Source organism: Halobacteriovorax sp. HFRX-2_2, assembly GCF_043196705.1.
GTDB lineage: Bacteria > Bdellovibrionota > Bacteriovoracia > Bacteriovoracales > Bacteriovoracaceae > Halobacteriovorax_A.
Map to the genome: position 1 here is coordinate 319,701 of NZ_JBEBMT010000003.1, position 56,952 is coordinate 376,652.

The following is a 56,952-nucleotide window of genomic DNA, read 5'->3' on the forward strand; positions in this document are numbered from 1 at the left end:
ATCAACTCATTAACTCGGGCCTCATCACCAGCAGGTGCTTTCTTTGAGATCTCCACAAGCAGGTTCGTAACACCGTAGACGGCCGAAACGACGACCATATTGGCGCCCTTATTGACACTAATCTGTGCACTACGAGTCATGGCCTCTAGATTTGCCATGGATGATCCACCAAATTTCGCAACAATAACTTCATTTGTTTGAGTTGACATAAGTCTCCAAAGTAAAAACGTTTAAAGTTTTAAAATTAAGATAATTGTATGTAGGAGAATAAAGAAATGCAAAAAACATCTAGCTAAAAGAAATAAGCTAACATTTGCATTTGAAGCTCTCCACATAACTAAATCCTAATTTCGTTAATTAAAATTTACTATATGACAGTCCTAAGGCTTCTCCCTTAGTGACCAATAAGACGAGCTGCACACTCAGGCCTTATTTCGGCAATATCCCCATTGTGTTGACTGATAACGGACTAAAATAGTTGTGCACCCTTATCAACACGCTCTGAACACTGCGCCTCTTCAATTGAAATTAATTGTAGTGGATAGACACATTGATGTCTATACATTTATAATTTTGGCCATAATTAAATAAAAAAGGCCGTAGCCTGTGGAGATACATATGAAAAAAGTAGGAATTATTGGTTGGCGTGGAATGGTAGGTTCAGTTCTTTTAGAACGAATGGAGAGCGAGGGAGACTTTGCCAAGATTGATCCTTATTTCTTTTCAACTTCTCAAGCAGGACAAGCTGGGCCACTTCTTTACAATGCGACCCACACTCTTAAGGATGCAAATAATATCTCTGAGCTTGCAGATATGGATATTATCATCTCTTGCCAAGGTGGTGATTATACAAAGCAAGTACGCCCAGAGCTAGAAAAGGTAAATTGGCCAGGCTTTTGGATTGATGCCGCTTCGGCAAAGAGAATGGATGATGACTCTCTAATCATTCTTGATCCAGTAAACCGCGATATAATTGATAAGGCCCTTAACGATGGAATTAAAAACTTCGTAGGCGGAAACTGTACCGTTAGTTTAATGCTTATGGGAATTGGAAGTCTCTTCCAGGAAGGCCTTGTTGAATGGATGAGTACAATGTCTTATCAAGCAGCTTCAGGTGGTGGCGCTCGCCATATGAAAGAGCTTCTAACTCAAATGGAAGTCATTGGAAATATGGCCAAGCCTCTAATGGATGGGCCAATTCTACAACTCGATCAAAATATCTCAAATCTCTTAAAAAGCAATGAACTTGATAGTGATTGCTTTGGTGTGCCTCTAGCACTTAACTTAATCCCTTGGATTGATAGTGCTGTCGAAGATGGCCAGACACGCGAAGAATGGAAAGCATTTAGCGAAACAAATAAAATTCTTGGACGATCAGAGAACCCAATTCCTATTGATGGAACATGTGTAAGAGTTGGTGCATTGAGGTCACATTCTCAAGCTCTAACAGTTAAGCTTAATAAGTCTGTTGATCTAAAAACAATTGAGGATATGATAAAGAACTTCTCAGAGTATACTGAGTTTGTTGAAAACACACCTGAGGCCACTCGTGAAAAGCTTAATCCACGCTATGTTTCAGGAACGCTTAAAACGACGGTTGGCCGAGTTCGTAAGATGCACATGGGGGATGAGTACCTAAATATCTTTACAAGTGGTGACCAACTTCTTTGGGGAGCAGCAGAGCCATTAAGAAGAATGCTTAATATCGTGCTATAATAGATTTATGGAATTAGATTATAATAAATTAGTTAAAGATTTTTATGAAAATGGCTTTTGCATTGTCGAAGGCCTTTTTGATTACTCTGAGATAAAACGCATCAAGCGCTCTTTTGATAACCTATACGAGGCATCTCAAACGATTGATGAAACGCAGATGCTAAAGCTAGCACAATTCGTTTTTGATAAGAGTGCTCTAAACCGTATCGTTTGGTGTGGTGGTTATGATGAACATCTTCTTGATATTGGTGCTGACAAGAAAATCTTAAGTGTTGTGAGTAAGATTTTAGAATCAAACGAAATGGTTCAACTTATTAATCAGGCACACTTTAAGTTACCGGGACAAATTGTCGAATTCAAGTGGCATCAAGATAGTGAACATCGTCGTTATGGTACGGAGATGTGGGAAGATGTCGATGGGCGTGGAAGCTACGTTCAAACTGTTATGGCCATTGATGATATGAATTCTCTTAATGGGCCTCTTAAGTTCATCCCAAAATCACATCTTCAAGGTCATCTTAATTATAAAGAAGACCCAAGTATTATTGATGAACTTCTTGAAAAACTTCCAGCTATTGATCTTAAACTCAAGGCCGGAGATGTTGCCTTCTTTGGGCCATATACATTTCACTCATCATCACTTAATAAAACAGATTCACCTCGAAGAGTTTTAATTAATGGTTATGCACAGCCAGGTGCCAATAAGAGAGAGTATCCTGGAGCTGGTTATGGAAGGCGTCTTACACTTTAAGTTTTTAACTTTAATTCACGATTATTAAGTTCATCGCTATCTTCCTTGCGCTATATTGTGACTAAGCACACAATAAAACGAGGAAATAGCGATGAGCAAATCAAGTTATCAAAAGTATCTTTTTCCTGCCTTAGGGGTAGTCCTTGCTATCTCTTGGATATCGACTGTTACTTATCTTGTACAAACAAATACTCCTGAAAGTTATCGAACGCACCTTTCTCAAGCGGCCATTGATAAAATCTACTATGGAAAGGAACGTGGTGGTGGCGAGAGATCAATTGCTTCTGTTCCGGTTAAAGATGACCCACTTTTAAAAGAGGCCTATTCACTTGGTTTAAATGCTTATCTTTGGGGTTCAACACTTGTGCGAATGGAAAATATCGCACGCACTTATACAGACGTTACTCAGAAGCAGCCAGAGACAAGTTACCGTGCTCCATTAAACGAATTCGGCCACTCGAGACGCTTGCCTGGGCCAACTGATACAGATATGCCAACGGCCAATCAAGACACGCTTTATTCAAGTGCTGTCCTAGACTTAAATCAATCGCCAATGGTTCTCTCTGTTCCAGCAATCAAGGACCGCTACTATGTGATTGATGTCTTCGATATGTGGCATAACTTAATAAAGTATGTAGGGACGAGAGCAACGGGTACGAATGCACAGAAGTACTTAATTGTGGCGCCAAATACCAGTGAGATGTACAAGAACAACAAAGGCCTTTCTGGGCTCACAATCATTGAGTCACCAACATCTAAAGTTTGGCTTTGGGGACGCACACAGATTCTGAAGTCAGATGATATGGATAAGGAACTTGCAGAGGTTCATAAGATTCAGGATAATTATAAGCTTACTGAACTAGATGAATACTTGGGAAATAAAAAGCGAGTGCGTATTTATCCGCTGGAAAAGCGCATTGGAAGTGATAGTGATCCGCTAAGATTCTTTCAAGAGCTTGGAGAGTATATAAAGGTAAATCCTGTTACTGATAAAGAGAAGGCCCTATTTGGACAATTTAAAAAGATTGGCCTTACTAAGGACGGCTTTAAGAAAGAGATGCTGTCACAGGCCGTTCAAGATGTCCTAGTGCAAGTGTTAAATGATGGCCCTCAAGTCGCGGCCGCACAAATCAGAAACCCTGCTAATACGAAATTTGCCAATGGTTGGAGCTATGTCTTTGGTCTCGATAATTTTGGGGATGATTATGCGCTTCGCTCGATGGTTTCCCATCCATACCTAGGTGGGCAAGGCGAGAAAGAGGCCTTATATCCGCTGGCAGAGGTCGATATAAAGGGTAATAAGCTTACGGGTTCTAAAATGTATCGAATTCGCTTTAAGAGTGAGCCTAAGGTTGGAGCATTCTGGTCTGTCACAGTATATGATAGCGTTAGCAAAATGCTCATTAAGAATGATCTCGAACGTTACTCATTAAATAATAGCAGTAATCTAACTAAGAAGTCTGATGGGTCGTTTGACTTATATCTTTCAAATCGTATGCCTATGGATGAAAAGCAGAAGGCCAATTGGCTGGCAACTCCAAAAGGGAATTTCTATGTCATTATGAGATTATATATTCCATCAAAAGAGATTCTCGATTCAAAATGGAAGGTTCCAGGAATAGAGCCTGTTGAGCCAAAAGTGATCTCGATGAAATAGGTGGTGTTATGGTTTATAAGAATTTTTTTAAGATCAGAAATACTATCCTATCAGTCGTGGCCATCATCTTATGGGTGGCCATGATTACTTATATGATTGTAGAACGCGATAAGCTCGATCGCGAACCTGCGTCGGCTTCAGAAAAACAACAAGAGAAGCGAAAGCCCAAGCCTCATAGCCTCTATCGTAACTAATGACTCATTTTTTTACACCTATGTAGAAATGTTAGAATCTTCAAGAAGAACGCTAGGTTTTGTTATATTTGGCCTATGCGTTTCTTATTACTACTTATTCTATTCTCAATATTCAGTGTGAATTATTCCTATGCTCAGGATTATGGCCTGCTTGATTTTGATAATGGAGTGTTGTCAAAGAGAAACGTTGATAATTACCTAAGGCCATTTCAAACAGATGGTTGCTCATCAATTTCACCTCAGGGAACATTTAATGCTCCTAAACTGTGGCAACACTGCTGTGTCGAGCATGATGTTAGTTACTGGATGGGTGGAACTCTAATGGAAAAAATAAAAGCAGACGAAGAGCTCAAGCAATGTGTTTCAGATGTATTCTCGAGTATTTTTGGTAAGGCCATGCAGGTTGCAGTCTATATTGGTGGTAATCCATCATTTCACACAGGCTATGCTTGGGGCTATGGCTGGAACCATATTAGAGGCTATCACGATCTTTCAACACAGGATAAGTATGAGATCTCTAAAAAGATGCCTGAGGACCCACAAGGGCAAGAGATCGTTGAACTAGGTTTTGATAAAGAAAGAATTCCACTTAAGAATGATAATCTTTGCTTAGAAGAGGTGAATGATTTTCTTGAAAAGCGTATCAAGAAAAAAGTTAATATCAATGTCATTGAAGAAATCGATACATTCTTTTCCACTGGCTTCTTTATCGAAGCGGATAATTGCAAGGGAACAATCAGGGCCATTATGCGAAGAACTGTTAGTCATAATGACTGCCGTGATATTCCATTTGAAAACAAGTGGAGTCGAACAATTCGAAGTATTGAGGCCACTGGAGAGTGTGCTGAGGTTTACGGCGAACAACACACTCTTAGAAGGTAATTAAGCTTTCTTTCCAATATACTTGGCAAAATAATCATCCATCTTATGCTTAACCTTTGGTGCCAACCAAATTGTGGCAATCATATTTGGAATGGCCATTAGGGCAAAGCCAATATCCATCGCATTGACCATATCATCTGGAGCAGAGATTGCTCCTAGAAGTACTGTTGAAGCATAAAAGATTGCGAAGGTTAATCTTGCACCTAAGAGAGGAACTCCACCAAAGAGGAAATCCCAACACTTCTCACAATAATTTGAGCATCCGATAATTGTCGAAAGGGCAAAGAGGATAATTGATAAACCTAGTAAGTGAGATCCCATCACACCAAAATTCTTCACAAAGGCCATTTGAGTGATAAGAACGCCATTTGATTCTTGCAATTCTTGTGGAGTAAGTGAGCTTAAGATTACGATTGAAGTCATCGTACAAACGATAATGGTATCAATAAATGGGCCAATCATTGCCACGAGTCCTTCGGCCACTGGCTCGCTTGTTTTAGCATTTCCGTGGGCCAAAGGTGCTGAACCTACACCGGCCTCATTTGAGTAAGTTGCTCTTTTAATACCTGTCTTAAAGATGTGTACAACGGCCAGTCCTGAAACTCCTCCTGCGGCAGCTCGTCCATTGATGGCCTCATTAAATATGAGATAGAATACATCCATAACACTTGAAAGATTCATGAAAATGATGGCAACTGCACAACCAACATAGAGCAAGCACATCGCGGGAACAATTTTAGAAGTCGCCCCTCCAATTCTTCGAACACCACCCATAAGGATGTAGATGATCAAGAGTGCTGCTGCAATCCCTGTTATATAAGTTGGGATACTGTAATTGCTTTCAATGAAGGTTGCCATTTGATTGGTGTTAAAAATACCAAGGGTACCAATTAGGCCTGCCAGGGCAAAGAAGTAGGCCAAAAAGTGCATATACTTTGGAAGGGCCTCAATAATCGTATACATCGGTCCACCTTGGATTTCACCGTGGTGGTCATTTTTTCGATACATAACTGATAGAGTACACTCAAAGAATTTCGTATTCATCCCAATAAGTGCACCAACCCACATCCAAAAGATCGCTCCAGGTCCACCTTGAGAAATGGCCACAGCAACACCTGCAACATTTCCCATACCTACCGTAGAGGCCAGGGCATTTGTCAGGGCCTTAAAGTGTGAAATCTGTCCTTTACTCTCATCATCGTGAGCGTGGTGATACTTTCCTGCAATAAGCTTTAGCGCATGCATGAAGCCGGCAAGCATTTTAAAGCGAGAGATGGCCACAAGATATAAACCACCACCAACAAGCAACATAACTAATGGTAGGCCCCAGAGGATATCTACAGTTTGCGCAAGAAATACAGAAATATCCATATAATTCCCTATGATAATTGAGTAATAAAACTTATTTAAAATTTTTCCACAAAATGACATAAATGGCCAATTACTTTACGGCCCATTACGAGTTTACAAAATTAACTATAATTAAGGCAAAGGAATCTATATTGAGCGATATGAGATTAATCCTAAGCTTATGCTTTTTAACCATATTCTTATCTTGTCATAATCAAGATCGCGATCTTGTTACCATAACGTCAAATAAGATGATTTACGGTGAAGATAATCGCCGTGAAGTTAGTAAGAGTATAGTCTCAGATGCCACAGCGGCCATAATTCATAAAGATAACTTGGGACGCTTTGAGAGCATTCAAGAGCGCTCAAACTTATGTGCCTATGAAAGATTTGCCAAACAAAACTCAATTGGAGAATGTAGCTCCTTTCTAATTTCTAAAGATAAGATGATGACCGCTGGCCACTGTGTTTTTCTAAACGAAGGTGATCAGTATAGTTTTTGCGAAAACTTTGTTTTCGTTTTTGACTACACAAATGGAAACTCGAATTACAAGAAGGTTTATGAGTGTGAAAAGGTAACTCATATTCTCTTTGATGTGGAAGAAGAAGCGGATGTCGCTATTATTAAATTAAAAGAGGCCGTAGAGGATGTAAATCCCTTAAAGCTTTCAAATCATTTCCAAGAAGGGGAAAAGCTCTTAACTGCTGGCAGTCCTCTTGGTGCGCCTTTAAAATTAGTCGATCAAGGGCAAGTTGAATACGATAACGGCCAAAGCTTAGAGTATAATCTCGATGTCTTTGGTGGAAACTCTGGCTCTGCCATTTATAGTGTTGAGCAAAATGCTGTTATTGGAGTTCACACATTCGGTTCAGGCTGGTCTCTTGCAAGAGATAATGAAAATAATTGTATGCGCTATAATCGCTGCACACAAGACTCACAGGACCCTCAATGCATGAGTAAGGGCGGCTTTGCTGGTGGTATGCCAATACGTGAAGTTCCAGCTTATTTTCTCAATGACCTAAATTAATAAAGTTGGCACTCTAGTTGCATCATATACCCCTAAGAAATCATTGAGAGAGGTATAAGGTGTTCAAATCTAAATTTCTACTAGCAATTCTTTTGACAGTGACTATTTTTTCGACACAAGTGCTGGCCAGGCCAATGCACAGTGGACCGATCAATTCCCGCGGCGATGAAGAATGGGGAAATGAAGAAGCGCTGGTTTCACTTAAGTGGCCTCTTAAGTTTCTGCGCTATGATTTACAAGACCTTCTCGTTGGTGATGGAAAAGGAAGCTTTAAAGAAATTACGAAGATCGATCTCGATCCAATTAACCGCACATTTCACCTTGATGCCACTGTGATTATTCCAGACTCAATGCTCTTATCAATGGAAGACAAGGCCGGTGATAAGCTCTTAAATGAACATTCAATCTCACTCGTTCTAGGATTTCCTCCATATGTACGTGGCCAATATGTTGAGCTCAGTATTGAAAAATTTGTCTTAGATGACGTTGATTATACAAATGGTATGCATATTGTAACAAATGTAACGGCGGCGCTTTTAAGAAACCGAAGCCTGCTTAATTACTTTATGGCCGACGATAAGGCCCCAACAGATTATTCTGATGAAGATCTTTCAAAAGTCATTAAAGATTTATTTGATAATGAAGAAATCGTTTTAAAAGATAACCGAGTACGTCTGCGTTTTAACTTTATGAAACTCTCCGGCCTGACTCGTTACCGCGACCTTGAGAATCTTCAGGTTTGGTATATTGGGCCAAAGAAATTAAAAGGAACAAAGCAAGGGGCATCTTTCTTAATTGAAGGTGGAATTGGTAACCCTTCGCTAAGTTATATTAAAGGCGTTAAGGCAGAAGGAAAAGTTGCTGCTGATGAGCTTAAAAAACTCCGTGAACAAGAATATAAGACATATGGTTTTAATGCAGAGACAGAGCTTAGACTCTCCAAAATGCATTCAAGATTTTTAGAGGCAACAGGAATCTATAATTGGAATGATCGCGAAAGAATGATCATTAATGAGATACTAAAAACATCTATTGCAAAGGCGAGAAAAGCATTAAGCCTTAAGGATCTCTATTTTATTGATGAGCCACAGCTTGCTAATATTAAATTCTTTGAGCAAGCTGATGAGTTTCTAAGGGTTTCTATTGCGGATCTAAAGCTTAGACACGTTGTGGATATGGAAACTCGAAATGGAGGACGCAAAGGCCCAGAGATGCCATTTGTGAACTCTCGTATCTCACAAAATGCTGTCTCACAATTTACTAATTTCTTCCGCGACTTCAAACTGATTGATAAGGAGCCTCTATTTAAAGAATTAGATGTCGTTCTTGCTCCTCATTTACCTGGAGTAATCTTAAGAGGACGTGTCAATCTTGAACTTAATTCATTATTTGAAATGGGACTTGAAGGTGAAGGAATTGACTTTAATAATCCAGATATTCGCCTAGATAGCAAAACTTATGGAGACTCTGTTCCATTTGAGATTTCTCTTTATACGTATATGAGAGATAAAGGTGTTCTAGAGCTTGATATTAAGGATGCAACTCTTGGTAGCGGCCAAGGGCGTATCCATCTAACGCCTAAGACAGACAAGGGATACTTTCTTGAAGAGTTTACGAAGCTTGCCACAGCAAATATCCTAAAGACTTACCTGATTAGTGATCCACTTGCGACGAAAGAAGACGAAGTTGTTGTTGATGAAGCCGAAGTAAAAAGAAAGCTTATTGAAAAGTTAGAAAGCTTCAAAGAAAACTTTCAGCGTACTCAGACAGTAAAGACTGAAGAACAAATCATTGCTGTTAAAAAGCTTGATCTTCAAAGTCCATTTAATTCGATTCCTGAAGAGATGACTGAAGAGAATCTTGTGGAGTTCTTTAATAATATTTTAGGAATCGATCGTCGCACAGGAAGACTTCAGATTAACTTAGACCCAACAATTCTAAGTGAAAAGATTCTCTATGCTCAAAATAATGTTCAAGTTTGGAATATTGAGCCGATCTTCGATAAATTAATGGATAAGACCTATATTGATCTGGCCATTGGACACGGAGTAAGAACAAAGGATTTCTTATCTCATATCTATAGTCGTCCAGAAAAGAAAGATAGCTTAAACTTTGTGGGAACGACAGGTGACCTAAATAACGAAGGCCCTACTGATTATTCATTTAAGATCAATCTTAGAGAATTTGAATCAATGGTTAACTCAATTCTTACGGCCTCTATTGCGCCACAAGTGAAGGATGCAAAGGCACAACTTTCTGCCCTTGAAGAAGGAAGCGTAAATATCCTTGAAGATCTAACGGTAAGATCACAGGGTGATAATCAGCTATACTTATCAATCGCCCTTAATCAAGTTGAAAAGAAGAAGCGCTGGTTTGGTGCAAGAGTCTTTAATAATATCTTTGGCAACGAAGACAAGAATTTTGTTATTGAAAATAACCGCTCATCAATTAGTGCCAGAATCAAGCTTCATGCTGTGGACTTAAAGGATTATAAGAAGGATCTTCTTGAAAAGAATGAAGATGAGATCTTTTTAGGAAATACACTCCTTAAGATTGAGCTTGAATCAATTGGTCGCACGGCCAAGAATGCTGAACTATTTGGATCAATTTTAAATGCCATGATAGGGGATGTGAATTTAAAGAATGGTATCGTAGGCTCAAACCTTAAAAAGCTTGTTCTAAAGATTGCAGGCCCAATGCTAAACCCTACAGATGAAAGAAATGGAAATGCAACTCTTGCAGGTTTCGCTCTTAATAATTATCTAAAAGTCTTTACGACGAAAAAAGATATCTTACTACAACTAAACCCACGCCTTGCAGGCCCTGTATGGGATCTTCTTCTTGTGCAAGATCAAGACTTCAAAGGACGCAAGATTGGTATTGGGATCGATTACCCAAGTGAGACAATAAACTTTGACTTTAAGATGGTCTTTAATCCATCAACAGTTGATAAGCATGAGCTTTACCTGATCATGAAAGAGGCAAATGAGATCTCTCAATCTGTGAAAGATGGAAAGCTTAAGACGCCAGCTCATTTCTTAATGGCATATGATCGTCTCTTTTATAATAGTGACATCACAAAGCTTTCACTAAAGCATCGTCTTATGAAGGTTATTAATAGCTACAATGCACTTTCAGTCTTAAATGACGAGGACACTCATGCAGATAATTACTCAACAACAGGTGCCGAGCTTATGCAAATTGCAACTGCTGCAAAGGTCTTAAGAGACGCCTTAACGAGAATAAGTGATCTTAAGCATCCTAGTAGCGTTAGCTCTTATGCAGATAATGCACACAGAGTTTTAGCTGAACTTGATGAGCGTTTTATTGGGCCATATTACCGCTTATATAATAATCGTTATAAGAAGAATAACCTTAAGATTATTAACGGTGATATCACAGACTGGACGCTTTATATCCTACCTGATGCACTCTTTGCACAGAAGGCCTTTGAGTTTCTTGACTAGATTTAAGTATCTAGCGAGTAGACTCTCCAAGAATATAATTTAGACCTAGAAAAATACTTTCACGATAGCCTCTTTTCGTTAAGGGGCTATCTTCTACCGCAGAAGAATACTTCGTGTACGAATAGAAGCTATTAAGCACGTATTTCTTGCCAATAGGGTAATTTAGGATAAGCCTAGCACTTAGCTGATGAGAGGCCCCTGGAGTATATTCAGGGCGATCTGCGCGTGCTTCAGCACTCGAGACACCAAAATAGTAACGGCTCCAATTGTCACTGTACTGAGAGTATGTGATACCTGGAATAAGGACAATCTTTTCACCTTTCCAAGGCTCAATTGGAAATGCCTTAGAGACTGATACGTAGTACTTGCTGGCCTCTGAGCGCCCACTGATATCGTGAGTATAGCTAAATCTTGTCATAAACCACTTAGATGGCAGAATGAATGTTAGACCTAGATCAAGAGAACGATCACGCTCTTTTAGCCCATCGTTATATGTTCCGGCCTCGGCCTCGACTTTGTTGAAGTCTGGAGTTAGGGTTAGGCTTGTCAGGGGAAATAAACGAAAGCTTGCCGCGATTCCGCGAAATGAAAATCTCTTATAATTGTAATTAATTGAAGGAACGACAGGAATGTCGAATTTATCTCCAACTTTATAGAGTGAAGAAGAGAAACTTGTTCCAAGACCTACTTGATTGGTAGGTGCTGGCCTCTTACTTCTTTGCCTTTCTAATTCGTTGATCCTTTCGGTTCTCCCATTAGAAAAAGCAGGGGCCGCAATAACGGCCCCTAGTATGATTATTTTGAAAAATAATTTTTTACAACTTGGCAAACGTACTCGCATTCTTCTTCCGTGATATAGGCGAAACATGGCAGGTTTAAAACTGCTTTACTAATATAATCGGCATTACCGTGATCAATTGATCCAACACTGTGTGCAGGAGCACCTTCTTGCTTGCTCATGGCACCTGGATAAATTGTCCCAAATCCTACATTTGCTTCCTTAAGAGCAGCTGTAAGTCCATCTCTAAGCTCTGGCTCAATAAGAGCAACACTACAGTAACCGTTTTCACCTACGTGAGAAGGAACTGATTGCATCTTAAGAGGCAGGCCCTGAAGATTTTCTTGGTAGTACTTAACTGCCTTACGACGAGAGTCAAGTCTAGCATCGATATGCTCAAGCGATAGGTTTAGAAATAATGCTTCATAAGCACCAATTCTTGAGTTCCAACCAATTAGGCCGTGGCTATAGTGACTTGTACGCCCATGATTAATTAGCGTGCGACAAGTATTGATAAGAGTTTCATCGTTTGAAAAGATTGCTCCAGCATCTCCAGAGGCCCCAAGAACCTTTGCAGGGTAGAAGCTTGTCGTTGAGATCTTAGCAGTTCCTAGAATCGACTCTCCATTGATTGTCGTCCCATAGCACTGAGCACCGTCTTCAATTAACATAACGCCATTTTCTTCAGCAATTTGTCTGATTTCCATCGTATCTGGACATGCCCAACCGTATAGGTGAACAAGAATAGCGGCCTTTGGCTTAAATTTCTCAACTGCTTCCTTGAAAGTTTCCTTATCCCAGTGAAGAGTTTCGCGACTAACGTCTACTGTTGCAGGGTTTGCACCTACGTTTACAACGGCCTCAAAAGTCGCCCAAAACGTCATATCAGGAACAAGAACAACATCGTTCTTTTCAACGCCACTTGCTCTTAGAGCAATTTGGATCGCATCTGTTCCATTGGCACAACCAACTGAATACTTAGCTCCAGTCTTAGCTGCTAGCTTCTCTTCAAGCTTATTAACTTGAGGTCCACCGATAAATTGTGTGTTATCAAATAAAGTTTCAACGCCTGAAAGGAATTCTTCACGAAACCCGTCTTCAAAGCGATTTAAAGTAATAAATGGTACGCCGTTTACTGACATATTTCCTCGCATTTTTAAGTAATTAGACACATTATAGGGGAAAGAATATGACTTAGGAATAGCGAATATTGTTAAATTTGAGTCAATATAAGGGGCAAAATAGGGGATTTTAGGCACTATTTAAGATCAACAAAATCTGTACACCACTATATATAGATTTCAACATTACTCATTGCGTTCAGATTATCTGCTATATAAATAAAATGAAAACAATCCTACTTGTACTTACTTCACTAATGTCAACTAATTTACTTGCCTCTGGTGTGATCACTTCAGAGGGAGAGTTTCGTGAGGTCATCGAGAGTGTCCTAAGTATCTACGACCAGCAATTACCACAGGGAAAGAATCGCCAAGTCGATATTAATTGGGAATCCAAAACCCTAAATGCATCAGTTGGTTATAAGAGACACTCAGAGTCTGTACGCTTTAGTTTTCACGGGGAGTTTGTTCGCAAAAACAAGCTTACAAAAGATGCTTTTGCCCTTATTGCATGTCATGAGGTTGGCCATATTATCGGTGGTCATCCGAAAGTGATGCCAACTCAAAAATACTCAAGTGAGGCCCAATCGGATTACTTTGCGACTAATGAATGCTTAAAGAAATACTTTGCCTCAAATAGCTCTGATAACTTTGAGATGGCCGGTATTAGCGCTGAGAACCTTTCTGAGTGTAAACAAGATAAATCATGCCTAAGAGGCCTAAGTGCCATCAGAGATGCTTCTGTCATTTATCCCGGAAGCAATATCAATTCTAAGTCAGATCATGTTTCAAAAGTGACAATCTTTAATGATTACCCACAAAGTCAGTGCCGTGTGGACACACTAAAAGCAGGACTTCTAAATCAACCAAGACCGAATTGTTGGTTTAAGTCATATCAGTCCGAGCGCTACGAGTATCAGTATGACTATGAATATGAAGAGGCCCAGGGAGTCGCTGAGATTACCGAAGTAACAGCAACAGATTTCGGCTGTCATATTCGCACGAAATACCCCGATGTATGGATGGGAAGCTACTTAAACCCGCTATCTGAGAGTGAGCTTATGCTTAGAGGTGTACGCTACGTAGGGACTAATTGCAAGTATCAGGTAGGGGATACGCTTAGTGGTGCCATGACCCTATTTCGTGGGAATCTATACCTAAATTTAAACCCAACAGATAAGTAAATCTTAAGTTTTCTTAACTATAAAGTTCGCCTCCAATTGCATAATAATTGTTAAATATTATTTACAGTTGGGGGACAAATGAAGATTTTAACAAAAATCTCTATTGCATTAACGCTTATTTCAGCAGTTTCAACAATCGCAGCAACCGTAGACTTTGGAACGACAAATCACATTGCATTTCGTTGCCAAGTAGACATCTTTGAAAAGAAGGTCAATCCAGTCTCATATCGTGCTTATGCTGGACGTCTAATTAACTCAGTATTTCACGAGCAATATAATAATATCATGGGTCCAGACCTTAAAATGCTAATGGATTATGGCAATGGCCGCGCACTTTTTTCTAACGTTATTATTGGTGGAAATGGCTATTTGAAATGGTCTGTTGTTGAAACCGATGATCATGCAATGGATATATTAGATGCTAGATGGCCTATTTCGGCCCGTGTTCTATATAGTCAAAGACATTATGACCGCGCTAAAAATCGCAAATCGCTAGGAGAGTCAAACGACCACCTGTACCGCGTCGAATGTTTTGAAATCAAACAAGCACCAGGTGACGATGATATCGTAATTGGTGTCTAAAATAGTGATTGAAAAATCCCCTTCTTTTATGAAATAATTTTTGCTTACTTATTGTTTTATAAAAGAAGGATTTTTCATGAAACTTTCCCTAATCATTTTGTCAGCTATTTTTAGCTGTTACTCATACGCGCTAAATTTTGAAAATACGGTGCAAAATACCTATGAAGCTGCGACATTAATTGGTGGTGTTGGCATCAAATGCGACAACGGCTCAAATCAGGCCGTAAAGGCCTTCGGATGTAAAACACGACATCTATATCCCGTAAGATTTGAAGACTTCATTGTGGGGCAAAATTTAGAGGCCGATAAAATCGTCGTGTCATACACGGACGAAAAAGGCAGAAAAAAATCAAAAACTCTCCGTTACGATATGACTAGTCAGCGTACCAAAAAATCACTGAATCTTTGGCAGAAAAACTTGCGAAAAAAACCTGTGCTACACACGGGCAAAAATATCATAAAAATGAGCGCATATTTCAAAGGCCGTTTAGTTGAAGAAAAAACACACGAAATCTTCGTTGAAGACCTAGGCCAAGTTTCATGTGGATCACAGATGTTTATCTCACGTGATATGTCAGATTGTTTCTCAGCGGCCAGAGCATGTGAGAAGTTATATCAACTGACAAATTTCTGTCGCTAGAAATAATACGAAAAAAGTGACGTTCTAAAATGGATTCTAAGAGCTTCAAATAAATTACGCGACCAAGTTGTCGCGTTTTTTGTGCTAAAAATTGCCTAGGTGAACATAGCAAAAATTGGGGTTATAATCATTATCATAAGTTATAATATGGCTTTACCCCATATAACTGATATTATATGATATAAAATATTTTCCCCTTTTGTCACTATACCCATCTAATAAGATCTAAAATTACGCCTTAATTTAGGCATAAAAAAATACAACAACCCTTACCACAGAATCTCTATAACTGAACTCTTTGGCCTTGCCTATGTTGTTTGCTTGACTTCTTATTTTGCATAATTGTTATAACTATAAATGTTAGCCCAACCAAAATGCTAAATATCATTTCAATGTACTCACCAGTTTTTGGATTAGATGGCCTTATTAGATAAATACCTGAGACCGTATTGTTTATTCCGTGTAAAACAGCACAAACCCAAATTGAATTAGACTTTATTTTAAACCACCCCAGGGCAAAGCTCATAAAAATAATAATTAAAGGGAAAGTAATAAAAGTAGTCAGAAAAACGTTCTCTGCACCATTTACACCTCCTAGGTTTGCAGGAATATGCCAATATGCCCAAATCAATCCAACGAGAAGCGTTCCCTTTAAAAAGCCGTACTTATTAGTTAAAGTATCTTGTAAATACCCTCTCCATCCAATCTCTTCTCCAAGAGTGGCCATAATTGTTGTTGGAATAGTTCCAATTAGAATTGTTATAAATAGATTCAAAGCAAGGAATGAATATGACTGCTCACCTGTCCCTAGCATTAAACCAATCTTTTTAACTTCAGCTATTCTGGAAAAATCGGGACTCAAAACAAAGCTTTCGCTATTCCATGACCCTAAATCAAGCATATAAAAACTTAGCTGTGACAGGATGTATGGCGTCAGTGCAACGATAGGCGTGAGTGCCATATATTTAAAAGAAAAAACTCTTAGATTTTTAATAACGTCTTTAGCTTCTTCACCAACTCCCAGTAGGCCAATCGCAGGAGTCCACATCGCTATAATTAGGAATAAACTATTCTTATAATAAAGAAATAATCCCTGACAAAGAAAACCACTAATAAAAGTAATTAACAAAAATTTAAAAAGCTTCTTATCTTTAATCATAGAACCTGAGTAACCATATTGCATCGAACAAACCCTTTCTTCAGATTTTCTTTCAATTTTTTTGTACTAACTAAATCTGTTACTGAAGAATTATCTTCAGCATATTTAACTGCACAGCGGGTAACTTTCTCTCCTTGTGACTTACAAAGAGCTGCAGTATCAAAAAATTGAGTAATAAGTTTTCCAAATGATGATTCGTTAGAGATATTTCCGACACACTTCACTGTTTCATAATCATACTCATGGCATAACATTAGATTGTAATTAAAACCGTAAGTCGAAAGAAGTGAGCTCGTCGTAACTGCACATTCAATAGTTTCACCTGAATACTTCTTACAAGTTGCTAAATTATCCTTAAATGAATTAGGTATCCACACTGAGTTATTATCAGATAAATCTAATGAGCAGTTTATATCTTCTTGGCGCTCGTTTACGCAGTAGCTTACAGCTTCTTTGATATTTAAACTTGAAACTTTTTTATTCAGGTCTTTTCCGCACTCTAGTTGATCACGTGTGTAATTTAAGCATAATTCAATACCCGCTTTAATATCTCGTGGTGATAGATCTACCCCACACTTTATATTTTCAATATCTAGTGAATATTCTCGGCAGAGATTAAGCGCCTTTACTTGGGAAAGTTTCGTGTTACTTGCTGTGTTTTTAAGGATTTCAATTGAGCAATCAAATTGTTCCTGTGTTACCTCGTTTACACTTGAACAACTGTCTTGTGCTACGATACGCATCGAAAATAGTAATAAAATTGTAACTATAGAAAATTGCATAATTTTCATGAAACACTCTCCTAATGATAAACATTTAGAGAGTGATACTATTTTTATTGAAGTAGATAAATACGACCTATAATAATTACTTTCCTTTGATAGTGAATTTCATCCATTTTTTATCAGGAACTCCACCATTTATGATTGTTTGAAAGTCTTCGAGTCTAGAGTTTGTGATCTTTGCACCAAGATTAATCGAAGGCAACTCTGAGCTAACGATACCAAATACTTCATAATCATGAGAATTTTGGTTGTATCTAAGAAGTGGCCCTCCAGATTGACCTAAATAAGTATCACACTCAAACTTAATACTACTTCTATTAAAGAAACGATTATTAACCTTACAATCTTTTTGAAAGTACTGAGTTCCTATTATTAGATCACCAGGATAACCAATTGTCAGAATTTCATCAGTCTTTTTTGTGGGTCCATCAGCTGTCATCTGAAATTCACCAAGTAGCCTACCAGCAGATTCACCCCGAGAATTCTTTTTGATTTTTAAGATCGCAATATCAGTATTAGGATCTACTGTTTCTAAATCTTCTTCGAAATATTCCTTTAGAATATAGGCTTGAGTAACAATGAAGCCACCTTCGGGCGTACTTTCACTCGTTAGCTGCCCAGGATAAAAAATAGTATCAGTCTTAATGTATATTTTCAGACTCATAATACAATGAGCGGCCGTAATAACATAATCATCTGCAATGAGAGAACCTGTACATGTAGAAGTACTAACAGAATTCCTCAAGGGAATTGTTGAAACTAACTGGCCAACTCTATTGCTTAAACTGCGGGGGAGATTATTTGCACTTTCTCTTCTATCATCCTTACCTATAACACTATTACCTGCAATAATTTGATTTAAATTAGTATTGACGCTCTCTTTTCCACAGCCAGTACTTAAAATAGCAAGCGTAAGTAATGGTAGAATTTTTAACAACTTAGACATATAACTTCCTCAATTTTGTTAAATAATAGCGTATTACATGATTACAATGATATCTATTGAAGCTTTTACTGGTGCTGTTTAATTAATATACGACCACTCTCCTTACCAAGAGCGCTTTATTAGCGATAAAAAAAGCAGAGAAAAATCTCTGCCTTAAATATATCGTTTAGAATTTTATTTCTTTCTATTTACACACATCAATCGAACGATATTTCTCGTAGTCTGAATAAGCATCACCATAACTCGAGTAGCATTTTGCGTTTAGTGCATTCTTCTTGATTGAACCATCGCCGGCTAATGTAAAAGCAATAATTCGGTACTCATCACAAGTGTATCTACCTTCTACGGCATTCATAGCATTACCTTCAAAAATTCCACAATTTAATGGAAATTGGTTAAGCGCCTGACTTGCAACAACGTTAAGTGCACAAAATGTCGAAATTAAGACTAATAATTTTTTCAAGTGGGACTCCTATTAACTAAAATTACAATATTTTATTTACTATGCCAGAATTCCTCATCCCAAAGACCATATTTGTAATATATTTAACTATGTCCATAAAGTTAACGGCCTGTCTCCCCTACAAATTCTTAAGCTCAATGCCAGTATATCCATTGAAATCTATATTCATTACGTATTGGTTTCGTGTGACATATTCGCGGTAATCATCACAGTCATCATAAATTTCAATTTCTACTTCATTGAATTGTGCAATCAACTCCAGTGATTCATCTAATTTGTTAGTGATGAAATCATAAGCTTTTTGCGCTAGCGAAGGCTCCATAAATTTCGACTGAAAGAAGACCTTTTCATCATTAACTTGTGCCCAAAATACGATATTTGAAACATTAGTGTAGACGCTCTTGATCTGCAAGCTTTCACGATAAACTTTGGCCGTTGTGAGATACCCTGGTCTAATTGAAACTATATACTCATTATAACCAAAACAGCCTGATGCATATGCATTTGTAAAAGTTATTAAATTTACAATAAATAAAGCGGCCAAAACCTTCATAAACTCTCCTATTAGTTACAAGTTGAAGTATTTATAGTTGAAACCACTCAATAGATATAATATATAATAAACATAATTATCATTCTTAATATGAATAATAGGAAGTCTTATGGAATTAGGTCATTTGAAACATTTCTACTATGTCGCTAAGTATGGAGGCTTCACAAAGGCGTCTAAGAAGCTCTACGTCCAGCAACCATCGATTAGTAAAACAGTGGCCCTATTAGAAGATCAGCTTGGTGTGAAACTCTTAAACCGTGAAAAGAGAAAGACGACCCTCACTGATATTGGCCAAGAGATCTATGCCAAATGTGACCTTATTTTTAAAACCGTTGAGGATATCGAAAATATAGCTAACGACGGAAAATTTGAATGCTCAGGTCCTTTAAAATTTTGTGCCAGTGAGCCGATCTCAGCACATTTTGTCCCAGGAATCTTAAAAGAATTCCTTAGTGAATATCCGCAGGTACAACCAGCGTGTTTTACAAGTTTCTCATCTGACTTATTTAATAAAATTGAAGACGGAGAGTTTGAATTTGGACTCTTTTTTCATACGCCAGAGATGGCCAAATACGCCCACAAACTTGAATTGGAGGAAGTTGCATCAATCCCCTTTGATTTAGTTATTAAGGCCTCTGAGCATAAGAATTTGGACGTTATACGATCATTCATTGGCTCACGTGAAGTGGATGATGTGACAACGAAGAAATACCCGACAATTTCAAAGATGAATAAGGACTATAAGAACGTTAAGATTACAATCTCATCAAACAGCTTAACGTCACACAAGGAAATGGTCTTACAAGGCCTTGGGGTTTCAATCCTTCCGTCAATTATGGTTGAAAAAGAAATCAAAGCAAAAGAGCTTAAAAGATTATATCCAAAGGGGACATTTCACTTCCCTCTTAAGCTTGTCACAAAGAAGAATCACTTTCTTTCACGAAATGCACAGGCGTGGATTAAGTGCTTAAAAGAACAATTATCAATCATTTAAACAGCTTGAAATAACTTGGTAGCCAGCAAGAATGATATCAAGTCTCCAGGCCGATGTTCTGACAATCTTTATAACCTGCTTCTTATCTTCTTTGCTAAGCTCACAGTAGCCTGCACTCAGATAACAAGGAACGTGGTGAGAGATGGCCGTTTTCTTAAACTCTATACAACTAGACTCAGAAGAAATGTCATTCATGCCCGAGATTAGGCAGGCCTTAACATCCTGAATCCATTTCTTACCATCTTCAGAAAACTTCTCAACTCTAGAATCGAATTTATTGCAATATTTTTGCCCAAAGGCCAAGGGATAACCACGCTTTCCACATACTCGCTCCTTTTCTATACAGCTGTAATATGCACAGTCGTCGCTTAGATCAGCACAATCATTTGCAGCAAACGAATGCGTGGCCAAAAGAATGGAGAAAAAGGTGAAAATGATAGATTTCATAAGCAATAAGTAGCAAACTTCTCGTTGCTTAGTAAACTTAATGAAAAGTTTATAAAGGTAATCCTAATCAAGTGCCTTCCTTTATTGCTAGGCAGACAGGAATATAATTCCGTAGCATTTATAATTATCTAACAATACTTGTCTATGGGATATTAAGAGATTCATTAACTTTGGCCCATAACTAATCGTAATTTCACCTATCGCTTAAAACCCAATACTTCTAATGCATTTATTGTGAGTTATCTTCTTAAACCACCTCTTAAAAAATACATTATTTGAGATAAAATATAAGAAATTTTATTGTTTTCAATGGAGATTATAATGAGCGAATCGCTTACAATTTCACTTTATTTAACTGCTACTGTTACAGCTTTTTTGCTCCTATTCATGTGTGTTTCTGTCTACAACAACCTAATTGAAGTTTCTAAAGAGGTTAAGAAGTCCTGGGCAAATATTGATGTCATTTTAAAGCAGCGTTACGACGAGATCCCTAAGCTTATCGAAATTTGTAATCAGTATATAGAGCATGAAGTTGCGATGATAGATAGGATTATGGAATCTCGAGAGAAGTTGGTGGGAGCAGAAAATAGTCGCAAAGAAAAGATGAAGGCATCTGAAGAGATTTCAAATTCATTAAAAGGCCTTCTGGCCTTGAGTGAGGGCTATCCTGAAATTAAAGCAAATAATAATTTCATACAAATTCAAAACAAAATCTCAAAACTTGAAGATACACTTGCAGACAGACGTGAATACTACAATAGTTCTGTAACTATATATAATACACGAATTGAGCAAATCCCTTATGTATTCTTCACGCCAATACTAGGCTATAAAGAAGAGGTTCTTTTTAAAGTCAGTGAAGAAGAAAAGGCTTATCCAGAACTAAAGATTGATACACTTAAAAGGAATGCTTAATGTCTAAACCAGATAAGTATTCGACCTCTCTCATGGCATTTATTCTGGGAGGAAAACTTATATATGATTCATTAAAAAGCTTTAATGAATATTTAAAAATTAAAAGTATCCCTACCTCAAAAATTCGATCAGCAGCGATCGGTGAAAACGTTGAAATCCAAGGTAAAGTATATGGAGAAAATTCATTAATTTCACCCATAAATGGCATCGAGTGCGTAGCATATTACATAATAGTTGAAGAATATATTTCATATGGAAGATACGGACATTGGAAAGAAAGAGCACACATAAGCTCTAGCGCATTTTTACAGATAAAGAATGAGGGGGAAGAAGATCTCGCCCTAATTGATCTATACAGAAGTAATGGGCTTAAACATATCAATACCGATCATGTTTTTGTTAAAAGCGGAAATCTAGAATTATGTGAGAGGCAAAGGATTGTAGACCATCTTGATAATTTGAATCTTATTAATACAAAAAATCTCTACTTCAAAGAAGTTGTCTTTCTAAGTGGACAAAAGGTTTATGCGATTGGTTCATGTCAACCTCCCACTAGTTACAATTTACCATATGCTGAGCATTCTCTACTTTGTACAAAAGTTTGGCCATCATCTGACAACCCAAAGCTTTTTGAGTATCGAAATCTAATTAATGACATATCGGAAGAATACCTACAGGAACAATTAAACGAGAGCACCATATTACTAACTAAGGCAAAAGGCGGTAAACAAGTATTTGATCTAAGTTATGTAATTGTAGCAAAGGACCAAGAAGAGAATTTCGCAAAAAGGGTCAACCGTAGTTTTTACCTGAAAAATATTGGCGCTATTGCTTGTATTGTCGTTGGTATTTATATCCTCTTCTCATAAGAACAACTGTTTCACACAAAAAAGATAGCTAAAGCAAAGATTGCTAGCAAACTAATGACGATTGCTTCAAAGAAGTAGTTCTTCTTTGTCTCCGGTGCTTTAAACTCACCTGTTAAACGAAAGTGTGAATCGTTGATATTGTTTATCACGTATTGAATTTCCCCTAGGGGTGTAAGTCCTGTGAAGTCATAAAGAACCTCTCGGTTTTCACAAATGGCCGTGTATGGAACTCCACGAACACCAAAGTTATCCGCAATCTCAGGACTCTCCATGGTATTTACTTCATAAACATTCACTTCTGGGTTATTTTCATTTAGGGCCTCAAAGACAGGTGCCATTGATTTACATGGGCCACAGGTATCAGAATAAAACTTAATAACAAAAACGCCTCTTTCACTAGATACGACAGATTCAAAGTTTTCATTATTTATTCTTTTTATATTCATAAAAGCACCACCCTGATAAATTCAATCTTACTATAACCATTCACAACGAAATTTACAACAAACTTAGTTGGATATAACAACTTGAATCCAGGTGGCGTCCTCCTCCTATTTGAAGTAGAATAGTATTTTTAACCTAAATAAAGAAAAGGCATATATTATGAGAGGGACTTTCTTCTTAAAACCATTAGAGTTGAATTTAGAGCTTGCTGGCGAGAGCTGGCCCCAGGGCGACCAGATTAATGGAGAGCTTACGATTAAGGCCCATGGTGAAGCCGATCTATCAAAAATAGGCATCCACCTGTGTGAAGTGAATATAAAGAAGTTTAAGGCCAAGGACGAAGCGGCATTTAAAGTTATTGAAACAGTTGAAGCAAGCGGTGAGCAGACAAGTTTTAGCTTCAAGCTAGCTGAAAACTGCCTTATTACTGAGAAGGCCACTTCCCTTTATGTTATCTGTGGAGATATTGAAACACCATATGAGTGTGGCCATCTTCAGCTTGATATCCTTGCAAATAAGAATATTTTGAGCTTCATTGAGATCTTTGAAAATTTTCTTAAATTCAAATTTAAGCCTCTTAAAAATAAGGCCGGAATGATTCAAGCAAAAATCACTCCACCTGACATCAAAGACTGGACAAGTATTCAGGCCATGAATCTTGGAATGTCTTGTGTTGATAATAAGCTTTCACTCGACTTTGCTTTTAAAGTGAAGAAGATGTCATACGAAGGCGGCGCTGTGGAGACCAAAGAAGTTAAGATTAACAATAAAGTTGAGTTTAAGCCTAAGGATTATATCCTTTTTGAAAGTACGCTAAATCAAGACTTCATAACTGGAGAGTTAAACAAGGTACTCGACGAAGTTAGGTTTAAGCCGGTTATTTAATTTCTTTTGTGACTTTAACCCTTGTCCAATCTTTGCATTGAACGAAGCTCGATTTTGAAATCAAACCACTTCTTGAATCAATAGTGATGGCCTTTCCATCGCCAATATATTCATTCTTGGTTTTACTCTCAATTAGAACAAAAGACTTATCACCATATTCGGCCTTAATCGAATTATAGTAGCTCGTCTTATAGCTATTTATGACGATTTCAGCGCGGCTTTTCTCACAAATAAGGCCATAGGTTTCATGAGGTTTTAAAAGCTCCCACTTGGTTTGAAGATAAGAGATTCTATATTTGTAATTATGCTCAATACAAGAATAAAGATCCCTTGCTTTCCAACAATCATTACGTCCTTTGACCCAGCCCCTTTGCATGGCCTTAAGTCTCCTTAGTTCGGACTTAGAGTCAACATCTAGACCTTTCACGACTCGGAGTGAATCTTTGTAGACGATGGCCATATGACGATCAAGATTAGCAAGTTCGCTCTTTTCACAAATTAGAGTTTCGGCCTTATACGTCGCTTTTTGACAGTCAAATGTAGGGGCCATTGGCCCTGTGGCCTCTCGTGTCTTTGATATGGGAAAAGTGTACTCTTTATCTTTATATAAAACCTTACAGATCTTTTTATAGCACCCAAGATTCTTCACGACCTGTTTCTTGCCTTTGATTTCAACCTCAAGGAAGTCTGGCCCAGATGCTGTGGCAAAAGCGTTGTCATTGAAAAAGAGAACTAAACAAACAAATAATACTTTTTTCATTCCTATATTTTAACATAACTACTCGTACAGCTAGATGCTTTTTCATTTACATTTTCGATCTAACTATAGAGAATTAGAACAACACAATTACACAAGATTTATGAGACAATTACTATTACCTATTTTTATATCCCTTCTTACTCAGCAAGCTCTTTACGCATGTGAAATAAGTGTAGAAAACTTTAGCTTCGATTATGTCGAAGATATTTCACTTACTAGTGATGAATGTCGTCTTATTAATAATAGAGTCATTCAGCTAAAACAGGAGTTTCAACTGACAAATAAAACTCAAAAACAGAATCAAGAAAAGTATATCAGCAACTCCGAAACCCTGAGCCTTCAAGTACAACAACTTAGAACTAATAACCAGATCTTCGGACAGGTCTTAATCGGTAAGTTTTTACTTTAGGGGCGCCCCCTTTAACTAAATAAGCTTCTTATCATACGCAACCTGTAGACTGCGCTCTACTAGATTGTTCACAACCTCACCAGACGGGTTGATTTGAAACGGCATAGCGAAAGCGAAGATCAGCTGAAAGTAAGTTTCGAGACCGTCGGCAACACTAAAGCGATCAATTTCATTTCCTTTAGCATCTTCAACGATTGTAGTGGCCCTAAGCCATGTGGTTTCCTTGGCCGGAATAACTGTTAAAGTCAAAGCAGATAGGAATGAAGCAGGGCCGCTCTCTTGATAGACCTCTATTGTGATCTTAAGTCTGCGACTTTCCTTTCTATTCTTACAATTTTTTAAGCTACAGATTTCAAAGTCCTTAAGCTCGACCGGATTAAGTCCCAGCGAAACACCAAGAGGCTTCGTACTACGTTTCCCAACAGCGTAGCCATTATAATAGCGTGGGATGACCAAAACCTTTGCATAGCGACTCTTATCGCGTTTATAGCGGGCCTCATTTTCAGCACTCAGTTTCTTTGTTGCACAAGATAGTGATGAGAATAATATGATAAAAAGTAGCAGCTTAGACTTCATTTTTTTGTCCCTTTTTCTTATATTCTTCCAGGTCAGTTATAATCGTATCAATTAAGACCTTCTTATAGAGTTTAAACTCTGGACCTTCATAGATTTTGATAATTTTCTCTATGTCTTCATCTTTAATATTTTTGATGACAAGAAAGTAATATGGTAACGATATTTCTTTCGAAACCTTCATCATGCTAGAGAAGTTAATCTTTAGAAATGTTTTTGTTTCGTATTCAGGAATCTTATCAGTCATTCTTTTTAAAACTTCATCGGCAACACTAAAAGAAAGCTCTAGATCTAGGATTTTTTTGGCATATGCAATTTTCTTCTTGTTTGCTTTTTGGTCAACTTTCTTGAAGCTGTTTGCAATCTCATTCGTATTCACGTTATTATAGAAGTTTCGTTTATGATCATAATTCTTCCAAGCAGGGTAATCACTTAGCTTATAAGCGAAACTATAAGTCTCATCCCTTTTCGTTTTTGACTTGAGGTTTTGTTTATACTTTGCATATAATTTATCGGCATCCAAAGTACTATAATATAAATAGGTCGGGTTATTCTTAAGCTCAGGGTATTTTGATACAGGGATTTGCGAATACTGATATTTCACATTGGCCAACATTCTAAAATAATCAATAGAAAAAGATCGATAAGCAGTTACATTAATAAGTCTTTCGTGATCTAAAACTTCAAGTGGCCTACGAGACGGATTTGAGCATGAGCTAAGTCCTAAGATAATAATCGCAACAAATACAAATAATCTTGTATATTTCAAGAACTCCCCCTTAAGAAAACAATAACTTAATCTTAACCTCGTTTAGAGCTCTAGAGTATCAATTCATAATGATAATAAGACTGCTTTAGCTTCTTTTAAAGTTACCAAGCTAAGTAACTGGAATATTTTGTTGGCCTTAAATCTTGTATTACAGGAGAGTTATTTTTGATTGCTACTAAAGCGGAAAAAGCTGCCAATTTTCTAAGTTTCTCTCATGGGATAAGCCCAATCTTTCGTTCTAAACTTCTGTCATGTTGGAAAAACTTTACTTGGCTACGATAGAAGTCCACCACAGTTTTCTCCATTTCTGGATACACACTCTCCGCTAAGAAGTTTTCTAACTCTTGGGACTTGATCTGCATATCAGGCTTATCCTGCACATACTTAAAGTAAATTGTCTCCTGTACTTTCTTATAGCTGAAGTCGAATTTAATATTCTCTGCTGGCTGTAGGCTTTTATTACCATCCATGTGAAGCCTAAGTAAGATTGAAAAAATCCAATAACCATTTTCAGCAAGCTTTACTGCCCCGTGAGGCGTATAGGAGACGTCCTCATCAATAGGTGAAAAATATTCTCCTTCATCTTCTTCACTAAACTGAATCGTTGGGACAAGCTTGATTAAGTCATATTCATTCTCAGCAATTCCTAAATGATTTTTAAAACCTTTAAATAGGATTGTTGCAAAATGAGAGGCATCATCGTGAGTTTTGAAGAACAGCTCACGTGACTTCTTGTATTCACTACATAGATCTAGGTATGACATGAAGGATTTATCGGGATCTTATAAACATCTAAGTACTTAAAAATTCTTAAAAAATTGTAAAGCTTACACACTTTTTGAAAACGTCACCTCATGTAAATGAGTAAAATCCAACTATCGATTACTTTGTCCTCACACAAAAACAAACAAAACAAAACATGATTATAAAAACGAGGAGAAAAACATGAGAAAATTATTATTAGCACTTGCACTAGTATCAACACTATCAGCATCTGTTTCAGCTAATTGTGTAGGAATTTATGAAAACATCACAATTCAACACAATGAGAAAGCTTCTAAAAACGTCTTAGCTGTTATGGGGAGTGAATATAAAGATATGTTTGAATTTCTATGGGCAAGTGGAGATGCGTACTCAATTATTGTATCGCCACTTGCTGCAGTATTGGTATCACCAATTGTTCTTTATAAGTCGATTCATTACAAAGGGACGTATAAATTCTATAAGAGATTTGTGTCAACAATGAACGAAAATAGTGAAGACCATAAGAAAGATTTTAAAAAATTTAAACGCTCGGTTGCAAAACGTTTTAAAATTTCGAATGAAGAATTCCTTGATGTATTAAAGGACCTAAATGACAGCAGATCACTTTGTGAAGGGTATAAGAGAAATACAGTTTTAACTGAAGAAGGTATCGCTTACTTAGAGTCAAGAGGATATAAGACATTTCTTCAAGCAGCTCTAAACGGGAAAAGAGATCCTGAAACATTTAGAGAGTTACAATCAAATCCAAGATACTTCACAGTTGTTTACGGCGGAGTAATTGATGCATATGATTTTAAAAAGATCGTAAGAGCAGAAATTGAAGCTCGTGGTTACGAAAAATAATTAATAAATTAGAAGGCCTCGACTTTAGTTCGAGGCTTCTTCGTCTTCTTGTTTATCATCGAGATAATTCACAATATTTGCAATTTCATTAATCTTTTCTTTTCGACGTTTATTATACAAAAAAGTCATACGCGGGTCAGAGTGCCTTGCATACGTTGCCTGATCCTCAAGGCTTGCTCCATTCTCGTAGAGATTACCAATGCCTGTCGCACGTGATGAGTGGGGTGAGATCTTATGCTTGATTCCTGCAAGCTTGGCATATTTTTGAAAGATTTGATCAATGGTATTTCGATTAAGAGCTTTAAGTTCCTGAGACTTACGGCCAGAGGTAAACAAAGGCTCATTTTCATGGAAATCACGGCGAGCACTAAAAACTTCCATATAGTGCTTGATATCACCGAAGGTTTCATCTGAGATATAAACCTTCTGCTTCTTGCCACCCTTACTTCGTACATGAAGATAATTGCCAATATTATCACTAGCAAAGTCCCCTACTTTAAGTGCAATTAATTCCGACTTCCTAAGTAAGGTATAGAACATCACTCTTAAAATCGTATAGTGAAGAACACCACTTAGATTATAGCTACCATCGCGGTTGTTTTGATTCACACTTTCAAAGAGGTCCATAACTTCAGATGCACTAAGATCATTGGTTTTAACTTCCATGACGACCTTTGGGCGAAAGACTCCAGTTGCAGGGTTTTTGTAACAAAGCTCTTTTTCAACTAAGAAGTCAAAGAAGCGCTTTATAGACGACAGATGTCTTGCCACGGTGGCATCTTTTAACTCTTCGTTTTTTAGAAGATGGTCTCGGTAGGCCGAGATATGCCTCTGGGAAACATCAGATAGGCTTGAGAAGCTCTCAAATCCTTTTAGAAACGTTAGAAACTTCTTAAGATCACGTCTGTAGGCATCTCTAGTGTGGGCCGAATTAGACTTGGTTAGAAAGTCTTCAAAGATATCATTAATTTTTGCATTAGACCTAGCTGGCCTTATGGCCCTTGATCTTGAATAGCTTACCCCAACCATTACTGAAATGATCCTTTATCCACAGTATGCTTATAGCTCTTAGACCATGACTCGAGTGCTTCAAGAAGATTTTCCTTAGGCGAGATAACCCAAGTGTTAATTTGGGCCAATTCTTTCTTTGTAAAGGCCTCTAAAAGATCATCCTCATCAAACATAAATTCAAAGTGAAGTCTCTTAAAGATATGGCGCCCTTTAAGCACACGATCTTGGTAGTACTGGGCCTGTGAGATACGGCCATGTTTCTTATTAGAGATCAAGAGCTCTGTATCATCAATAATAAGATCAAAGAGGTTTCTAAGTTTTGTCAGTAGCCTCTTCTTACGAGATAGCTCCTTATCATATTGCTCAACTAATGCTTTTAAGATTGTTCCAAGCCCAGGCTTTTTTCTCGTAACTTTTGAGGCCACAAGATCATAGGCCCAAGTAATATACTTGGACTTAATCATCAGTGTCTTGTGAATAACGTCGTCATTTGTATGCTTGTGCGCGTACTCACTTTGATTGGCCCCACTTGAGAGAACAATCATATCGTATTCATCGTATGTCGGTTTTGTATTATCGATTAAAGGTGTCGATGCTTGAGATATCCTTCCTGACAGGGATCTAAGCTGTTTCATAAGCGCTCCTTGCTTATTTTAATTTTATCATTCACATGGGTCATATTTCAATTTTTCCCCACGTTGAATTTTATTTTTTTATATCTAAGCATAACTCCAATTATGCCCATATATAAAACATGTTACTTTAAATATAAAAACATGTCATGTTTTCGAGATCAAAATTTGTCACGGTAAATATTTTTAAGCGACATTAAATTTATCATCTGAACTTTTCTGGTGCTGATTCATGCGCTCATCAACATCTAATAACCACATAAGCCTGATTCCTGAGATGATTAAAACGACTCGCACAAAGCTGTGTAGATAAATTAACGGTGCGAATGCTTGATAACGGAGCTCATTGAGACTTGTCAGGTTTAACGCCATAAAAACCAATGCTGCTAATATTGTCATGGCGGTTGTTATGCGTGGCCTTCTAAACTTAACAAGACATACACATAAACTCATATAAACTGCTATCATGACGACAGAGACAAAGAACTCAAAATTAGGCTTCATCCCTTGAAAGAATAAAATGATAAATGCGATGGCCGCCCAAAGTGAATGGCCAGTTAACATTGAAGCACATACTAAGCGCCACTTTGTGATTTGATTTTTATCAGATCTTTCGGCTTCATTTGGCTCAAGCCTATTATGTATGAAGACAATCAAGACAAATGAAAGAATCATTAGCAAGAACGGGATCATTGGTGTGAGGCCAAGATACTTTGCACAGACAAAACCAAATACTCCACCAATACCCGACATAAGAACATTGGTCGGTCTTTGTGCTTTATTCATAAACTCTCCCTACATAAACAATTATTAAATGAGAAAGACTTTATTCAAAATTGTGTTTTGTTTAATTTTGCTAAGTAGCTACTTCATTCTAAAATTAGGATAGTTAGATGAGATGGCCAAAGCTTCTCTTAATTCTAGAAACTCGTTATCTAAAAAAAATCTGCCAATATTTAGCGACACTCATCGTAAACAAGATACTTACTAAAGGCCGCATACTTTTCGCCTACAGCAAGACATTGATCACTTACAACAGGACACGACATCGGAATTTGATCCATGGCCTTCTTGATATTCTTGCGCATAAATTTTGAAGTATAAGTATTGCAATTTACTCCTTCATCCATACCATCATCAACAAAGTCGGCCATATCAATTTCACGAGTTGCCTCAAATTTTCCATCGATACACTTAATAACGGACGTACCTTCTAGATTCTCTTGAGTCAAAGGATCGACTCCCTTGCCAAAGAGAACTTGATAAAAGCGCATACCTTGGAAATTTGCGACTAGATCACCATTAGAAATAATTCCATTAAAGAAGCCGCCCCACATGATATTTTCTGCATTCTTTCCATAGTGAATAATCTCTTTAATAGATAGGCCGTGCTCGAGTTTTCGAAAGTAGAGATAACCAACATTAAACAGATGACTAAATTTATCACTTCCAATAAGAGCATCATTGACCTTAAGTAACGGAGAGTAAGGCGTTAGGTTTAAAATTGGCTTATAGATAAGAGGAATATAGCGAAAGATCGATTCACTTTTTTTGGTTTTTACCAAGTACTCTTTTCCAATTCTTCCCTTGTCGATATAGCGTTGAATGGGAGCACTAACAAAGAATCCCTTAAAGCTTGCCACTAGTTTTTTCTTAACCTTTCGTCGCATGGTATAGGAGCTACATGTTTGATTAAAAATCCTATCTGCATGATTGGCCTCGGCCACAGCGTCCCTGATTCTATCATTAACATAGGCGTTAACTTTGTCTAAGGCATCGGCCTTCTCGTAGGCCTGCTGGCGATGAGTGAAGCTATCGACTTCCAGAGCAAAGGTACTAAAACTAACAAGAAATATTAAAAGTTGAGCTTTCATTCAAAAAGCCTAGCCCATTGAGGACATTGTCAGTATTTAAGAATTCTTAATTTATAACTGCGTATATTATTAAAAGCCTGGGGAAACACTATATATCCTTACCTTCTTTTTTAACCGAAAGAACACCAGACTCAAAAGGATCATTTATATTGATAAAGTAATAACATTTCGAATTATCAATCATAAAGCCATTGGGAGTTTTAGAAGACATTTGCATTCTCCAACCACGGGCCAAGATGGGCACATCGACTTTTATTAAAGCACCCTTGGTATCGTAGTAGAAATTTACCATCGTCATCTTTAGAAATGTTGGATCATCGCGAAGCTCGCTTCCATGTAAAATATTGAAGGTATAGACCATTCCTGTGGCCTGCTTTGCTTTTAACACATAAGCATGCTCTGGAATTGCAAAGTAGTAAAATGCCCTTTCAAAGTCCTTGATACACATATCCTGTTGCCCAAAGCGATTCTCAATCATCCCAAGATTATCGCGGGCCTCAATTCCCCTATCACGCCAGTTTTGATCAAGTCTTTCATAATCAGAGAGCTCTTCGGAGCTGGGGTTTCTTTTTATTTCATTGGCCGTTTCCTTCGCCTTTTCTTTCTCATTACTCGAGCATGAGAAGGCCGAAACCAAGATAAAAGAAATCATAAATATAAGGAGAGTGAGATACTTAATCATAAGAAACTCATCGGGCACGAAAGAATTTAGACAACGATTAAAGAACTCTTTTAAGAATATTTAACCCATTAAATAGGCCTTTAAAATTCTTAGACTCTGGTTCAGCTCTGAGCTTAGAAGCAAATCCATGATTAAAGCAGAATTGATTATTAATTTTTGCCTTAACGCCGATCCTTCCAATCTTCTTTTGAAGAAATGTCTTTGACGCTCCATTTGGGTATTGAATCTCATCCCATTGCTTCTTTAAGGGCATAAGTGAGTACATATCTAATTGATATTCTTTTTGCATATACATAAGCTCACGGTAAAAGCATCGCAAGGCCTTAACAGAGTCAGTATTTGTTTGCTCATTATCAATTGTGTATAAGTCCTCAATTGAAGCGATTACTTTTTTAAGTGAAGACTTTAAAAGTAATTTAGATTCTGCACTGATATCCATAGTAGAAGCTTCCTTTAATAGCTCTTCCAATGGCCTTTGTGCATAATCTGCAATTTGATTTTCATCAGAATCTTTAAAAATATTGAGATCAAGTAGCTGAGTGTCTACGTATTCTTTATATTTACCGAAGCCAATGGCCACAGCAATGATAATAATGAAAACAGCTGACAACGAGATTAGTATTTTATTTTGTGACATTAGTAATAATCTTCTTCATTTTTTAGAGAGTCACGAATTTTTTGGAGCTCAAGAGTATGCTTAGTCCCAAGTCCTAGGTGATCATTTAAGTATAGATCATCGATAATGATACTTAAAGAATCTTTTACATTAGATGCATAATAATCATTGTACAAATCAGTGTCATTCATTCTTTTACTTAGATTTTTTTTGATCGAATCAATATTATCTTTTAAGAGATTAAGCGTTTGTTGAGGATCTTGTTTGATATACGCTTCATGAAAAATCGATGCAACAACACGGCCAGAAGGGTAGGCCACGTAATCAGCAGAGCTATCCGCTTCAATTTTATCAATGAGATCATTTGCCATTTCATTGCCATACATTTTCTTATCCCAATCAGAAATAATGAGAGTCGATAAGTGTAGACCTATAGGATTAAAGTACTCACCTTGCGAACTTGCTAATAGGACCTGGGCCTCTAAGCTTCCTGGATTTTCTTTAATATAATTGATTGTTGCTCTTATTCCATTTCTTGTTAAATAGGCCTGTTTTGAATAATCCAAAAAGTCTCTTACATAGCGAATATCGTTTTCATTAACATAATCACCCTGACAAACACGACAAGCGGCATCCACTCGTGCATTCTCCTCGTCTCCCTTATAAGACAAGCAACAGTCTTCACAAGCATACGAAAACTCGAATCCTTCTCCATGAGAGTAACCTAGGTTATGGAGCTGTTCATGAAAGAGTGTTTTTCTAAGCTCCTTTCTTTCTGCGTCTCCTTCTGGAGTGAATTCTAAAGAAGATGGCTGACTTGGGTTAATGGCCATATAAGGATGCTTTACTTTGCCACCGAAGGTCGCTTGCGTTTCTTCTGAAACTGAAGCATAGGCAAGGGTGCCTTCCCAGTAAGCAGGATCATCTGACTTGTCGGTGCACATAATCGTGACTTCATTATTCTTTAGTAGCTCTTCAAGTTCATAAGCAATACGAGTTGAACCGACAGGCTTCTTTAGGTTCTTGCCTAATTTCTTTAAACAAGCAATGCCGTCATCAATTGAGCTCTTTAAAAAATTTGGAAAATCCTGGCCCCATTTTGAAAGACAAGCATTTTCAATTCGATACCCAAAATCTGTAGGGAGGAAACCATCATCAAAGCTTGCGCTCACTTTATTAACAAGAGAAGATAGTTCGCCTATAACAGACTTTGCTTGAGGTAAGTGACATTCTTGTTTTTGAATAAAGCTTTGTGTGTCTTTATATTTGATTTCAAAGACTCCATCGAAGTCCTTATCAACTTCGATTGTTGCCTGAAATTGTGAATCATTTAACTTTCGATAACTAACCTTTCGATCGATTTTTCCATCACCATTGATATCTTGAAGAGTTTGCTTGTAGATACCTTTTAGTTTGAACTTAGTGATAAATTCAAATTTACCGTCACCATTTCGGTCTTCTTGGATTTCAATAAGTTCTTTTCCACGACGAGTTTCAATACGATCGACTTTGCCATCTTTATTGATATCAATTTTTTTTCGACTCAGATTCTGGGCCGCAAATGAATTGAGAAATAGTAAGGTAATTAGGAAGTATTTCACTCCTTAATCTTAACATAAAATAAATTTATCGACGGATAAATTCTAAAGAAATTTCGCGGTCACTACTAAATACAAATTTCTGCTTAGGCTTCACTTTGCTTAGATCACAGGCCGCTTTTATACGATAACTTCTTAAAATATGAGCAAGAATGAGCTTTACTTCAATACTGGCCATCTCGCGTCCAAGACAAGTACGTGTTCCAGTCGAATACGGTATATAGGCCTTTCTTTGTTCACTAGATAAATTATTAAATCGGTGTGGGTTAAATTGATTATGATCCTCTCCCCAAATCTCTTGATTATTAAGGATTTTACCTAGTAGAGAAAAGACAATTGTTCCTTTTTTTACCTTAAAGCTTATATCTCCATCGATTAACTCTTCATCTTCTGCGGCCTCTCTAAATAAGATAGGGAAGGCCGGCCTTAAACGCAATGTCTCTGCCACATAGTTTTCTAGTAGCTGATTTTTAATGATAGAGTCTGAATTGCTCAGATCTAACGTACTCAATTCTTTATATAATTCATTTTGAAGTTCTTCGTTTTGTGCAAGAAAGTAAAGGGCCCACGTAAGAGAAACTGCTGTTGACTCAAATGATGCTCCAACCAGTCCATAAATTTGTCCAATAATTGCTTCTGTATCAAGGCCTTGATTCTTTAAGTGAGTAATTAGGGTATAGCTAGATGTCCCTTTTTCAACTTTTTGACGAACAAATTGTTTACCTTCTTTGATAAATTTAGAAAAACGAAGATTACTCAATGTTGGTAGGTACTTCCACATTGGCCCATAATTCATACGTTTTGTTAGTTCGGCAATCAGAAATTTTTGAAAGTAATAAAAGCTATCACAGTCAGCTTTAGAATTAGTGACTTCTTCTTTTTGAATTTTAAAATCGTGTTCGATAAAGAATTCACTTGTGATAGCCAGTGCGATCTTTCCCATTAAGACTTCAACATCATCAACAAGAGAGTTTTCTCCAAATAGAGGAAGATCTTTTTCAAGCCTACGATTTGTAATTGAATAGAGGTTCTCAAGTACTTTGGGAGTAAAAAAGTGGACTAACTCCCCTCTTAAGTCTTGCCATTGTTTACCATCAGCATCAAGTATTGAGGCCCTGCCTTTATTAATATGTTTAATCTCGTTAAGGGTGCTTCCTTTTAAGAATGTATTTCTCTTCTTAACAATAACATCTTTATAGAGATCATAATTTCCAATAACCACAATATCTTTGTTAAAAATTTTAAAACGATATGAATCACCAAGTTCATTACTTTTTTCATTAAGTTGTTTAAAAAGACAATCTTTGAAGTTTAACTCTCCAATACTGCCGATAATTGGTAATGTTTTTAAGCTTGGTATCGTGCTCATATAACCTTCTTCTAAAGACCTAGAATATCGCCAAGACGATCTAAAATTCCACGTGCCGAATCGCTAACAGGTTTTTTAAGTCCATATTCAACTGTGCGTGGAGAGATAACGAAGCCGAATACTTCATATTCTCTAGCATCTAATTCAATAGGCTCGTCCTGAATACATGCTTTTTCAAGTTCATCTAATTTAATTGTTCCAGTTTTTAAATAATTCTCAACACAATTTTTCTCTTCTTTAGTGTTAATTGCGGCCGTTAAGAGAACCATTGAAAGATTAGGTGCAGGATACTTCATATCAAGCTCACCTTTTCCAACATAATTTCTTAAAACAGATAATCCAATCTGAGACTCTTCTTCAGAATTAGATGTATAGGCGGAGCAAGCAGCGATGCTTGCAACTTTAAAAGAAGAATAGCTCGTAGCATAAGTCACACAAGAAAATTGAGTTTCAGTTGTAATCTTATTACAGTATTCGACGACTTTATCATCGATATTATAATCTTCCTTAAGATAATCAACACATGCCGGAGATGGATCAATTAGACCGGCCTTAACTTTTTGAATGATGAGTTCCTTCTTATTCACTCCAATACATTCTACATCTGCATCCACTGAACAATAGGCCATGTCACCTGCGATATAACAATCAGTATTGCTGAAATCGATTCTCTCATTATTGTCACAAATTCTCTTAATACTATAAGTCGCGTTGGCCTTGGCCTTCTTTGTTGCTGAAAATTTCGCCTTTGTCTCAGCAAAGAGTTTTCCTTCAACTTTAGACTCTCCCTGCGCACGTAGGCTTAAGTCTGCGCGATCACCATATTCATGTAAACGAATCTCCTGGTACTCAACACTATCCATGGCCTGGTCTGCGATAGAGATCGCTGCCATACTTGTCCAATGGAGCATAAGAAGTGCGATAATAGATATAGTCTTTTTCATAGTATTACCCTTTCAGAATCGTATACTTAAAGGCCAGCTGTTCAAAAAATGAACGCTCTATTGCCTATAAAGTGCTAAATTCTTTAACAAATTACTTATTCAGGGTAATAAATTGCAAGGTATGGGCCAAGTTAGAAATTTGTTTCGTAGCCACTTTCTTTGAATTCAAGTTCACGCCAAACACTATCCCAATCCCCTTTCAGTAGAGTCGTAGGTGTTAGCCTTGATTCGTTTGGTGAAGAATCACTAAGTTCGTATTTTTCAATACCAGAAATAAGAGTAAGCTTATCTTTATCAAATTCGATATAGAAGTCTGATTTAAATGAGTGACCTTTTTTGGTCTTACCTTTTATAAGAACAAGAAGGTAATCACTAGTCTTACACTCCTTCCCAAGTCTAAGCAAGAGTTCACTCTTTGCGTCGTTATAGGTCTTTCTAAGGTCACCAAGACTGATTCGCTTCTTACCAATTATTGGAAAGACAATATTTTCTTTTAAAAGGTAGGAAACTGTTGTCGGTTTGTCTGGGTAGTTAGAGTAATATTCTTTAAAGCACTTCTTATTGAAGAAACTTCCTCTCGTGGTTGCTGCGAGTTGCCCTCTCACTTCAGATATATGATCAATAATATGGTCATTTGAGTAAGTTGAATATTCGAAGAAATCAACAACAACCTCACCTGCAAATATAGAGGAGCTGTATATTAAAATGAATATTAACTTTGCATAATTTCTCACAATACTCTTTATTTACCATAAAAATCTCTTGTTTCAATGAAGCACTAAGATTTTTGTAAAATATCTAAGACCATGGCCTTAATGATTCGCATTTGCTGGCCATCCTTAAGGTGATAATTAGCGCCTGAGTGTCCCCACCAGTCCCAGCACCCATGTGGATTACGGCCAGGAATCACAGACTTCTTCGCTTGTGGAAATAGAACAACAATATCAAGCTTATCTGCGGCCTCTTTAATGCCAGTATCATCCATATAGCTCGTACCAATATGATCTACTGTTTGCTTACATCCATGAAAAGCTACATGAAGGTCACACTTTCTATTGCCCTTACAACGTGAAGGTATATATAAGTAGGCCTTGTCTTGTAGCAGTGGCGTAAATGCTCCTACATCAAATGCTGAATAATAATTTGTTTGATCGACTTCTTCAGTTTTTCCCTTGAAAGTAAATCGTCTTTGCTTCTTATCTGGGTAGAGTGATGTTAACGACTTAAGCGCACCATTATAATTGCAATTTCCAATATAAGGTACTTTCGATACCTCACACTCTACACCCTTGTTTTCAGTAGGATATGTATGTCCAGCAGCTAATGTTCCTTCATACTCGAGTTTCTTAACACCAAAGAAGGCGTACAGGTCTCTAAGCTCTTCACTCACATTTGAAACAACTGTTTCATCGTTTTGCCCTGAAAAAATAAAAACTCTATCGTCTTTGAGATTTGCAGTCGGATCGATAAGTCCCATCATTGCTAGGCCACTAGCGAATACATAAGACTGATAACCGCTTCCCCAGATTCCATTTCCTTTCATACAGGTATTAGTTGCCAAGGCCACTGAGCCCTTTGCACAATAATAAGGACCTGCTGCAAAAATCGCCGCTCCTTCCACAAGACTACTATTTGCGATGTGGAATTGATGTGCAAAGAATCCCCCTGAGGAGATACCTGAGACCGTTACCTTATCACTTAAGTTAAGTGCAAAAGTATTTGAAATTAGGACAAGAAAGATGATCGTTAGTTTTTTCATTTTTGCTTTATAGAACAAAATCTATCGAATTTAAATGATTGTGAAATAATTAAAGGGGGCCTCCTCACAAAGCCCCCAATATATGCTGGAACAATCAGCAAACCCCTAAGATTTCTTGATTATTCGACAACAATAAAGTTGAATTCACAAACGTATTTTCCACCGCCGAACATACCTTTCTTGTAGAAATCCACATCACCAAATACATAACCAATAGTTGTGTTGATGATTCTGTTTCTCATTTTCATACACTCTGTGTACGACTTGTCGTAGTTATTCGTGATTTTTTGCTTAATTTGCTTCTTAGAAAGAACTTGCTCGTAGCTATCAAGAGTTGTTCTGATTTCGCATAAGTAGCTGCTTCCTTTCTTTCTTGTTACGAATTCAAAGTCAATTCCCTCAACTTTGATATCCTTGATTTCATCATATTCAACTTCTGCATCAAGACATGCTTTCTTTGCTTGTTCCTCTGTGTCATAACGATCGATTTCGATACTAGCAGATTGAAGCTTTGCAAAAGATGATAGTGAAAATACTGCACATAAAATAAGAACTAAATGTTTCATAGGTTTCCCCTCTGTTTTTCAATTGTTAAAAAATAATGTTTTTTTCTTGATGAAACTTATAGCTAATGCGCCCAACCTGGTCAGTTTAAGAAAGGTAAAGTTAAACGTTAAATTATAAAAAAAGTCTTAACTTTACATTATCTGGAGAATTTTGTTGGAGATTTCGGTAATTTAGCGAAATTTGCGAGAAAGAATACTAAGACCAATAAGAATAAGAGAAAAACAAAAAATAGCAAATCCGATAACCTTCACGATACGCAAAGGGTCGTAATAAAGACTTAAATTGAGAGAGTTTTGGTTACTTGGACCTGAAACAGAATCGAAATGAATCAACCATGACTCACGATAAAGCTTATCATTTAACTTTACTCTTTCTTTGTGCCCATTAATAAGAATAGTCGCTACACTTTTATCTTCAATACCTTTTAGACGAATATCAAATGGAAGTTTAAAGGGCTTTTTTTGAAACTTTAGATCATAGAAGCGGCCATCATAATCAATAATCTCTCTCTTTTCTCCAAGCCTCATTTGATAAATTTTCTGCGTATTTCCCTTCTCATAATATTTTAAAATATCTGAATTATTATTTTGATAATTACTACTATAGCGATACTCTAGCTTAAGCGCAGTGTCTTTTCTAAAGTCTAATAAGCGATACTTAAAAGAATCTCCTACTAGCTCTAATTTCACCCGGTCTAATCGACAGCCATTGCCAAGAGAGTAGAAACCATCTTCCTTAACTAAGTATTTGTTACTCACACAAAATTCCGCCTTAAGTTCAGCAACTGATTTTCGTCGAAGAAAAACAGAACAATCAGGATTAACAGTCGATAAATTATTAAGACACTTCAACATTAATTGATTAAAGAGCAAAATCTCTAAATTACCATCGACTATCCTACTTTTATAATCTTCCTGATTTGTTGAAAGGTAGAGTGTTTGTGCTTTCGTGTTAGAAAGATAACGAGATTGTCTCAAAATCTTAACACTATTTTCACCACGACTATCATAATTAGCATGATACTTTCGGCTAAACGGCAAGTATGAAATGAGGTAGACTGGGCCAAAGTCCAAATTTAATCCCTGAGGTCTAATTGAAAAATTTAAATCAACATAGAAGGTCTCTCCAGTTTGTCGATTTCTAATTTGGGCCTGGTTCTTATTCAGTTCCATAGTATTTGTCTCTAATCCACTTGTTAAATTAATATGGCCACTCTTAGAGACAAAAGAAGAGAAAATTGTAGCGACTAGTAAAATAATTAAACCCACATGAAAGAGATAGACCCCCAAGAGCTTCTTACGAAAAGGCCGCCTTTTTAATAGACCTAGAATCAATGAGAGAGTAATTACCGAAAGAAGAAAAGCAAAGAAAGGTCCATTAAAAACAAGAGTGTCCGCAATCTTTGGGCCATAGAAGTAATCAATAGTTGAGCCTATGACTAAATATATGACAAAAACAACAAGCAGTATGACTGTTCCATATACACTACTAAGAGAATGATCGATCTTTGATAATACTTTTCTCATGCAAATAGCATAACTCTGGTCAAAATCTCTGTCTACGGATGAAAAAGCAGCTAAAATAAGTAAAGCACTAAATTAACCAACCGATAATATATAGTATGAGAAGAGCGATTTTACTGACAATGTTTTTACTTTTTGGCCATCTTGCTTACGCCAGTAATAATCAGAATTTAAAGTGGGTTCACGATTTTAGTTTTGATAATATTCAGGTATGGAAAAACTCACACAAGAGACTTAGCGTCGAAGATAAAAAAGCAAATAATAAAATTGAAAAATACACTAAAGAAAAAATAAGAAAATACTTAGACCAACGAAATAAAGTACTCAAGTATAGTGACTTCTCGAATTTTCAAACAGACTCTTTAGAGTTCACAAAAAAGAAGGATTATATTCAGCTCTACAAGCTTGGAAGCTATCAAAATTCAAGAGCTAAAAAAATCTATCTTGCAGAAATTCATCGTCTTTACAAAGACCGCACTGTCATCACAATGTTAAGTTCAGAAAAGAAACTCACTAAAACAGACATAAAAGATTTAAATTCTAAATTTCAATTTGTTACGGAGCAAAGATAATGAGAAGACTATGCACAGTCCTTGTCGTTATATTAAGCATGTCAGTCCATGCATTTGTTCCAATAAGTAATTATGAACTGGACCTAAGTGTTGCTCATACGCAGTGTCTTGAAATTGGAAATCTTGATATTCTAGATGATTCAAACTCTCAAAAGCTTTGTGAGATTGTTGTTAACTCACCTGCCTGTGATGATGTTGAAGCAATTGATAAAAGAAGATGTGACCCTAAGCTGATTGTTGAAAGTAATATTGCCGTTGACTTTATTTCATGCCTAAAAGGTCTTTGGGGTTCAGCTGTTGAATTCATGAAATTCATAGGCTCTGTCATCGATTATATTATTGATGATGAGTACCGCGGAGAAAAGAACGAAGAACTTCTAAATACACTCCAAAGTACAAAGCATATGCTTGCAATGGAATGGTCTCGTTCACTCAGTGAAACTGATGGCCTAGGTCCTATGCACTATATTAATGCCGCAAAACACTTTTCAAAAACAATGGGGACAATCATATTTAATATGCTTCAAGATGCTTATTATTCGTCCCAAGCAAACTATGCATGCCTTTCTCCTGCAGCGAGGACCAAGGCGATCTGTCAATTCGCAGGCTCTTATGTGATTCCACCTACAGTTGTGATTGCAAAGGTTGCAAAGTTTCTTCTAAAGACAGGAAAAGGTGTTAAGCACTATACCCGTGAAGACTTTGCAAAAAATGAGCTAGAAGCGGATATACATGAGAAAAGAGATATTGATGAAGATGTTGTTGACACGAAGGGGCCTTATTCAGAAGAATCAAGCTTCTTGGCCAGACTGGACCTCTCTTTAGCAAGAAGAGCATTTGAAAAGCCTGAGCAAATTACAGATATTGCAAATGCACAAGTGGATGCGCTATTACAAGTCGTCAAGAAAGTCGATCTTCCACATAGTGTCCATATGATTGAGATTGATGGAAAGAAGTCAAAGCGAATACTTCTAACTGAAAGTGATTTAGCATCTTCAAACTCTCAAGCGGCCAAAGAGCTACTTGCCTATATGAAACAAAGTGGAAGAAACCAAATCGTTATCTCTCCACAAGAAATGTATCAAAGAAATACAACCCTAATCGCAACAGATAATGCTACATTTGTCTCGAGTACAGGTTTTGCAAACTTACTACGTTTGAATGAAAAAAATAATCTTTCACAAAATAAAGCATCCGCAGCGATTGAAGCAACAATGATTGATTCTTCCGATGATAATGTCATTCGACTTGCAAAGGAATTGAACGATCAAGGGTTCTCAGTTCGTGTTATCGAGAGACAGGCCGTTAAAAAAGGTACTGACGAAGTTATAAAGAAAAAGGCCCTACAATTTAATCGCTTTGCAGCTGATCAAAATAACCCAGCAGTCCTTAGACTAAATCGTTTTAGAAATGACGACTTTAGACAGAAGATTATTTTCTACCCTGATGATCTAAAGCCAGCACAAGGGTCTTCAAATCGTGCAACAAGGGCCGTTTCATTCAACTTCTCCAACTTAAGAGAACTTGTGGACGGAGGATATGCTAATACTGTTCCACACGAGTTCAGACATGCTAAATTCGAGTATAATCGCTCAATTGGGAAAGAATCTGCTTATGATCTACGTGTCCAACACTTAAGACCAGATGGAAAACTTCATGATGGGAAAACTTATACAAACTACTTTTCAATGGAAGAAGTTTATAATCATGCACAAGATATTCACAGTGTTACACGCAAAATAAAAAAGGATCCTCAAATTGGTCTTACCCTAGCGAAGGTTTCAGCAAAGGCCGACACGATCATTAATATTTCAAGAGGATTTAAAGTCCAAAATGATTCTCTAAATTTAAACTTGATGTCGAGAATTCTTCCCTCTCAATTGAGTAAACCAATTCTAGAACAGGGTTCTTATCGAATTAATGTTGGAAGCGATAGTTTTGTGAGGATTGTCAGAGATAATAACAACTATTTCTCAATCTCTCTTAGAGATGGTGATATCGAGCACTCAGTACCAATGGCCTCAGAACGATCAAAAGACGTGCTAAGAAATTTCATCAGAAATGCAGATCAAGCAGCACAAACTAATGACATGAATGCCATCGCAAGTGAGTTAAAGACTGTCTTAAGAGAAGTTGTTGCAAAGAATAATGAGAGAAGAAGCTTAATTAAATCAATCGAACCAAAGGCCAAGGCCTTGAAAGAGGCCATTAAGAATACTGATTATTCAAATCAAAGCTTAGAAGAAATTAGAGAGCTGTCACGCCAGCTCTCACAAGCTTCAAAAGGTCGTGCTAATTAGAATTAGTTTTAAGTACGGCCTTATAAAAGGCTTCAGGATTAACTATTCCACCACTTTCACAAGGAAGCCTACCACTCTTTGGGATATAGGCCGTTGCAAGAAGAAGCTCCTTTAGCTTTAAAGGTGCTAATTCAGGATTAAGTTTATGACCTTTAAGTAATACGTTTGTTACAAAAGGGGCCGCCATCGATGTTCCATTTAGAGGAATCGTTCCACCACCAGACTGTGCAGAGACTACACCTTGTCCAGGGGCAAAGATTTGAACTTTCTTATTTCCAAATTTTGAAAAGCTAGCTGGCCTATAAGTATCCATCTTATCTTTTTCAAGAGTTGCTGTATTTAAGGCCCCGACCTTGATCATATTGGCGTAATCATAACTTGCCGGATAATTATCATTGCCCTTTAAGTCGAGATCAAGATTTCCACGAGCGTTTCCTGCAGCAACGACAAAGACCGTTTCAGGATTCTCAACAAAGGTATTTTCTAGATAATAAAAGGATTCACGAGGTGCCGACATTGGGGCCCCTGGAAAACCAATTGCGAAACTCATATTTACAAATTTAACTTGCTTCTCTTTGATATACTCGGCGGCCTTTTCAAGGTGATCTGAAATCGCGACGTCTCCTGCAAAGCCAACTAGTCCATACTTATCCAAATCCTTAAGTGCCAAGGCCGCAACGTGAGTTCCGTGAGAAACAGGATAAGGTGTATGAATAAGAGAGTGAGTTTCACGAATATTATTATCGTCTCTTAAAAGGCTTAGGCCAGCATCGTCTTGTCTTTGCCATCCCCAAGAATCATCAACTCTCCCATTGCCATCATTATCAATACCATCACCTGCGATATCAAATGGTGAATTATATAATTTATGTGTTAATGAAGGGTGCATAATATCAAAGCCTGTATCAATGATAACCACTGGCTCACGAGCCTTATCCTCAAAGACACTCAGTCTTCGTTGATATTCTTTATCTGTAAGATTGAATTTTTTAAGCTGCTCACTAACACTAAATGGAGCTTCTTCATTATACTGGCCAATTAACTTTCCATCAGGAGTGAAGGCCTTAAATTCGGTCACAAGATTGGCCAGAGGCGCTTTCATATTATAAACGACCTCATAATATTTTGAGACCTTACCGTTAGGAGTAAGAACGTCGATTCGATATGGTTTTGGCGCAGAGAAATCAAAGTCGTCATCATTTGCGTCGTCATAACGATAGTGTTTAATACCAATCTGCTTGTATGAGCTTTGCGAGATGACCCATTGTTTTAAAATCGTTGGATCATCAAGGTCACCTTCAACAAGGGCCTTCTCCTTTATTTTATCTGTAATAACACCGTTAACATCAATGACAAAAACGCTTTTTAAACGCTGTCCATTTTCTAAATAGCTATACTCGGCATGGTATGTGTAAATACCGTCTGTGCTCCAAGAGTCATTTGTTAGAATTCTGCCTTGTTGGTCATAAGTGCTGGCACCTGTTTTTGCTCCTGTTTTCAAATAGGTTTCAAATGAAGCAGAAAGTTTATTGTCTTTACACTGATAAGTGGTTTGCCAATTCCCATCTGTTACAACTTTATTTGTGGGGCATGGAGCGGCCATTGTTGCCATAAAAGTGAGTTGAGATAAAATAAGAGTTCTTGCTGTTGTGTTATATTTCATGCCACGGTTTTTACCACACATAGACACACCGCGGTTAAAACTTGAATAGATTACATGAAAAGCTCTTAAAACTATATAATTTCAATGAGTTAAATGTCTTAAGAATACCCCATCCCCTATATTTCTGATCACTTTATATGGACGAATTATGGCCCCTTCGCTAGTATGGCGCCATGAATGAAATCGATCTAGAGAAATTTATCAATACTCCAGGAGCAGATCATCGCTCACACTTAAACCGTCTAAAGAGAATTCAAGGTCAGCTTGAATCCCTAATTAACTTAGTTGAAGATGGTAAGTATTGTATCAATATCGTTCACCGCTCAAAAACAATTCGCGGCGCCCTTCGTGGGTTTGAAAGCTCTGTCATGGAGAATCACTTAAGGGGTTGTGTGGCAAAAGCAATTCAATCACAAGACACAAAACTCATTGATGAAAAAATTGATCAGCTTTGTACAATTATCAGAAAGGACTAACCAATCTGAAACTCTGTAAAATTTGAGACTGGTAGCTCTTCAATAATTGTCACATTCGTGACCTTGGCCGTCTCTGGGCCGACCTTTAAAAATTCTTCTAGATTAGTAATATCATCGAGTTCACCGCTGGCCAATACTTCGACACTGCCATCCCTAAGATTTTTCACGTAACCAGTAATTGTCGGTGTGTGTTTGAGAACATACTCATAAGTACTTCGACGAAACCAAACACCTTGAACAACGCCCTCGACGCGGTATCTTCTATTAATCATAAAATCATCCTAGCATGCTCTTAGTAAGTGAAGATGCAATTTTTGTTAAATTATATGTTAAGATATTAGCATGTGTTTTTCGATACAAGCGCAAACAAATTTAAAAGAGCTTTCACAAAAGCTTAATACTCCTTTAAACACGAAGGCTTACGAATCCTTTCGCATGTTACAAGAATTCGAAGCCTCAATAGACCCGCAACAGCTGAAGAAAATTCTTGGCCTAAAGAGAAAGCCTAGTAGCGATGTCTTTAAAACTGCAGATAAAGAAGGACGTATTTTTCCAAATTACTTCACTAATGTCATTACCCAAGAGGGCAAAGAAAGGACGATCTCGCCAATGCGCTATAGAGTGCGCCCAAGAGGCTCTCAAGAAGAGATTCCGACGAAGTTTAATGTTTTCAATGCTAGGCTTGATTCACTTGAAAAGCGACAAACATGGTCCCCTTTATTTATGAGAAATCACGCGGTAGTGGCATTCGATGCTTTCTATGAATGGGTTGAAAGAGATGGAAAAAAAACACTTATTAAATTTCATCCAGAAGATGGCAAGCTGATTCTTGCCCCCTGCCTATGGGATGAATGGACCTCAAATGACAAGCAAGTAAGTTTTAAATCATTCGCTATTATAACGACTGATCCACCTAAAGAAATAGAAGTCATGGGCCATGATCGTTGCCCAATTTTTTTAAAAGAAGAATATTTAGATGATTGGCTTAATCCAAAAAAACTCAAGACACAAGATGCGTACGAGATTCTCACCCATCCGTATCAAGAACATTATGATTACGAATGGGCCTAATTTTTTAAGTCATTAAGAAATTGAGACGACTTCAAACTCACGAGTAATATCACCTGTTTCCACATCAAAGATATCACCAACTTCCATACCGAGTGCCTCATTTCCAATTGGCGAAAAGACAGAGATTACAAGAAGTGGATTCCCATCAAGATTTAACATCGTTCCACCAGCAGTAGGTGTAATGAAGTAGTGTCTAGTTTGCTCATTGAATTTCAGCTCAACAAGTGAACCAAGGGCTATTTTATCACCATTTGGAAGGTCTTCAGAGAGTTCTTTAATCATATTGATATCGATCTCTAATTCATCGACACGTTTTTTTTGAGCACCAGCAAGATAGCCGGCCTCAATGGCACGAGTATCATACTTTCCTTCCTGGGCCATATCTGGCTCTTGGGACATTGTTCGAGTTGTCTCAAACGCGGCCTTGGCCTTAGTTAACTCTGTTTCTAAATTTTCGATTAATGTACTGATTATAGTTTCTTTATTCATATTAAATAATTTCGGTAAATTACCTTTAAGAAATGGTTGTATTATTTTCAACAATATACCTCAAAATCCCCTTTTGTACTATAAATTGGCCATATGAAAATCTTGCTCACCTTGCTATTAACACTTACAACAACATTTGCTAATGAGCGAAATCCTCATGAGTACCAGATTTTGGCCCATGAAGAGCTAGGCTCAGAAGTGAAAGAGCAAGACTTCTACTTTGTCGTCGTGGAAGCGCTAAGACTATATCAAGACGAAGCAATTAAGCAGAAGCGTGGAATTTCAGTTAAGACATTGGATTGGCAAACACCATATTTTAGTGCCTGGGCCTTGTATGATGAAGACGCTGATCACTACAATATCAACTTCTGGGGTGGTTTTGCACGTATGCCAAATATGACTAAAAGGGCCTATGCCTTTACGGCCTGTCATGAAATTGGCCACGTGCTCGGTAAGGCACCTCGTATGGAAAATAAGCACTTTTCTCAAATGAGCACAGAAGGTCAATCAGACTTCTTTGCGGCGGCCAGTTGCTATAAGAAATTTGTTATTAACAACCCTAATTATTTTGACTCGCCAATTGAGTTAGATCCATTTGTGGCCTCACTATGTCGAGAAAAATTTGCGGCCGACAGCTTCAACCAAGAGCTTTGTTTCGAGACGATGCAAGTTGCTCAAGACTTTCCAAAGGCCATTGCACACATGAGCTCTGCCCCAAGTAAGCAGACAAGAATCTCAGATTCTGACCCTACAGTTGTAGAAAAAACCCTTGATAGCTACCCAACTCTCCAATGTCGAATGGATATCATCAAAAATGGGGCACTTCTAGAGTATAGCGGTGACGACATCTCAATAAAAAACCTCGATAAGCGCTTACCATGCTGGTTTGCAAAATCAGCAACTTCACATGTGCATTGACATTTAGGGCCTAAAACCAGTTAAGAGAAACTTTGCCGTATCTATATAAATTCTTAACTTCTGATATAATTTCAGTATGCACGAACGTAATGGCGAACTCTATTCCAAATTCGAAGAAATCATCAACTCAACGACTCACAGTCTCGGAATTATTCTAGGAGTTGTTGGAACAATAATGATGATTTTGAAGGCCAAAACAGGACTGCATACATTCGCCTACACCGTATTTGGACTATCCATTACATTTCTCTACACAATGTCCACTCTCTATCACGGGACGGCCCACAAAAAACTTAAGAATATCTTTCGTAAGATGGATCATATAGGAATTTACCTTTTAATCGCTGGCTCATATACACCATTTCTCATGCTGGCCATTAAGGGTGAAACTGGCATGTGGATGATGATCAATATTTGGGCCTTGGCCTTTATTGGAATTCTGATCAAAGTCTTTGCCTTTAATCGCTCAGAAGTCCTTACTGTTGTCCTATGTCTCATCATGGGTTGGATGGTTATTGCCATCAGAACAGAAATGATTGCAAGTCTTAGCTTTGACTGTCTTAAGTGGATTGTCATCGGAGGGGCATGCTATATGAGCGGAGTGCTATTTTACTTACGTGAAAGTCTCTACTTAGGGCATGCTATCTGGCATGTTTGCGTTCTTCTAGGAACGACATCTCACTTTTATGCAGTGTATGCATATGTCTAATTTGTCTTAATCTTCAATAGATTTTTACTATGAGCTGACATACATTCTTTATTGGATTCGTATAATTATTATTGTTATACTTTAGAAAATAAAGGAGACCGTATGAACACAATTAATCAACTAAAACTAATTCAAGCTGATGCCCAAGTATACTTCATGAAGCTACACAATATTCACTGGAATGTTACAGGGATGATGTTTCAACCGATTCACGCTCTAACTGAAACTTTATATAATGAGTTTGCGATCGTTTTTGATGATCTTGCAGAAAGACAATTACAACTTCATCAAAAGCCAGTTCTAACGATGGCAAGTGCACTTGAAATTAGTCGCATTAAAGAGACAAACGAGTCATCTTTTACAAGCACTCAGGCATTAGAACTTATCTTAAAAGATAACCAATATTTCTTAGAAGCCTTCAAAGAGTTATCAGCTACAGCTGGAGATGAGAACGATGCAACAACAGTTGCTTATGCAGACGAAAAAGTTGCTTGGTTAGAAAAAGAAAATTGGCAATTAAGAGCAATGCTAGAATAAGAATATATTAAAGCCGAAAGTCTCCCTTTCGGCTTTTCTTTATACGCTCAACAATGACCTTGAAGATATCAATCATATGATGCTTCACAGGTTCTCCATCAAGTACTGCCAATGCGTGAGCAATGGCCTCATAAGTACAAAGAAAATTTTCTCCAGGTGACTTTCTTAGCTCGTAAATACTATGGCCAACATCGATTAAGTGATACTTTGGCATTTTCGCCAAGACCTCTTCACGCTTATGGAATTTCTTTGCCTTCGACCAAGAACCATCCGGCACAACTAAGCAAGGCGTTTTATCAGACGAGCGATACTCATTTAAAGGCAATGAGTCTTCAGTTGGGAAAAGATAGATATAATCAAATGTTTCAAAGTCAAAAGAATCAACATCAAAAGGCGCTTCAAAGTTACCACGTTCCATAATTTCACAACTCTTAAGTACTTTTGTTGCGAAATAGGCCGTATTACTCGTTAGCCAACGCTCGGTGAAGTGCATCGGTATAATCACTTTAGTTTGGTTAGCGAACGGTTTTAAAACGTCGCAAAAGCACCAATGAGTATTGATGCGACAATTTGGACAACGGGAATCTCTTGTATCTCGACGTGACTTTGACATAGGTTTGATTTATCATAATTAGTGCATTTATTCGATTTTAAAATAAAGGAAAGGTAAAAAATGAATTATTTTAGTGATGAAAGTGAATGGAAGTGGATGCTTAGAAACGCGATTGATTGGAAAACGATCATTCCAATGTACTATCCAAACTTCCCTACTGAAGATGGCTTTAATAATGAAGAAGAAATCCTAGGCTTTATGGAAGAGCTTCTAACTCAAACAGGGAGTTGGGCGGCCGATGCAGTTTACGGGAGAGCAGAAGCTATTGATCAAAATGGCGCTGGTGAAGTAAAGGACGGACGAACGATTCCAGGACCTGAGCTTAGTGCTTTTTACAAAGAAGCAACAGAACTAGGTGCATTTGGTGTAAGTCTTCCTACTGACTTTGGTGGAATGGGACTACCTGCGGTGGCACTTATGGTTTTACTAGAGCAACTATCTCGTGCCTGTAACTCACAATGTACACAACTGGCCTTCTTTAGTTCGATTGCAGATATGGTTCATCGTTTTTGTGATCATGAAACAGCACAAAGAATTGTTCCAAAGATTATCTCAGGGGAACTTTCAGGTTCAATGAATTTAACAGAGCCAGGTTGTGGTTCTGATCTTGGAATGATTAAAACTTCAGCAACGCCTGTTGGAGATGGAACATACAAACTTAATGGATCAAAAATCTTCATCACAAATGGTGGTGGCGGAATTGGATTTGTTCTAGCACGTATAAAAGGGGCCCCTGAAGGTCTTCCTGGACTTTCACTTTTCCTTTGTGAACAAGATGAAGAAGGTATTGAAGGGCCAAACTTTATCGTTGCAAAGAACGAACATAAAATGGGAATGCACGGCTCTTTTACTTGTGAAGTTGTTTATGAAAACTCAATTGCCCGCCTAATTGGCGAAGAAGGCCAAGGATTCAAGTACATGCTTCACCTAATGAATGAGGCACGTATTGCTGTAGGAATGCAGGCCCTAGGTGGAATCGAAGGCTGTATTGGTTATGCAAGAAAGTATGCCGATGAACGTATGCAATTTGATAAGCCAATTTCAGAGCTTCCACTGATGAAGAGAAATCTTGAAGACTTTGAAACAGAAAGAGATGCCCTAAGAGCACTTCTTGTTGATACAATTTCTTCATATGATATTTTTCAGAAATTAGACCTTAAAAAGAAAATGACTGGTGAACTTTCTAGTGAAGAAGAAGCACAATTTAAGAACGCTTCTATCTGGACAAGAAAGCGTACACCACTTGTAAAATACTATTCTTGTGAAGCTTATACATACCTATCAACTAAGGCCATTCAAGTTCTTGGTGGATACGGATTTATGGAAGAGTATCCAATGAGCCGCTACCACCGCGATTCATTTGGGCCATTACTATACGAAGGAACAAGTCAGATCCAGGCCCTTATGGCATTAAAGGATATGATTAAGTATATCGCTAAAAATCCTGACAAGTACTTTAAAAACCTCTTTATTAAGCACCCTGCATTCAGTTGGGTAAGTGCAGAGAGTAAAGAACAAAAAGAGCTAACTTCAACTCAGTACACATTTAAGAAAAGTCTAGTGAAGTTAATTATTAAATGCCTTAAGCCTGACAGTCTTTCTGACCTTGCTAATCCAAAGGCATGGATGAATGAAGAAAATGTTGATAAGCTTATGATTCATGCAGAAACAATCTGCCAAGGATTATCATATCTTGAAACCTTACGCGTTCTTGCAAATCATGCATCAATCGATAAGGAACGTTATGATTTATTCTCACGCTACCTAAGGCTTGTCATGCCAAGACTTACTGCAATTTATAATGACTGGGATATAAGATAATTTAAAGGGCCTCTAAGAAGGCCCTTTTTTATTTTAAAGAATATTCTTCAATATTTTGATAATCGTATTTCACATTGCCATTAGAGCATTGTGTTTCGTATTCAATCTTTTCAATCATCGCGTTTCTAGTCGCAGATGAGTTTGCTTCGACTGTATAGATTTTCTTTTGTGACAAAATCGTTTCGTTAGTAGTATTTTTAGTAACGACGCTTCTAACAATTGTATTTGAATTTGGGAATGCATAGACAACTCCGAGGCCAAGAAAATTTGAGTAAACTTGGTTAGGGTCACCATTATTAAAGAATGCCTGACAAAATTGTTGCATGATACCGTTTTCATCTGTGTTCACAGACTCCTCAAGCAGTTTTCCAGGAATATCATATTGAGATAATGTCGTAACCGATAAGGTAATTTGATTATTAAATACAGAATCAACAGTTGCTCTGGCCGACATCACATCGGGATTTCCATTACAAGAACCGAAACGAACGTCAAACTTAATCGAGCTTATATCATCAGTACTTGCTAAATTCATTCTCATGGCCCTTAAACGAGAACAGGCCGAACGAGCATTAGAGAGAGAAAGTTCATCAAGAGATGGCTGAACTTCAATAATACTTCCAACACGAGCACTTGAAATAGGTGCAGGACCACCACCGTATTCACCACATGAAGACATCACAAGTGAACCGGTGATGGCCATAAAAATATGAAAGAATTTTGATTTTAAAACCGTATTCATCAATATTCTTCTCGGATACACTTAAGTAAACTTAAATTTCCATGGCCGTGAAATAGCTCAAATGTTAAATTTTACCTATGAAATTCAAAACAAAATTAGGCGAATACCAAGCTGTAGAAACCGCAGATGGCCATCTTACACTACACAGTGGCCTCTACGATGAGAATTGTCATTCAACGGCCGGAGCTTACAAGGAAACTCTCCATAACTACGTATACGGCTGTGAAACAATAGACCGAGCAAACAACTCACCTATAGTTATCCTAGAAATTGGACTTGGGGTAGGCCTAGGAATTCTAGCAACATTCAATGAGACAAAAAACTGTCAACATAAAATCAAATTCATCTCAACAGAGATCGACCCAGAATTAGTTCAATGGGTTTGTAAGCAAAATAAATTCTCTAATAATCAAGTCGACAACGATAGAATTTCATTCGATTTAAGTGATAAATTTGAAGTTGAAATACTCATTGGTGATGCCAGAGAAACTATAAAGAAACTTATCCTAGAAGATATTAAGGTCGACTGTATTTATCACGACGCTTTTTCGCCTACTAAAAATCCCTCTTTATGGACGAAAGAATGGTTCAGGAATCTGCGTAGTATATGTGATAATAATTCAGTAATGACAACATATAGTGCTTCAGTCAAAATTAGAAAGGCCATGTTAGAAGCAGGCTTTCACGTAACCAATATGAAAGGTTTTGCCAATAAGAGAACAGCCACTCGTGCTTACACTAACGGCCAGTACAAAGATGAGAAATTAGAGGTCGAACTTTCGCGCTCTAAGACTCCCCCTTTTTCAGATAAGGATTTAAATGAACTTTAATACTTTTAACACACAAGAAAATATAATTTGTAAGCTCTTTAATATTAAGTACCCTATCATTCAAGGTGGGATGGTTTGGGTTTCTGGTTCAAAACTAGCAGCTGCAGTAAGCAATGCTGGAGGCCTAGGCCTTATAGGGGCCGGTTCAATGAAGCCGGATCTTTTAAGGGAGCATTTAAGAAAAGCTAAATCACTTTTAGATGAAGGTAAGCATATAGGAGTTAACGTTCCTCTTCTGTATCGTCTTGCTGAAGAACAAATCCAAACTTGCCTTGATGAAGGAATAAAAATCTTTTTTACTTCAGCAGGCTCACCTAAGAAATATACAAAGTTTTTAAAAGACCAAGGATGCACAGTTGTCCATGTTACCTCAAGTCCTGCCCTTGCCAAGAAATGTGAAGACGCAGGTGTTGATGCCATAGTCGCAGAAGGTTTTGAAGCCGGTGGCCATAATGGTCGAGATGAAATCACAACAATGTGCCTTATCCCACAAGTTTGCGATACAGTTAAGATCCCTGTCATTGCAGCAGGTGGAATCTTTGATGAGCGTACAATTGCCGCAGGCCTATGCCTTGGAGCAAGCGGTGTCCAACTTGGAACACGCTTTCTTATGACCAAAGAAAGTAGCGCCCACCAAAATTATAAAGAAATGATCTTAAAAGCTGGGCCAGGAGATACTCGCCTTCAGATGAAGCCCTATGTTCCAGTGAGACTTTTAAAAAATAAATTTGCCATGGAATCACTTAAACTCGAACTCGAATGTGCACCAGTTGAAAAGCTAGTAGAACATTTAGGAAAAGGACGCGCCAAGCTTGGTATGCTTGATGGTGATATAGACGAAGGCGAATTAGAAGTAGGCCAGGCCTCAGGTGCCATTCATGATCTGCCAAGTGTTAGTGAAGTGATGAAGAGTCTTACAGCTATTTTTAGATAGTTTTGTGGCGCCGCTCTGATCCCGAGCAATTTAGACAGTTACTTTGTGTCACCTGTTCATTCTTTTTTTTAGATAATAACCATCTAATATTGTTATGTTTTTTGGCACGCCCCTTGCTTTTATATAGCTAAGGAGGTGAAGAAGTCCTTAAATAAGGCACACACAACACACGCACATTACACAGACATTTTGACGGAGGAAAACGCAATGAATGCAATCGCGATGAATGGATTATCGTTTGGTTTCTATCGTGAATTGGCCATGACACTAGTATGGTATATTGGCTCACTCTCGTTGATGTTATCGCTATTTGTTTTTGTTATCAGACCAAAATTTGGTCTAGCGCAAGCCGAGCAAGCAGAGTTTAGAACGCAAATGGAGATTGCCAAATTTATTCACACAAGAAAATCCCAAGTGGCATTTGGGAATGAGAAAAACTGGAAGTACTTACGTAAACAAGTCTTTCGTATCCAAGGCACGAAGTGTCTTAAGTGTGGAATCGAACACGACAATATGCATATTGATCATATTAAACCTAAATCGATTCACCCACACTTAGAGTTTATGATCGACAACCTTCAGGTTCTTTGTCCAACTTGCAACAGAGAAAAGTCGAATAAAGAAGAAGCCGACTATCGCAAGGGACATCATTTAATGGCATTAGTAAATACCATTAAAGAGAATAAGTTATTAAGAGAAAGGTATACTTATGACTTTGATAAACTAACGAACCTTACAAAAGAAAAAATGCAATTTGAATTAGCAGCATAATCAAATGAAAGAAGGGAGCATAGGCTCCCTTCTCAATTATAGGTACTCGATCTTCGTTACAGAAAATAAAAGAACATCACTATCTGTTTCAACAATTGTTTCATTCGATTCAACAGCTGGTTTTGATGATCCGTAAACAACCTCAAGAACTCCTGCATTCTCAATGTTATAATCAAGACTAAGATTCGAAAATAATTGTCCAACAATTCCTTTTGAATGATCCAAGAAGTAATGAGTGAATGCACTCGATTTAGTGTAGTCATAGCCAAGGCCATTTGTAACATTCTTCATTAAGAATTTCTTATCATTAGCGACACAGTTAAAGACATTAATTGCATTTCGCCACTCTAACACTTGCGTTACTTCACATTCAGCAGCAATAACTTGCTCATTAGTCATGATATTTGTCATTTCAAAGTTAAGTTGAAATCTCGCAGTTGAATTTGCATAAGAACAAAGACTGATTGTTATAAATGCAAGTACTATTAATAAGTTTTTCATATAAATCTCCCTAATTATTCTTTAGGGATACGGTATAAAGATTGGAATGATAAGAATATATTCAAAGCAGCAATTTTTTAAGAAACTCTCCCCGAATTTGTAACAAGATTCACAAAATTAGACACAAGCAAGAATTCTTACTCATTAATATCATCACTACCAGGATTAAAGAGGTTAAAATTTAGCACAAGCGTAACAACATCGTTATCTTTGTCCTTATCTTCAGTAACGATCTTTTTAAAATCCTCAAAGAATCTTAAGTAAAGAGCTATGATCTCCTGCCTAGCATTTTGACTCGTATTAAAAACCATTGATCCATAGGCATCAAGGCCAGATTTGTGCTCAAGGTTTGCAATTGCTTTATTTAACCAAAATCGACGCACATCAGTCATCTGTTCTGTGCTTCCTCGATCACTTAGCTTAATTTTTCCGGCCTGATAAATCCCGTTAACTTTTTCAATAAGATTATTCTTCTCACAAATTTCAATGATCTCATTTACTTCTTTTATACTAAGGCCAGTGGCCTTTGCGACAAAGGAGTCTTGATGAAAGCTTAGCTTTTTATAGCCTGGTAGATCCAAACAAACTAGTACATGGCCAATATTTGGATTCTCAAAATAGTGCTTAGTGATCTCAAGGCGCATTTGATTATACTGATCCAATATTTCAATAGAGCGATTTGATGAAAGCTCAAAAACAAGGGCCATGGACTCCATCTCATCAAGGCCAAAAATAATTTGTAAAAAGTCATTTAAACACAGCGCCGTTTCACCACTTTTTAAACGCCTTAATTTAGATGCTGAGATTTGACACGAATTAGAAATATCACTTAGGGACTTATGACTAAAGATATGTTCTAGGAGCTTATCTGTCTTTGTCACATCATCATTAAAGCGTAAATAAGACATAAGAATCGCTTCGACATCGATATTGAAAATCGAGCAAAACTTTAAAAAGTCTTCCCATGATGCCTTAGAATGCCCCTTCTCCCAACGATGAATGATATTAGAGCTCGCCCCTAATTTCTGATTCACCCATTCTTGGCTTTTCTCACCTCGAATGGAGCGAATTAATTGTTGTGAAAGATCATCGTAATTTATCTTTTGTGCTAAACTCATCTTCTAATACCCCAAACTATCCCGCTTTATATGATGGATAAATATCCTCATACGAGTGAACACCGTGATTACTATCGCGCTTAAAAATATCTTTGCGCTTTAGATCTTTTATATTTTCATAGCCTGCTGCTGCAACAATCTCACGCACGGCCTCAACTGTAGCGTGATGAAAATTTGCCACACGCTTTCCTTTTTGATCAACATTAAGCCCTTTAACAAGGTCTGGATTTTGTGTCGTAATACCAACAGGGCATTTATTTGAATTACAAGTTAACGCCTGAATACAGCCTATGGCAAGCATCATGGAACGTGCCCCATAACAAGCATCAGCTCCTAATGCCACGGCCTTAACGATATCAAATGCAGTAAAGAGTTTTCCTGCA

At 37.5% G+C, this 56,952-nt stretch carries 61 protein-coding genes, 1 pseudogene and 1 riboswitch (1 of these 63 cut by a window edge); of the genes and pseudogenes, 26 read left to right on the forward strand and 36 right to left on the reverse strand.

The window, feature by feature from the left end; all coding sequences use genetic code 11:
• Positions 1-209 (reverse strand): annotated as a pseudogene (locus ABMA79_RS11965) (lysine-sensitive aspartokinase 3); the annotation flags it as partial.
• A gap of 105 nt (positions 210-314) precedes the next feature.
• Positions 315-527, reverse strand: a riboswitch (Lysine riboswitch).
• Between the two features lie 91 nt (positions 528-618).
• Here ABMA79_RS11965 and asd point away from each other — a divergent pair.
• The 4 genes from asd (at position 619) to ABMA79_RS11985 (ending at position 5,200) form a co-directional block, all read left to right on the forward strand.
• Positions 619-1,716: an aspartate-semialdehyde dehydrogenase gene (gene asd, locus ABMA79_RS11970; protein WP_393055625.1), complete on the forward strand. Its 1,098-nt coding sequence runs from the start codon at positions 619-621 to the stop codon at positions 1,714-1,716.
• Positions 1,717-1,723: 7 nt separating this feature from the next.
• On the forward strand, positions 1,724-2,467 hold the full coding sequence (locus ABMA79_RS11975) for a phytanoyl-CoA dioxygenase family protein (RefSeq protein WP_393092819.1): 744 nt from the start codon (positions 1,724-1,726) through the stop codon (positions 2,465-2,467).
• Positions 2,468-2,558: 91 nt separating this feature from the next.
• Positions 2,559-4,124 (forward strand): DUF1254 domain-containing protein, encoded by a 1,566-nt coding sequence (locus ABMA79_RS11980; protein WP_393092822.1) that lies wholly within the window; start codon positions 2,559-2,561, stop codon positions 4,122-4,124.
• Between the two features lie 269 nt (positions 4,125-4,393).
• Entirely contained in the window at positions 4,394-5,200 is an 807-nt protein-coding gene (locus ABMA79_RS11985; protein ID WP_393092824.1) for a hypothetical protein, read from the forward strand.
• On the opposite strand, the gene ABMA79_RS11990 is transcribed toward ABMA79_RS11985, so the two are convergent.
• Positions 5,201-6,571 carry an alanine/glycine:cation symporter family protein gene (locus tag ABMA79_RS11990; RefSeq protein ID WP_392860677.1) on the reverse strand — a complete coding sequence of 457 codons (1,371 nt, stop codon included), beginning with the start codon at positions 6,569-6,571 and terminating at the stop codon, positions 5,201-5,203.
• A gap of 140 nt (positions 6,572-6,711) precedes the next feature.
• On the opposite strand from ABMA79_RS11990, the gene ABMA79_RS11995 reads away from it, so the two are divergent.
• Positions 6,712-7,578, forward strand: a complete 867-nt coding sequence (locus tag ABMA79_RS11995; protein ID WP_393092827.1) for a trypsin-like serine peptidase — start codon at positions 6,712-6,714, stop codon at positions 7,576-7,578.
• Positions 7,579-7,676: 98 nt separating this feature from the next.
• Entirely contained in the window at positions 7,677-11,045 is a 3,369-nt protein-coding gene (locus ABMA79_RS12000; protein ID WP_393092829.1) for a hypothetical protein, read from the forward strand.
• Positions 11,046-11,055: 10 nt separating this feature from the next.
• Here the strand turns inward: ABMA79_RS12000 and ABMA79_RS12005 are convergent, their stop codons facing one another.
• Both ABMA79_RS12005 and ABMA79_RS12010 read right to left on the reverse strand, forming a co-directional pair.
• Positions 11,056-11,886 carry a MipA/OmpV family protein gene (locus ABMA79_RS12005; RefSeq protein ID WP_393092832.1) on the reverse strand — a complete coding sequence of 277 codons (831 nt, stop codon included), beginning with the start codon at positions 11,884-11,886 and terminating at the stop codon, positions 11,056-11,058.
• Positions 11,841-12,965 (reverse strand): DegT/DnrJ/EryC1/StrS family aminotransferase, encoded by a 1,125-nt coding sequence (locus ABMA79_RS12010; RefSeq protein WP_392860684.1) that lies wholly within the window; start codon positions 12,963-12,965, stop codon positions 11,841-11,843. Before ABMA79_RS12010 ends, ABMA79_RS12005 begins: the two co-directional genes overlap by 46 nt.
• Positions 12,966-13,168: 203 nt before the next feature.
• Between ABMA79_RS12010 and ABMA79_RS12015 the strand changes: the two genes are divergently transcribed.
• The 3 genes from ABMA79_RS12015 to ABMA79_RS12025 all read left to right on the forward strand — a co-directional run bounded on the left by ABMA79_RS12015 (position 13,169) and on the right by ABMA79_RS12025 (position 15,350).
• The gene (locus ABMA79_RS12015; RefSeq protein ID WP_393092834.1) at positions 13,169-14,128 is read left to right on the forward strand and encodes a hypothetical protein; all 960 of its coding nucleotides are present in this window, start codon (positions 13,169-13,171) and stop codon (positions 14,126-14,128) included.
• Positions 14,129-14,206: 78 nt separating this feature from the next.
• Positions 14,207-14,710 carry a hypothetical protein gene (locus tag ABMA79_RS12020; RefSeq protein WP_393092836.1) on the forward strand — a complete coding sequence of 168 codons (504 nt, stop codon included), beginning with the start codon at positions 14,207-14,209 and terminating at the stop codon, positions 14,708-14,710.
• Positions 14,711-14,786: 76 nt separating this feature from the next.
• Positions 14,787-15,350 carry a hypothetical protein gene (locus tag ABMA79_RS12025; RefSeq protein WP_393092839.1) on the forward strand — a complete coding sequence of 188 codons (564 nt, stop codon included), beginning with the start codon at positions 14,787-14,789 and terminating at the stop codon, positions 15,348-15,350.
• A 283-nt stretch (positions 15,351-15,633) separates the two neighbouring features.
• Here the strand turns inward: ABMA79_RS12025 and ABMA79_RS12030 are convergent, their stop codons facing one another.
• The 5 genes from ABMA79_RS12030 to ABMA79_RS12050 all read right to left on the reverse strand — a co-directional run bounded on the left by ABMA79_RS12030 (position 15,634) and on the right by ABMA79_RS12050 (position 19,256).
• A complete protein-coding gene (locus ABMA79_RS12030) occupies positions 15,634-16,509 on the reverse strand; it encodes a CPBP family intramembrane glutamic endopeptidase (RefSeq protein WP_393092842.1) in 876 nt (291 codons plus the stop codon).
• The gene (locus ABMA79_RS12035) at positions 16,506-17,300 is read right to left on the reverse strand and encodes a hypothetical protein (RefSeq protein ID WP_393092844.1); all 795 of its coding nucleotides are present in this window, start codon (positions 17,298-17,300) and stop codon (positions 16,506-16,508) included. Before ABMA79_RS12035 ends, ABMA79_RS12030 begins: the two co-directional genes overlap by 4 nt.
• 76 nt (positions 17,301-17,376) lie before the next feature.
• Positions 17,377-18,240, reverse strand: a complete 864-nt coding sequence (locus ABMA79_RS12040; protein ID WP_393092847.1) for a trypsin-like serine peptidase — start codon at positions 18,238-18,240, stop codon at positions 17,377-17,379.
• A 184-nt stretch (positions 18,241-18,424) separates the two neighbouring features.
• Positions 18,425-18,703, reverse strand: coding sequence for a hypothetical protein (locus tag ABMA79_RS12045; RefSeq protein WP_393092849.1), 279 nt, complete (start codon positions 18,701-18,703; stop codon positions 18,425-18,427).
• Between the two features lie 118 nt (positions 18,704-18,821).
• Positions 18,822-19,256, reverse strand: coding sequence for a hypothetical protein (locus tag ABMA79_RS12050; protein ID WP_393092852.1), 435 nt, complete (start codon positions 19,254-19,256; stop codon positions 18,822-18,824).
• A 109-nt stretch (positions 19,257-19,365) separates the two neighbouring features.
• Between ABMA79_RS12050 and ABMA79_RS12055 the strand changes: the two genes are divergently transcribed.
• Positions 19,366-20,250 (forward strand): LysR family transcriptional regulator, encoded by an 885-nt coding sequence (locus ABMA79_RS12055; RefSeq protein ID WP_393092855.1) that lies wholly within the window; start codon positions 19,366-19,368, stop codon positions 20,248-20,250.
• Here ABMA79_RS12055 and ABMA79_RS12060 read toward each other — a convergent pair.
• Positions 20,239-20,697, reverse strand: coding sequence for a hypothetical protein (locus ABMA79_RS12060; protein WP_393092858.1), 459 nt, complete (start codon positions 20,695-20,697; stop codon positions 20,239-20,241). The two genes, ABMA79_RS12055 and ABMA79_RS12060, sit on opposite strands and share 12 nt — an antisense overlap.
• A 321-nt stretch (positions 20,698-21,018) precedes the next feature.
• Between ABMA79_RS12060 and ABMA79_RS12065 the strand changes: the two genes are divergently transcribed.
• Positions 21,019-21,612, forward strand: coding sequence for a LemA family protein (locus tag ABMA79_RS12065; protein WP_393092861.1), 594 nt, complete (start codon positions 21,019-21,021; stop codon positions 21,610-21,612).
• Positions 21,612-22,481, forward strand: a complete 870-nt coding sequence (locus ABMA79_RS12070) for a hypothetical protein (RefSeq protein WP_393092863.1) — start codon at positions 21,612-21,614, stop codon at positions 22,479-22,481. Before ABMA79_RS12065 ends, ABMA79_RS12070 begins: the two co-directional genes overlap by 1 nt.
• An 11-nt stretch (positions 22,482-22,492) precedes the next feature.
• Here ABMA79_RS12070 and ABMA79_RS12075 read toward each other — a convergent pair whose 3' ends face one another.
• Positions 22,493-22,927 carry a thioredoxin family protein gene (locus ABMA79_RS12075; protein WP_393092865.1) on the reverse strand — a complete coding sequence of 145 codons (435 nt, stop codon included), beginning with the start codon at positions 22,925-22,927 and terminating at the stop codon, positions 22,493-22,495.
• A 157-nt stretch (positions 22,928-23,084) separates the two neighbouring features.
• Here ABMA79_RS12075 and ABMA79_RS12080 point away from each other — a divergent pair, with 157 nt between their 5' ends.
• Positions 23,085-23,810 (forward strand): hypothetical protein, encoded by a 726-nt coding sequence (locus ABMA79_RS12080; RefSeq protein ID WP_393092867.1) that lies wholly within the window; start codon positions 23,085-23,087, stop codon positions 23,808-23,810.
• Here the strand turns inward: ABMA79_RS12080 and ABMA79_RS12085 are convergent.
• Complete coding sequence (locus ABMA79_RS12085) at positions 23,803-24,570, reverse strand: lysozyme inhibitor LprI family protein (RefSeq protein WP_393092870.1); 768 nt, start codon at positions 24,568-24,570, stop codon at positions 23,803-23,805. The genes ABMA79_RS12080 and ABMA79_RS12085 overlap by 8 nt on opposite strands.
• Positions 24,571-24,670: 100 nt before the next feature.
• On the opposite strand from ABMA79_RS12085, the gene ABMA79_RS12090 reads away from it, so the two are divergent.
• A complete protein-coding gene (locus tag ABMA79_RS12090) occupies positions 24,671-24,979 on the forward strand; it encodes a hypothetical protein (RefSeq protein WP_393092873.1) in 309 nt (102 codons plus the stop codon).
• A gap of 15 nt (positions 24,980-24,994) precedes the next feature.
• Here ABMA79_RS12090 and ABMA79_RS12095 read toward each other — a convergent pair whose 3' ends face one another.
• From ABMA79_RS12095 to ABMA79_RS12105, 3 genes are all read right to left on the reverse strand, one after another.
• Entirely contained in the window at positions 24,995-25,555 is a 561-nt protein-coding gene (locus tag ABMA79_RS12095; RefSeq protein WP_393092876.1) for a hypothetical protein, read from the reverse strand.
• The gene (locus ABMA79_RS12100) at positions 25,545-26,321 is read right to left on the reverse strand and encodes a hypothetical protein (RefSeq protein WP_393092879.1); all 777 of its coding nucleotides are present in this window, start codon (positions 26,319-26,321) and stop codon (positions 25,545-25,547) included. Before ABMA79_RS12100 ends, ABMA79_RS12095 begins: the two co-directional genes overlap by 11 nt.
• A 212-nt stretch (positions 26,322-26,533) precedes the next feature.
• Positions 26,534-27,085 (reverse strand): hypothetical protein, encoded by a 552-nt coding sequence (locus tag ABMA79_RS12105; RefSeq protein ID WP_393092882.1) that lies wholly within the window; start codon positions 27,083-27,085, stop codon positions 26,534-26,536.
• Between the two features lie 181 nt (positions 27,086-27,266).
• Between ABMA79_RS12105 and ABMA79_RS12110 the strand changes: the two genes are divergently transcribed.
• Positions 27,267-27,929, forward strand: coding sequence for a hypothetical protein (locus ABMA79_RS12110; RefSeq protein WP_393092885.1), 663 nt, complete (start codon positions 27,267-27,269; stop codon positions 27,927-27,929).
• 24 nt (positions 27,930-27,953) lie between these two features.
• Here ABMA79_RS12110 and ABMA79_RS12115 read toward each other — a convergent pair whose 3' ends face one another.
• From ABMA79_RS12115 to ABMA79_RS12175, 13 genes are all read right to left on the reverse strand, one after another.
• Positions 27,954-28,958, reverse strand: coding sequence for a tyrosine-type recombinase/integrase (locus tag ABMA79_RS12115; protein ID WP_393092887.1), 1,005 nt, complete (start codon positions 28,956-28,958; stop codon positions 27,954-27,956).
• Positions 28,958-29,575: a hypothetical protein gene (locus tag ABMA79_RS12120; protein WP_393092889.1), complete on the reverse strand. Its 618-nt coding sequence runs from the start codon at positions 29,573-29,575 to the stop codon at positions 28,958-28,960. Before ABMA79_RS12120 ends, ABMA79_RS12115 begins: the two co-directional genes overlap by 1 nt.
• Positions 29,576-29,758: 183 nt before the next feature.
• Positions 29,759-30,358: a hypothetical protein gene (locus tag ABMA79_RS12125; protein ID WP_393092892.1), complete on the reverse strand. Its 600-nt coding sequence runs from the start codon at positions 30,356-30,358 to the stop codon at positions 29,759-29,761.
• A gap of 170 nt (positions 30,359-30,528) precedes the next feature.
• Entirely contained in the window at positions 30,529-31,446 is a 918-nt protein-coding gene (locus ABMA79_RS12130) for a hypothetical protein (RefSeq protein WP_393092895.1), read from the reverse strand.
• Positions 31,447-31,534: 88 nt separating this feature from the next.
• A complete protein-coding gene (locus tag ABMA79_RS12135; RefSeq protein WP_393092898.1) occupies positions 31,535-32,128 on the reverse strand; it encodes a hypothetical protein in 594 nt (197 codons plus the stop codon).
• A 37-nt stretch (positions 32,129-32,165) separates the two neighbouring features.
• Positions 32,166-32,765, reverse strand: coding sequence for a hypothetical protein (locus ABMA79_RS12140; RefSeq protein WP_393092900.1), 600 nt, complete (start codon positions 32,763-32,765; stop codon positions 32,166-32,168).
• A complete protein-coding gene (locus ABMA79_RS12145; protein ID WP_393092903.1) occupies positions 32,765-34,345 on the reverse strand; it encodes an FG-GAP repeat domain-containing protein in 1,581 nt (526 codons plus the stop codon). The genes ABMA79_RS12140 and ABMA79_RS12145 overlap by 1 nt, the downstream gene beginning before the upstream one ends.
• Before the next feature lie 25 nt (positions 34,346-34,370).
• On the reverse strand, positions 34,371-35,711 hold the full coding sequence (locus tag ABMA79_RS12150; protein WP_392860722.1) for a cytochrome P450: 1,341 nt from the start codon (positions 35,709-35,711) through the stop codon (positions 34,371-34,373).
• Positions 35,712-35,722: 11 nt separating this feature from the next.
• Positions 35,723-36,655 carry a hypothetical protein gene (locus ABMA79_RS12155; RefSeq protein ID WP_393092906.1) on the reverse strand — a complete coding sequence of 311 codons (933 nt, stop codon included), beginning with the start codon at positions 36,653-36,655 and terminating at the stop codon, positions 35,723-35,725.
• A gap of 131 nt (positions 36,656-36,786) precedes the next feature.
• Complete coding sequence (locus ABMA79_RS12160) at positions 36,787-37,389, reverse strand: hypothetical protein (RefSeq protein WP_393092908.1); 603 nt, start codon at positions 37,387-37,389, stop codon at positions 36,787-36,789.
• Between the two features lie 44 nt (positions 37,390-37,433).
• The gene (locus ABMA79_RS12165; protein WP_393092911.1) at positions 37,434-38,414 is read right to left on the reverse strand and encodes a PHB depolymerase family esterase; all 981 of its coding nucleotides are present in this window, start codon (positions 38,412-38,414) and stop codon (positions 37,434-37,436) included.
• A gap of 119 nt (positions 38,415-38,533) precedes the next feature.
• On the reverse strand, positions 38,534-38,980 hold the full coding sequence (locus ABMA79_RS12170; RefSeq protein ID WP_392860727.1) for a hypothetical protein: 447 nt from the start codon (positions 38,978-38,980) through the stop codon (positions 38,534-38,536).
• A 171-nt stretch (positions 38,981-39,151) separates the two neighbouring features.
• Positions 39,152-40,507 (reverse strand): cytochrome c biogenesis protein ResB, encoded by a 1,356-nt coding sequence (locus ABMA79_RS12175; RefSeq protein WP_393092914.1) that lies wholly within the window; start codon positions 40,505-40,507, stop codon positions 39,152-39,154.
• A 95-nt stretch (positions 40,508-40,602) separates the two neighbouring features.
• On the opposite strand from ABMA79_RS12175, the gene ABMA79_RS12180 reads away from it, so the two are divergent.
• Together ABMA79_RS12180 and ABMA79_RS12185 are read left to right on the forward strand one after the other, a co-directional pair.
• Positions 40,603-41,076, forward strand: a complete 474-nt coding sequence (locus tag ABMA79_RS12180; protein ID WP_393092917.1) for a hypothetical protein — start codon at positions 40,603-40,605, stop codon at positions 41,074-41,076.
• The gene (locus ABMA79_RS12185; RefSeq protein ID WP_393092920.1) at positions 41,076-43,376 is read left to right on the forward strand and encodes a hypothetical protein; all 2,301 of its coding nucleotides are present in this window, start codon (positions 41,076-41,078) and stop codon (positions 43,374-43,376) included. The genes ABMA79_RS12180 and ABMA79_RS12185 overlap by 1 nt, the downstream gene beginning before the upstream one ends.
• Here ABMA79_RS12185 and ABMA79_RS12190 read toward each other — a convergent pair.
• A complete protein-coding gene (locus ABMA79_RS12190) occupies positions 43,369-45,039 on the reverse strand; it encodes a S8 family serine peptidase (RefSeq protein ID WP_393092923.1) in 1,671 nt (556 codons plus the stop codon). The two genes, ABMA79_RS12185 and ABMA79_RS12190, sit on opposite strands and share 8 nt — an antisense overlap.
• Positions 45,040-45,212: 173 nt before the next feature.
• Between ABMA79_RS12190 and ABMA79_RS12195 the strand changes: the two genes are divergently transcribed.
• Positions 45,213-45,515, forward strand: a complete 303-nt coding sequence (locus ABMA79_RS12195; RefSeq protein WP_392860735.1) for a metal-sensitive transcriptional regulator — start codon at positions 45,213-45,215, stop codon at positions 45,513-45,515.
• On the opposite strand, the gene ABMA79_RS12200 is transcribed toward ABMA79_RS12195, so the two are convergent.
• Positions 45,512-45,787 carry an acylphosphatase gene (locus tag ABMA79_RS12200; protein ID WP_392860737.1) on the reverse strand — a complete coding sequence of 92 codons (276 nt, stop codon included), beginning with the start codon at positions 45,785-45,787 and terminating at the stop codon, positions 45,512-45,514. The genes ABMA79_RS12195 and ABMA79_RS12200 overlap by 4 nt on opposite strands.
• 70 nt (positions 45,788-45,857) lie before the next feature.
• On the opposite strand from ABMA79_RS12200, the gene ABMA79_RS12205 reads away from it, so the two are divergent.
• Positions 45,858-46,586, forward strand: coding sequence for an SOS response-associated peptidase family protein (locus tag ABMA79_RS12205; protein ID WP_393092926.1), 729 nt, complete (start codon positions 45,858-45,860; stop codon positions 46,584-46,586).
• 12 nt (positions 46,587-46,598) lie between these two features.
• On the opposite strand, the gene ABMA79_RS12210 is transcribed toward ABMA79_RS12205, so the two are convergent.
• Positions 46,599-47,075, reverse strand: coding sequence for a GreA/GreB family elongation factor (locus tag ABMA79_RS12210; protein ID WP_393092929.1), 477 nt, complete (start codon positions 47,073-47,075; stop codon positions 46,599-46,601).
• Positions 47,076-47,168: 93 nt separating this feature from the next.
• Between ABMA79_RS12210 and ABMA79_RS12215 the strand changes: the two genes are divergently transcribed.
• The 3 genes from ABMA79_RS12215 (at position 47,169) to ABMA79_RS12225 (ending at position 49,239) form a co-directional block, all read left to right on the forward strand.
• Positions 47,169-47,993, forward strand: coding sequence for a hypothetical protein (locus tag ABMA79_RS12215; RefSeq protein ID WP_393092932.1), 825 nt, complete (start codon positions 47,169-47,171; stop codon positions 47,991-47,993).
• 76 nt (positions 47,994-48,069) lie between these two features.
• Positions 48,070-48,702, forward strand: a complete 633-nt coding sequence (locus tag ABMA79_RS12220) for a hemolysin III family protein (RefSeq protein WP_393092935.1) — start codon at positions 48,070-48,072, stop codon at positions 48,700-48,702.
• A gap of 102 nt (positions 48,703-48,804) precedes the next feature.
• Positions 48,805-49,239: a DNA starvation/stationary phase protection protein gene (locus ABMA79_RS12225; protein ID WP_393092938.1), complete on the forward strand. Its 435-nt coding sequence runs from the start codon at positions 48,805-48,807 to the stop codon at positions 49,237-49,239.
• A gap of 7 nt (positions 49,240-49,246) precedes the next feature.
• On the opposite strand, the gene ABMA79_RS12230 is transcribed toward ABMA79_RS12225, so the two are convergent.
• On the reverse strand, positions 49,247-49,852 hold the full coding sequence (locus tag ABMA79_RS12230) for a tRNA-uridine aminocarboxypropyltransferase (RefSeq protein WP_393092941.1): 606 nt from the start codon (positions 49,850-49,852) through the stop codon (positions 49,247-49,249).
• Positions 49,853-49,912: 60 nt separating this feature from the next.
• Here ABMA79_RS12230 and ABMA79_RS12235 point away from each other — a divergent pair, with 60 nt between their 5' ends.
• A complete protein-coding gene (locus ABMA79_RS12235) occupies positions 49,913-51,673 on the forward strand; it encodes an acyl-CoA dehydrogenase family protein (protein ID WP_393092943.1) in 1,761 nt (586 codons plus the stop codon).
• 28 nt (positions 51,674-51,701) lie between these two features.
• Here ABMA79_RS12235 and ABMA79_RS12240 read toward each other — a convergent pair whose 3' ends face one another.
• Positions 51,702-52,415 carry a hypothetical protein gene (locus ABMA79_RS12240; RefSeq protein WP_393092946.1) on the reverse strand — a complete coding sequence of 238 codons (714 nt, stop codon included), beginning with the start codon at positions 52,413-52,415 and terminating at the stop codon, positions 51,702-51,704.
• Between the two features lie 77 nt (positions 52,416-52,492).
• Here ABMA79_RS12240 and mnmD point away from each other — a divergent pair, with 77 nt between their 5' ends.
• From mnmD to ABMA79_RS12255, 3 genes are all read left to right on the forward strand, one after another.
• On the forward strand, positions 52,493-53,245 hold the full coding sequence (mnmD, locus tag ABMA79_RS12245) for a tRNA (5-methylaminomethyl-2-thiouridine)(34)-methyltransferase MnmD (RefSeq protein ID WP_393092949.1): 753 nt from the start codon (positions 52,493-52,495) through the stop codon (positions 53,243-53,245).
• Positions 53,235-54,179: an NAD(P)H-dependent flavin oxidoreductase gene (locus ABMA79_RS12250; protein WP_393092952.1), complete on the forward strand. Its 945-nt coding sequence runs from the start codon at positions 53,235-53,237 to the stop codon at positions 54,177-54,179. The genes mnmD and ABMA79_RS12250 overlap by 11 nt, the downstream gene beginning before the upstream one ends.
• A 207-nt stretch (positions 54,180-54,386) precedes the next feature.
• The gene (locus ABMA79_RS12255) at positions 54,387-54,950 is read left to right on the forward strand and encodes an HNH endonuclease (RefSeq protein WP_393092956.1); all 564 of its coding nucleotides are present in this window, start codon (positions 54,387-54,389) and stop codon (positions 54,948-54,950) included.
• 36 nt (positions 54,951-54,986) lie between these two features.
• On the opposite strand, the gene ABMA79_RS12260 is transcribed toward ABMA79_RS12255, so the two are convergent.
• From ABMA79_RS12260 to ABMA79_RS12270, 3 genes are all read right to left on the reverse strand, one after another.
• Complete coding sequence (locus ABMA79_RS12260) at positions 54,987-55,451, reverse strand: hypothetical protein (protein ID WP_393092959.1); 465 nt, start codon at positions 55,449-55,451, stop codon at positions 54,987-54,989.
• A 137-nt stretch (positions 55,452-55,588) separates the two neighbouring features.
• Complete coding sequence (locus ABMA79_RS12265; protein WP_393092962.1) at positions 55,589-56,569, reverse strand: hypothetical protein; 981 nt, start codon at positions 56,567-56,569, stop codon at positions 55,589-55,591.
• 16 nt (positions 56,570-56,585) lie between these two features.
• Positions 56,586-56,952, reverse strand: the 3' end of a protein-coding gene (locus ABMA79_RS12270; RefSeq protein ID WP_393092964.1) for an FMN-binding glutamate synthase family protein. The gene runs 1,175 nt beyond the window's last position; 367 of the gene's 1,542 nt are visible here — the last part of the coding sequence; its start codon lies off the right edge, out of view — the gene reads right to left on this strand; it ends in the stop codon at positions 56,586-56,588.

Bases quoted from the DNA above. Each gene is read 5' to 3' on its own strand.
- ABMA79_RS12110 (WP_393092885.1), top strand. From the start codon at position 27,267: ATGAGAAAATTATTATTAGCACTTGCACTAGTATCAACACTATCAGCA.
- ABMA79_RS12190 (WP_393092923.1), bottom strand. From the start codon at position 45,039: ATGAAATATAACACAACAGCAAGAACTCTTATTTTATCTCAACTCACT.
- ABMA79_RS12225 (WP_393092938.1), top strand. From the start codon at position 48,805: ATGAACACAATTAATCAACTAAAACTAATTCAAGCTGATGCCCAAGTA.
- ABMA79_RS12070 (WP_393092863.1), top strand. From the start codon at position 21,612: ATGTCTAAACCAGATAAGTATTCGACCTCTCTCATGGCATTTATTCTG.
- ABMA79_RS12005 (WP_393092832.1), bottom strand. From the start codon at position 11,886: ATGCGAGTACGTTTGCCAAGTTGTAAAAAATTATTTTTCAAAATAATC.
- ABMA79_RS12155 (WP_393092906.1), bottom strand. From the start codon at position 36,655: ATGAAAAAGACTATATCTATTATCGCACTTCTTATGCTCCATTGGACA.
- ABMA79_RS12095 (WP_393092876.1), bottom strand. From the start codon at position 25,555: ATGAAGTCTAAGCTGCTACTTTTTATCATATTATTCTCATCACTATCT.
- ABMA79_RS12140 (WP_393092900.1), bottom strand. From the start codon at position 32,765: ATGTCACAAAATAAAATACTAATCTCGTTGTCAGCTGTTTTCATTATT.
- ABMA79_RS12230 (WP_393092941.1), bottom strand. From the start codon at position 49,852: ATGTCAAAGTCACGTCGAGATACAAGAGATTCCCGTTGTCCAAATTGT.
- ABMA79_RS12055 (WP_393092855.1), top strand. From the start codon at position 19,366: ATGGAATTAGGTCATTTGAAACATTTCTACTATGTCGCTAAGTATGGA.
- ABMA79_RS12060 (WP_393092858.1), bottom strand. From the start codon at position 20,697: ATGAAATCTATCATTTTCACCTTTTTCTCCATTCTTTTGGCCACGCAT.
- ABMA79_RS12120 (WP_393092889.1), bottom strand. From the start codon at position 29,575: ATGAAACAGCTTAGATCCCTGTCAGGAAGGATATCTCAAGCATCGACA.
- ABMA79_RS12170 (WP_392860727.1), bottom strand. From the start codon at position 38,980: ATGAAACATTTAGTTCTTATTTTATGTGCAGTATTTTCACTATCATCT.
- ABMA79_RS12235 (WP_393092943.1), top strand. From the start codon at position 49,913: ATGAATTATTTTAGTGATGAAAGTGAATGGAAGTGGATGCTTAGAAAC.
- ABMA79_RS12195 (WP_392860735.1), top strand. From the start codon at position 45,213: ATGAATGAAATCGATCTAGAGAAATTTATCAATACTCCAGGAGCAGAT.
- ABMA79_RS12050 (WP_393092852.1), bottom strand. From the start codon at position 19,256: ATGAAGGTTTTGGCCGCTTTATTTATTGTAAATTTAATAACTTTTACA.
- ABMA79_RS12035 (WP_393092844.1), bottom strand. From the start codon at position 17,300: ATGAAAATTATGCAATTTTCTATAGTTACAATTTTATTACTATTTTCG.
- ABMA79_RS12075 (WP_393092865.1), bottom strand. From the start codon at position 22,927: ATGAATATAAAAAGAATAAATAATGAAAACTTTGAATCTGTCGTATCT.
- ABMA79_RS12200 (WP_392860737.1), bottom strand. From the start codon at position 45,787: ATGATTAATAGAAGATACCGCGTCGAGGGCGTTGTTCAAGGTGTTTGG.
- ABMA79_RS11990 (WP_392860677.1), bottom strand. From the start codon at position 6,571: ATGGATATTTCTGTATTTCTTGCGCAAACTGTAGATATCCTCTGGGGC.
- ABMA79_RS12130 (WP_393092895.1), bottom strand. From the start codon at position 31,446: ATGAAAGCTCAACTTTTAATATTTCTTGTTAGTTTTAGTACCTTTGCT.
- ABMA79_RS12080 (WP_393092867.1), top strand. From the start codon at position 23,085: ATGAGAGGGACTTTCTTCTTAAAACCATTAGAGTTGAATTTAGAGCTT.
- mnmD (WP_393092949.1), top strand. From the start codon at position 52,493: ATGAAATTCAAAACAAAATTAGGCGAATACCAAGCTGTAGAAACCGCA.
- ABMA79_RS12030 (WP_393092842.1), bottom strand. From the start codon at position 16,509: ATGATTAAAGATAAGAAGCTTTTTAAATTTTTGTTAATTACTTTTATT.
- ABMA79_RS12255 (WP_393092956.1), top strand. From the start codon at position 54,387: ATGAATGCAATCGCGATGAATGGATTATCGTTTGGTTTCTATCGTGAA.
- ABMA79_RS12180 (WP_393092917.1), top strand. From the start codon at position 40,603: ATGAGAAGAGCGATTTTACTGACAATGTTTTTACTTTTTGGCCATCTT.
- ABMA79_RS12220 (WP_393092935.1), top strand. From the start codon at position 48,070: ATGCACGAACGTAATGGCGAACTCTATTCCAAATTCGAAGAAATCATC.
- ABMA79_RS11995 (WP_393092827.1), top strand. From the start codon at position 6,712: ATGAGATTAATCCTAAGCTTATGCTTTTTAACCATATTCTTATCTTGT.
- ABMA79_RS12215 (WP_393092932.1), top strand. From the start codon at position 47,169: ATGAAAATCTTGCTCACCTTGCTATTAACACTTACAACAACATTTGCT.
- ABMA79_RS12265 (WP_393092962.1), bottom strand. From the start codon at position 56,569: ATGAGTTTAGCACAAAAGATAAATTACGATGATCTTTCACAACAATTA.
- ABMA79_RS12240 (WP_393092946.1), bottom strand. From the start codon at position 52,415: ATGAATACGGTTTTAAAATCAAAATTCTTTCATATTTTTATGGCCATC.
- ABMA79_RS12020 (WP_393092836.1), top strand. From the start codon at position 14,207: ATGAAGATTTTAACAAAAATCTCTATTGCATTAACGCTTATTTCAGCA.
- ABMA79_RS12150 (WP_392860722.1), bottom strand. From the start codon at position 35,711: ATGAGCACGATACCAAGCTTAAAAACATTACCAATTATCGGCAGTATT.
- ABMA79_RS12260 (WP_393092959.1), bottom strand. From the start codon at position 55,451: ATGAAAAACTTATTAATAGTACTTGCATTTATAACAATCAGTCTTTGT.
- ABMA79_RS12065 (WP_393092861.1), top strand. From the start codon at position 21,019: ATGAGCGAATCGCTTACAATTTCACTTTATTTAACTGCTACTGTTACA.
- ABMA79_RS11980 (WP_393092822.1), top strand. From the start codon at position 2,559: ATGAGCAAATCAAGTTATCAAAAGTATCTTTTTCCTGCCTTAGGGGTA.
- ABMA79_RS12210 (WP_393092929.1), bottom strand. From the start codon at position 47,075: ATGAATAAAGAAACTATAATCAGTACATTAATCGAAAATTTAGAAACA.
- ABMA79_RS12040 (WP_393092847.1), bottom strand. From the start codon at position 18,240: ATGTCTAAGTTGTTAAAAATTCTACCATTACTTACGCTTGCTATTTTA.
- ABMA79_RS12015 (WP_393092834.1), top strand. From the start codon at position 13,169: ATGAAAACAATCCTACTTGTACTTACTTCACTAATGTCAACTAATTTA.
- ABMA79_RS12165 (WP_393092911.1), bottom strand. From the start codon at position 38,414: ATGAAAAAACTAACGATCATCTTTCTTGTCCTAATTTCAAATACTTTT.
- ABMA79_RS12105 (WP_393092882.1), bottom strand. From the start codon at position 27,085: ATGTCATACCTAGATCTATGTAGTGAATACAAGAAGTCACGTGAGCTG.
- ABMA79_RS12135 (WP_393092898.1), bottom strand. From the start codon at position 32,128: ATGATTAAGTATCTCACTCTCCTTATATTTATGATTTCTTTTATCTTG.
- ABMA79_RS11975 (WP_393092819.1), top strand. From the start codon at position 1,724: ATGGAATTAGATTATAATAAATTAGTTAAAGATTTTTATGAAAATGGC.
- ABMA79_RS12125 (WP_393092892.1), bottom strand. From the start codon at position 30,358: ATGAATAAAGCACAAAGACCGACCAATGTTCTTATGTCGGGTATTGGT.
- ABMA79_RS12085 (WP_393092870.1), bottom strand. From the start codon at position 24,570: ATGAAAAAAGTATTATTTGTTTGTTTAGTTCTCTTTTTCAATGACAAC.
- ABMA79_RS12090 (WP_393092873.1), top strand. From the start codon at position 24,671: ATGAGACAATTACTATTACCTATTTTTATATCCCTTCTTACTCAGCAA.
- ABMA79_RS12250 (WP_393092952.1), top strand. From the start codon at position 53,235: ATGAACTTTAATACTTTTAACACACAAGAAAATATAATTTGTAAGCTC.
- asd (WP_393055625.1), top strand. From the start codon at position 619: ATGAAAAAAGTAGGAATTATTGGTTGGCGTGGAATGGTAGGTTCAGTT.
- ABMA79_RS12185 (WP_393092920.1), top strand. From the start codon at position 41,076: ATGAGAAGACTATGCACAGTCCTTGTCGTTATATTAAGCATGTCAGTC.
- ABMA79_RS12115 (WP_393092887.1), bottom strand. From the start codon at position 28,958: ATGGTTGGGGTAAGCTATTCAAGATCAAGGGCCATAAGGCCAGCTAGG.
- ABMA79_RS12205 (WP_393092926.1), top strand. From the start codon at position 45,858: ATGTGTTTTTCGATACAAGCGCAAACAAATTTAAAAGAGCTTTCACAA.
- ABMA79_RS12010 (WP_392860684.1), bottom strand. From the start codon at position 12,965: ATGTCAGTAAACGGCGTACCATTTATTACTTTAAATCGCTTTGAAGAC.
- ABMA79_RS12025 (WP_393092839.1), top strand. From the start codon at position 14,787: ATGAAACTTTCCCTAATCATTTTGTCAGCTATTTTTAGCTGTTACTCA.
- ABMA79_RS11985 (WP_393092824.1), top strand. From the start codon at position 4,394: ATGCGTTTCTTATTACTACTTATTCTATTCTCAATATTCAGTGTGAAT.
- ABMA79_RS12175 (WP_393092914.1), bottom strand. From the start codon at position 40,507: ATGAGAAAAGTATTATCAAAGATCGATCATTCTCTTAGTAGTGTATAT.